At 49.0% G+C, this 57,671-nt stretch carries 45 protein-coding genes and 2 pseudogenes (1 of these 47 only partly in view); 40 read left to right on the forward strand and 7 right to left on the reverse strand.

Annotation, left to right across the window (positions count from 1 at the left end):
- Positions 1-202: 202 nt before the first annotated feature.
- Positions 203-655, forward strand: coding sequence for an IDEAL domain-containing protein (locus tag P40081_RS07745; protein WP_042134526.1), 453 nt, complete (start codon positions 203-205; stop codon positions 653-655).
- Positions 656-1,304: 649 nt separating this feature from the next.
- On the opposite strand, the gene hemH is transcribed toward P40081_RS07745, so the two are convergent.
- Complete coding sequence (gene hemH / locus P40081_RS07750) at positions 1,305-2,366, reverse strand: ferrochelatase (RefSeq protein WP_042134527.1); 1,062 nt, start codon at positions 2,364-2,366, stop codon at positions 1,305-1,307.
- A 487-nt stretch (positions 2,367-2,853) separates the two neighbouring features.
- Here hemH and P40081_RS07755 point away from each other — a divergent pair, with 487 nt between their 5' ends.
- Entirely contained in the window at positions 2,854-5,127 is a 2,274-nt protein-coding gene (locus P40081_RS07755) for an FMN-binding protein (RefSeq protein ID WP_042134528.1), read from the forward strand.
- A gap of 205 nt (positions 5,128-5,332) precedes the next feature.
- A complete protein-coding gene (locus P40081_RS07760) occupies positions 5,333-6,289 on the forward strand; it encodes a 3'-5' exoribonuclease YhaM family protein (RefSeq protein ID WP_042134529.1) in 957 nt (318 codons plus the stop codon).
- 92 nt (positions 6,290-6,381) lie between these two features.
- On the opposite strand, the gene P40081_RS37325 is transcribed toward P40081_RS07760, so the two are convergent.
- On the reverse strand, positions 6,382-7,779 hold the full coding sequence (locus P40081_RS37325; RefSeq protein WP_081969868.1) for a TerD family protein: 1,398 nt from the start codon (positions 7,777-7,779) through the stop codon (positions 6,382-6,384).
- Between the two features lie 151 nt (positions 7,780-7,930).
- On the opposite strand from P40081_RS37325, the gene P40081_RS39905 reads away from it, so the two are divergent.
- On the forward strand, positions 7,931-9,328 hold the full coding sequence (locus P40081_RS39905) for a VWA domain-containing protein (protein ID WP_442950222.1): 1,398 nt from the start codon (positions 7,931-7,933) through the stop codon (positions 9,326-9,328).
- 649 nt (positions 9,329-9,977) lie between these two features.
- On the opposite strand, the gene P40081_RS07775 is transcribed toward P40081_RS39905, so the two are convergent.
- Positions 9,978-10,331 carry a pentapeptide repeat-containing protein gene (locus P40081_RS07775; protein ID WP_052421714.1) on the reverse strand — a complete coding sequence of 118 codons (354 nt, stop codon included), beginning with the start codon at positions 10,329-10,331 and terminating at the stop codon, positions 9,978-9,980.
- 198 nt (positions 10,332-10,529) lie between these two features.
- A complete protein-coding gene (locus P40081_RS07780; RefSeq protein ID WP_042134530.1) occupies positions 10,530-11,090 on the reverse strand; it encodes a GNAT family N-acetyltransferase in 561 nt (186 codons plus the stop codon).
- 280 nt (positions 11,091-11,370) lie between these two features.
- On the opposite strand from P40081_RS07780, the gene P40081_RS07785 reads away from it, so the two are divergent.
- The 12 genes from P40081_RS07785 to P40081_RS07840 all read left to right on the forward strand — a co-directional run bounded on the left by P40081_RS07785 (position 11,371) and on the right by P40081_RS07840 (position 22,561).
- The gene (locus tag P40081_RS07785; protein WP_042134531.1) at positions 11,371-12,267 is read left to right on the forward strand and encodes a LysR family transcriptional regulator; all 897 of its coding nucleotides are present in this window, start codon (positions 11,371-11,373) and stop codon (positions 12,265-12,267) included.
- A 111-nt stretch (positions 12,268-12,378) separates the two neighbouring features.
- Positions 12,379-12,903, forward strand: coding sequence for a GNAT family N-acetyltransferase (locus tag P40081_RS07790; protein ID WP_042134532.1), 525 nt, complete (start codon positions 12,379-12,381; stop codon positions 12,901-12,903).
- Positions 12,900-13,781: a transporter substrate-binding domain-containing protein gene (locus P40081_RS07795; protein ID WP_042134533.1), complete on the forward strand. Its 882-nt coding sequence runs from the start codon at positions 12,900-12,902 to the stop codon at positions 13,779-13,781. The genes P40081_RS07790 and P40081_RS07795 overlap by 4 nt, the downstream gene beginning before the upstream one ends.
- A gap of 35 nt (positions 13,782-13,816) precedes the next feature.
- Positions 13,817-14,599, forward strand: a complete 783-nt coding sequence (locus P40081_RS07800) for an amino acid ABC transporter permease (protein ID WP_039301115.1) — start codon at positions 13,817-13,819, stop codon at positions 14,597-14,599.
- Positions 14,599-15,309, forward strand: a complete 711-nt coding sequence (locus P40081_RS07805) for an amino acid ABC transporter permease (protein ID WP_042134535.1) — start codon at positions 14,599-14,601, stop codon at positions 15,307-15,309. The genes P40081_RS07800 and P40081_RS07805 overlap by 1 nt, the downstream gene beginning before the upstream one ends.
- On the forward strand, positions 15,306-16,058 hold the full coding sequence (locus P40081_RS07810; RefSeq protein ID WP_039301123.1) for an amino acid ABC transporter ATP-binding protein: 753 nt from the start codon (positions 15,306-15,308) through the stop codon (positions 16,056-16,058). Before P40081_RS07805 ends, P40081_RS07810 begins: the two co-directional genes overlap by 4 nt.
- 11 nt (positions 16,059-16,069) lie before the next feature.
- On the forward strand, positions 16,070-17,092 hold the full coding sequence (locus P40081_RS07815) for an LLM class flavin-dependent oxidoreductase (RefSeq protein WP_042134536.1): 1,023 nt from the start codon (positions 16,070-16,072) through the stop codon (positions 17,090-17,092).
- Positions 17,089-18,288, forward strand: a complete 1,200-nt coding sequence (locus tag P40081_RS07820) for an amidohydrolase (RefSeq protein WP_042134538.1) — start codon at positions 17,089-17,091, stop codon at positions 18,286-18,288. The genes P40081_RS07815 and P40081_RS07820 overlap by 4 nt, the downstream gene beginning before the upstream one ends.
- On the forward strand, positions 18,281-19,462 hold the full coding sequence (gene solA, locus P40081_RS07825; protein ID WP_081970430.1) for an N-methyl-L-tryptophan oxidase: 1,182 nt from the start codon (positions 18,281-18,283) through the stop codon (positions 19,460-19,462). The genes P40081_RS07820 and solA overlap by 8 nt, the downstream gene beginning before the upstream one ends.
- Positions 19,459-19,950 (forward strand): DinB family protein, encoded by a 492-nt coding sequence (locus P40081_RS07830; protein ID WP_039301132.1) that lies wholly within the window; start codon positions 19,459-19,461, stop codon positions 19,948-19,950. The genes solA and P40081_RS07830 overlap by 4 nt, the downstream gene beginning before the upstream one ends.
- A 29-nt stretch (positions 19,951-19,979) precedes the next feature.
- The gene (locus tag P40081_RS07835) at positions 19,980-21,317 is read left to right on the forward strand and encodes an LLM class flavin-dependent oxidoreductase (protein WP_042134539.1); all 1,338 of its coding nucleotides are present in this window, start codon (positions 19,980-19,982) and stop codon (positions 21,315-21,317) included.
- 5 nt (positions 21,318-21,322) lie between these two features.
- On the forward strand, positions 21,323-22,561 hold the full coding sequence (locus tag P40081_RS07840; protein WP_081969870.1) for a M20 metallopeptidase family protein: 1,239 nt from the start codon (positions 21,323-21,325) through the stop codon (positions 22,559-22,561).
- 96 nt (positions 22,562-22,657) lie between these two features.
- On the opposite strand, the gene P40081_RS07845 is transcribed toward P40081_RS07840, so the two are convergent.
- The gene (locus P40081_RS07845; protein WP_042134541.1) at positions 22,658-23,662 is read right to left on the reverse strand and encodes a LacI family DNA-binding transcriptional regulator; all 1,005 of its coding nucleotides are present in this window, start codon (positions 23,660-23,662) and stop codon (positions 22,658-22,660) included.
- A 380-nt stretch (positions 23,663-24,042) separates the two neighbouring features.
- On the opposite strand from P40081_RS07845, the gene P40081_RS07850 reads away from it, so the two are divergent.
- The 7 genes from P40081_RS07850 (at position 24,043) to P40081_RS07880 (ending at position 34,378) form a co-directional block, all read left to right on the forward strand.
- A complete protein-coding gene (locus P40081_RS07850; protein ID WP_042134543.1) occupies positions 24,043-25,794 on the forward strand; it encodes a cache domain-containing sensor histidine kinase in 1,752 nt (583 codons plus the stop codon).
- A gap of 3 nt (positions 25,795-25,797) precedes the next feature.
- On the forward strand, positions 25,798-27,426 hold the full coding sequence (locus P40081_RS07855; RefSeq protein WP_042134545.1) for a response regulator: 1,629 nt from the start codon (positions 25,798-25,800) through the stop codon (positions 27,424-27,426).
- 75 nt (positions 27,427-27,501) lie between these two features.
- Positions 27,502-28,431, forward strand: coding sequence for an ABC transporter permease (locus P40081_RS07860; protein WP_042134547.1), 930 nt, complete (start codon positions 27,502-27,504; stop codon positions 28,429-28,431).
- A gap of 12 nt (positions 28,432-28,443) precedes the next feature.
- Positions 28,444-29,322: a carbohydrate ABC transporter permease gene (locus P40081_RS07865; protein ID WP_042134548.1), complete on the forward strand. Its 879-nt coding sequence runs from the start codon at positions 28,444-28,446 to the stop codon at positions 29,320-29,322.
- Between the two features lie 83 nt (positions 29,323-29,405).
- Positions 29,406-30,980, forward strand: a complete 1,575-nt coding sequence (locus P40081_RS07870; protein WP_042134550.1) for an ABC transporter substrate-binding protein — start codon at positions 29,406-29,408, stop codon at positions 30,978-30,980.
- Between the two features lie 42 nt (positions 30,981-31,022).
- Positions 31,023-32,744, forward strand: coding sequence for a glycoside hydrolase family 66 protein (locus P40081_RS07875; RefSeq protein ID WP_052421715.1), 1,722 nt, complete (start codon positions 31,023-31,025; stop codon positions 32,742-32,744).
- 5 nt (positions 32,745-32,749) lie between these two features.
- The gene (locus P40081_RS07880; protein WP_042134551.1) at positions 32,750-34,378 is read left to right on the forward strand and encodes a glycoside hydrolase family 13 protein; all 1,629 of its coding nucleotides are present in this window, start codon (positions 32,750-32,752) and stop codon (positions 34,376-34,378) included.
- Between the two features lie 80 nt (positions 34,379-34,458).
- Here P40081_RS07880 and P40081_RS07885 read toward each other — a convergent pair whose 3' ends face one another.
- Positions 34,459-35,133 (reverse strand): PspA/IM30 family protein, encoded by a 675-nt coding sequence (locus P40081_RS07885; protein WP_042134553.1) that lies wholly within the window; start codon positions 35,131-35,133, stop codon positions 34,459-34,461.
- A 48-nt stretch (positions 35,134-35,181) separates the two neighbouring features.
- Positions 35,182-35,400 (reverse strand): PspC domain-containing protein, encoded by a 219-nt coding sequence (locus P40081_RS07890; RefSeq protein ID WP_042134555.1) that lies wholly within the window; start codon positions 35,398-35,400, stop codon positions 35,182-35,184.
- Positions 35,401-35,703: 303 nt separating this feature from the next.
- Between P40081_RS07890 and P40081_RS07895 the strand changes: the two genes are divergently transcribed.
- The 17 genes and pseudogenes from P40081_RS07895 to P40081_RS07970 form a co-directional block, all read left to right on the forward strand.
- Entirely contained in the window at positions 35,704-36,333 is a 630-nt protein-coding gene (locus P40081_RS07895) for a YfbR-like 5'-deoxynucleotidase (protein WP_039301156.1), read from the forward strand.
- Positions 36,334-36,482: 149 nt separating this feature from the next.
- Complete coding sequence (gene flgB / locus P40081_RS07900) at positions 36,483-36,893, forward strand: flagellar basal body rod protein FlgB (protein ID WP_042134558.1); 411 nt, start codon at positions 36,483-36,485, stop codon at positions 36,891-36,893.
- Positions 36,894-37,088: 195 nt separating this feature from the next.
- Positions 37,089-37,865 (forward strand): hypothetical protein, encoded by a 777-nt coding sequence (locus P40081_RS07905; protein WP_156118558.1) that lies wholly within the window; start codon positions 37,089-37,091, stop codon positions 37,863-37,865.
- 244 nt (positions 37,866-38,109) lie between these two features.
- A complete protein-coding gene (gene uvrA / locus P40081_RS07910) occupies positions 38,110-40,977 on the forward strand; it encodes an excinuclease ABC subunit UvrA (RefSeq protein WP_042134562.1) in 2,868 nt (955 codons plus the stop codon).
- Positions 40,974-41,309, forward strand: coding sequence for a hypothetical protein (locus tag P40081_RS07915; protein ID WP_042134564.1), 336 nt, complete (start codon positions 40,974-40,976; stop codon positions 41,307-41,309). Before uvrA ends, P40081_RS07915 begins: the two co-directional genes overlap by 4 nt.
- Positions 41,310-41,422: 113 nt before the next feature.
- Positions 41,423-42,028, forward strand: coding sequence for a pentapeptide repeat-containing protein (locus P40081_RS07920; protein ID WP_042134565.1), 606 nt, complete (start codon positions 41,423-41,425; stop codon positions 42,026-42,028).
- 128 nt (positions 42,029-42,156) lie between these two features.
- Entirely contained in the window at positions 42,157-43,437 is a 1,281-nt protein-coding gene (locus P40081_RS07925; RefSeq protein WP_042134567.1) for a glycoside hydrolase family 27 protein, read from the forward strand.
- Positions 43,438-43,574: 137 nt separating this feature from the next.
- A complete protein-coding gene (locus tag P40081_RS07930) occupies positions 43,575-44,384 on the forward strand; it encodes a PP2C family serine/threonine-protein phosphatase (RefSeq protein ID WP_081969872.1) in 810 nt (269 codons plus the stop codon).
- A 44-nt stretch (positions 44,385-44,428) separates the two neighbouring features.
- Entirely contained in the window at positions 44,429-47,674 is a 3,246-nt protein-coding gene (locus tag P40081_RS07935) for a DEAD/DEAH box helicase (protein WP_042134569.1), read from the forward strand.
- A 130-nt stretch (positions 47,675-47,804) separates the two neighbouring features.
- Positions 47,805-48,506, forward strand: coding sequence for an RNA polymerase sporulation sigma factor SigK (gene sigK, locus P40081_RS07940; RefSeq protein WP_038587424.1), 702 nt, complete (start codon positions 47,805-47,807; stop codon positions 48,504-48,506).
- Positions 48,507-48,938: 432 nt separating this feature from the next.
- Positions 48,939-49,067, forward strand: coding sequence for a hypothetical protein (locus tag P40081_RS39735; RefSeq protein ID WP_269323243.1), 129 nt, complete (start codon positions 48,939-48,941; stop codon positions 49,065-49,067).
- A 251-nt stretch (positions 49,068-49,318) separates the two neighbouring features.
- Positions 49,319-49,656: pseudogene (locus P40081_RS37335) on the forward strand (sigma factor-like helix-turn-helix DNA-binding protein); the annotation flags it as partial.
- Between the two features lie 914 nt (positions 49,657-50,570).
- Positions 50,571-50,825, forward strand: a complete 255-nt coding sequence (locus tag P40081_RS40010; RefSeq protein ID WP_042134571.1) for a restriction endonuclease-related protein — start codon at positions 50,571-50,573, stop codon at positions 50,823-50,825.
- Between the two features lie 217 nt (positions 50,826-51,042).
- Positions 51,043-52,188 carry a YaaC family protein gene (locus P40081_RS07950; RefSeq protein ID WP_052421716.1) on the forward strand — a complete coding sequence of 382 codons (1,146 nt, stop codon included), beginning with the start codon at positions 51,043-51,045 and terminating at the stop codon, positions 52,186-52,188.
- Between the two features lie 202 nt (positions 52,189-52,390).
- Positions 52,391-52,634 (forward strand): annotated as a pseudogene (locus P40081_RS39255) (sigma factor-like helix-turn-helix DNA-binding protein); the annotation flags it as partial.
- A gap of 485 nt (positions 52,635-53,119) precedes the next feature.
- The gene (locus P40081_RS07965; RefSeq protein WP_231575401.1) at positions 53,120-56,305 is read left to right on the forward strand and encodes a serine/threonine-protein kinase; all 3,186 of its coding nucleotides are present in this window, start codon (positions 53,120-53,122) and stop codon (positions 56,303-56,305) included.
- Positions 56,295-57,671: the 5' portion of a hypothetical protein gene (locus P40081_RS07970; RefSeq protein WP_042134576.1), read on the forward strand. 393 nt of this gene lie beyond the right edge of the window; 1,377 of the gene's 1,770 nt are visible here — the first part of the coding sequence; it begins with the start codon at positions 56,295-56,297; its stop codon lies off the right edge, out of view. Before P40081_RS07965 ends, P40081_RS07970 begins: the two co-directional genes overlap by 11 nt.

Genomic DNA, 57,671 nt, shown 5'->3' on the forward strand with positions numbered 1-57,671 from the left:
ATAATGACATTAATCCGGTGCGGGGCATATAATTAACCATTTCATCACAATTAGAAACATATTTTTTTAAAATTTTAATGAAAAACATTAACAAATTGTGAGAAATAGTCGATAATACTTTTAAATTAGTTAAAATTATTGTCGAATCGTGTATTTGCGGAAAAATACTGAAAGTCCAAATATAAGGAACGGGGTGTATGAGATGATGAGATTAGAAACACAGGACATCGTGAATATCACCAAGAAGCAAATTACCGGTATTTTTAAAATGGAGCCGGTGGAACTGAGATTTGTCAACGACTTTCAGGGTGAGCAGTATCTCTTGACCAATGATAAGCTGCATCTCAGCAACCAGCATTATTGGGCCAAAGTAATGGATTGTGTCTTCGACAGTCATGTCAGACCTGTATTGATGTGCGAGGTGCTCTACTTCCTGCGGAATGAGTTTCTGGAGAGTGATATCAAGCTGAAGTTTTCATATGACTTTGCGGATGGGGCAGATGGGTCAGCGGTTGCTACTGCTGAAATCAGCTTCAATGATTCGCCGGAGCTGCAGCCGGGAGAGATTGCCGAATTGATTGATTTTGCGTTGACATTGCAGGATAAACAGTGGTTCGAGGAACTGACTGCCAAATATAAACAGCTGACCGCTTAAATTTATGCGGAAGGATAAGCTGACTGAATACAATTCATAAGATAAAGCCGTCCGGGCCGCAGGGAAAGTTAGCCTGCGGACCAGGCGGCTTTTCTGTTGTATAGGAAATGATGATATTCGTCTGTTGGGGGGACTTAAAGGGATAAATCCCTCTGATTCCGCCGAAAGTGGGCGGTTGGGTGAAATTAAAGGGATAAATCCCTCTGATTCCGCCGAAAGTGGGCGGTAGGGTGAAATTAAAGGGATAAATCCCTCTAATTCCACTGTATGCTGCCCAAAGGAAGAAATGAGGGGCATTAGTGCTCTTGATTTCACCGGATGCTGCCCAAAGGAGGAAATGAGGAGCAAAAGTGCCCCTGACTCCGCCGGATGCTGCCCAAAGGAGGAAATGAGGAGCAATAGTGCCCCTGACTCCGCCGGATGCTGCCCAAGAGGTAGTCTGAATGGAGCAATGCGAAGCGGCTTTTAATCTGTATAAGCTGCTCAGGCAGTATAAACTTGCACAGGCCGCATAAGCTCCGGCTTGATTCACCCGTTAGGGTGGTTTTTTCTTTAAATATAGAAGGAAGTATGTTTACGCCATACTTTATCCTTATATTTCCCGCTGGAACGGAAGCCTTCCCTCAAAGGACGGCATAGCCGCTTCCTCTTAGGTAATGAACGTCTCCGGAGTGGATGATTCCGCAGCTTCTGCAGCTGGGAACCAGCCTAACGCTGTGCGGTTCACCATCCGGGCGAGGAAGTCTATCCATTCCGGGTGGTCATTCAAGCAGGGGGCGACAGTTAAATTCTCAGCTGTTCCACCGCCTGAAGCGAAGAGTTCCCGGCCTTCTACAGCCAGCTCATGCAGCGTTTCCAGGCAGTCGGTTACAAGCCCCGGGGAGAAAATCATAGGCCTCCGGATTCCGCGTCCGCTGAGCTCTTTGAGCGTATCAGCAGTAGAAGGGCCGACCCATTTCTCGGGTCCGAAGCGGGATTGGAAGGAAATCTGCCAGCGTTCCGGTGCCCAATTCATAGCCTCTGCAAGCAGGCGGCCGGTCTCATGGCATTGCTGCGGATACGGATCCCCAGTCTCGGCATAACGGCGGGGAATTCCATGGAAGGACAGAATATAGTAATCCGGTTCTTCGTCCAGCTCGCCAAGCTTCCGGAGCAGCAGCGACTTCATCGCCGAGATATAGTCCGGCGCATCATGATAGGCTTCTATGAAGCGCAGAGCCGGCACGAAACGTTTGGAGACCTGCCCTGAGCGGCTATGCCGCCCCAGTGCGGCATAGCTTGCAGCTTCATAGACCGACGCAGTTGTGGTCGAGGAATACTGCGGGAACAGCGGCAGTACAATGATCCGTGTAATACCTGCAGCCTCCAGCTTGCGGAAGGCTTGCTGCATGCTTGGCTCACTATAGGCAAGACCTAATTCCACTTGGTAGCGGCTGCCAAGCAGTGACTGCAGCGCAGTCTGCTGAGCCCTGGAGTGGACGAGCAGCGGGGAACCTTCCTTCATCCAGATCTCCTGATACAGCTTCGCAGACCGGCGCGGCCGGGTGCGAAGGATGATGCCGCGCAGCAGAGGCTGCCAGAGCAGCGGATGATAATCAATGATTCTGCGGTCAGACAAAAAGCGCTTAAGATATGGACGAACCGCCTTGGCGCTTGGCGCGTCAGGTGTTCCGATCTGAGCAAGAATAACTCCTACGGGAGGCTGATTCATGAGCAGCAGCGGCTCCTTTCCATGAACATGACATCGTTTAAAAATATCACATATAGAGGCAGAGTTACTATGTGTTGTATCACATTATTATCATATGACGGTGTAAATGGGAGAATTTGAGAGTTAGAAGAATTGTAGTTTTGAAGTTAATTGCGAAATAGTGATGTTTCTTATAGGGTGTGTGATTTTATATACAGAGAAAAGTGTTTCAATTTTGATACCATCAAGCCAGAAATTACCGATAGCAGCCTGAAATCATCTTATGTGAATTTATTCACCTTTTTATGTGAATTGTTTCACCTTTTAAAAGATTGTATAAATGGATGCATCTTTTTTGCACACGGGATGGGTCGCGCAGGAACGGGAAAGGGGGGATGACCTCTTATGAAGAGTCAGGGTACTCTTTGTAAGAAGGAATGGAATGAACGGGAGAAACGGTTTACAAGAGCTACATACTACTGGGGATATAATAAAGGAGAATACGCATTTGAAAAAACTAATTGCTTTGACTGTAAGCGCAGCCTTGCTGCTCGCGCCAATCGCCTACACGATTAACGCACCGGCCTTGAACCTGAAGGTGGATGCGGTTTCAGCAGCTTCGGAAGAAGCTCCGGCAGCTACTGCTAAACCAGCTCCTAAACCGACTGCCAAACCAGCTCCTAAACCGACTGCAAAGCCTGCAGCAACACCTAAAGCTACTGCTAAACCGGCAGCAACACCTAAAGCAACCGCAAAGCCTGCAGCAACACCTAAAGCAACTGCTAAACCGGCAGCAACCGCTGCACCTGCAGCATCCGCCAAAGCATCTGCTAAACCAGCAGCAACAGTTAAGCCAGCTGCTACAGCTAAGCCTGTTGAAACAGCAGCACCGGTTACTGTTAAAGAAGCCGTGTATCAAGACGGAGTCTATGTAGCCTATGGCGATGCTTACTCCAAAGGTACTGAAGGCGCTAAAGTTACAATCAAAGACGGCAAAATTGCCGACATCGAGCTGCTGAGAACCAGCCCAAAAATTATCGACCGTAACGCCCGTGATAATTACAGCGGCGTATGGGTGGCATACGGTCTGATGAAAGACAGACTGATCGGCAAAACAAGAGACGGCGCAGCAGCTGTTGATGCTGTATCCGGAGCAACCCGCTCCAGCAACGGCTGGAAATTGTCGGTTGACAGAGCGTTCGAAAGATCGCTGCAGGATAAACCGGCTGATGCTACTTATTTCGCCGGCGACCACATGGGTGTAGACCCTGAAGCCAAATACGCTGTATTCGCAAGCTATGATGCGAACAAGCTGACTGCAGTTAAGCTGTATCCGCTGACTGCAACTGGAGATTTCGCAGATGAGAAGACTTATACTGCTGAACAAACTGCAGCGATTGCAGCAATTACACCAGTGCTGTTGGCCAATGGTTCTGCGGCTAAGCCTGTAGCCGGCTTCGAAGCTGAATCCAAAGCTGCCATCAACGCATTCTGGGATGCTGAACAAAATGCCAGCATCAACAACACTTCCGCTTATGTGGACGGATTCTACTCTTCCTACGGTACAGCAAGAAGCGTAGGCGTTGAGAGAGCTGATGTTGTAATCCGTAACGGCAAGCTGGTTGATGTGAAATTGTTCAGACTTGGCACTAACCTGATTGACAGAGGCGCAACTGCTTATGCTGAAGTAGTGAAAGCTAATGCTCCTATGACTGCTAAATTGCTTGCTAACGGTTCTTATATCGCTAATTATGATGAGAAGGTAGACGGAATTTCCGGCGCTACTGAGAGCAGCCACGGCTGGAACCAGGCAGTAGAAAGAGCTTTCGAGAAGGCTCTGAAGGTTTCGCCAGAAGGTAAATACTTCGACGGAAAATTTGCCGGAGTGGATAACCAGTCTAAAGCTCTTCTGCTGGTAGATGTTGCTGACGATCAAGTAACAGCTATCAAACTGAGCATGTTCGGTACAGACGGCAAGATTATTGCTGACGATAAGCGTACGGATGCACAGAAATCCCTTGTGGATCAACTGACAGCCGGATTGCTTGCAAACGGCGTGGACACTGCTGATATCGCTGGCCAGGAAGCTGTATCTGCTGCAGCAAAGGCAGCCCTGACTGATGCCCTGACCAATGCTTCCAAAGTACAAGGCACTTATAAAGACGGCACGTTCACCGCTTACGGTGACGCTTATGACAAGGGTACAAACAAAGCTGACGTTACCCTGCGTAACGGCAAGATCGTAAATGTTGCTCTTTCCCGTGTAGGAATGAACATGGTAGACCTGGGTAAAGCCGCTTACGCTGAAGTTCAAAAAGCAATTCCGGTGCTGACAGCTAACTTCCTGGCTGCAGGCACAAGAGAAGGTGTAGCACAAGTAGATGCTGTATCCGGCGCTACCAGCAGCAGCAATGCACTTAAAGCTGCCGTTGACAGAGCTTACGGTAAAGCTGAAGTTGTTGAAACCGAAAAGGCCGCATATTTCGACGGGATCTTCATCGGTGCCAGTGCTGACAAATCCGTAAATGTAATGGTTACTACTAAGTTCAATGTTCCAGTAACTATGGTTGTTTACTACCTTGATGATAAAGGTAAAGTAAGATACAACCTGACGGAAGACGAATTGCTCGTGAAATACGAAATCGAGAATACTTCTAACGGCAAAGGACTGCACAAGTACGGATACCGTGCTGCAGCATTCGGAACGAATGATGCTCAGAAAGCAATCTCTGCCAAAGCTATTGAAGCTATCAAAGCAGCACTTGAAGCAGCTGGCAAATAATTGAATCTAACCACAAAGGGGCGTCCTCGACCATGCAAATGGTTGGGGGCATCCCTTTTTTATTTTTGCACGAACGGGCTGCAAGGGGGGATGGACATAATTAAGAATGGATATCGTATAGTAATTTAAAGGGATTTCGGATGTGAATGTCTAAACTTTAATATACACCGCAGGTTCAAAGCCTGTAAGTAATAGGAGGCTCTTCATGACATTAATTAAACAGCTATCCCCACAGGATGAATTCACCGGCTTCTATCTGCTTAGGGAACTGGTGCTCAAACAGACAAACGGTACTCCTCCAAAGGATTATTTTGATATTGTACTTGGTGATTCCAGCGGCCAGCTGTCGGCTAAATATTGGGATGTAAGTGTAACGGATAAAGAAACTTTTTTCCCGATGGCCCTGGTGAAGGTCCGCGGGATTGCCCATACTTACCGGGAGAAGCTGCAGGTCAAAATAACCAAAATCAGACTGGCGGATGAGTCCGATGGCGTGTCGCTTACCGAGTTCATCCGTTCAGCCCCTGTGCGTCCTGTGGATCTGATCCACGCGATTAAGAATGCAATGGCCAGTATAACCGACCAGGAGGTCGCATCGATCGTATCCTTCTGTGTAGGCAAGGTTGAAGAGAAGCTGATGCACTATCCTGCGGCCAAAACGCATCATCATGCTTATTTCGCCGGACTGGCTTATCATATGGTGCGGATGCTGGAGATCGGGGATTTCCTGTGCAAGCAGCGCCCGTTCCTGAATCCTGATCTTATGAGAGCGGGAATTATCCTCCACGATATTGCCAAACCGGAGGAAATGATCTCACAATTCGGCATAGTGTCGGATTATAGTGTGCAGGGCAAGCTGATCGGGCATATATCGATGGCGTCAAGCTGGATTACAGAGGCAGCAATCCGCACCGGCATTGATCTGGAGTCGGAGAAGGTATTGGCCCTGCAGCATCTGGTCCTATCACATCATAATCTGGGTGAATGGGGAAGTCCGGTGCAGCCGCAGACCGCAGAAGCAGTCGCTTTGCATCATATAGATGCCATGGACGCCAAGCTACAGATGGTGGAGGATGCTCTTGATACCACTCCGGAAACTGAGGAATGGACACCGTTCATCCGCGGGCTGGAGAATAAGGCAGTATACCGGATGAAAATTTGAGGCTGTGCTGTAACGCATAAGAGAATAACAAACACCCCCAAGCCACCATTGCGGCTTGGGGGTGTTTGTTCATGCCATAAGGGGCATGAATTCTATGATTTGCGGGCAGACGGAGGAATGCTGCCGGCTGTTCGTACTATTTCTGCTGTTTCTATTGTTGCGGCTGATTCAGCAGCAGACTCAGCCGCAGCTTCAGGAGGTTCCACCTCAAGACCATAATGATTACACAGGGCACGGAGTCCGCCCGGGAATCCCTCTCCAATGGCAACAAATCTCCATTTGTCCTTGTGCCTGTAGAACTCGCCTATGACTACTGCCGTCTCAAGGTTTAAGCCCAGGCCAAAGGGAAAAGAGGCCAGCCTGGTTCCCGTCTGGGAATCAATTAGTGAAGCGGAGGCGTTATTGATCTGGCCCGGGTTCTGGCCGGAAGCCTCCCCATAGAGTGTGAAGGTCAAAGCGATCCGCGTAATGGACGCAGGCAGCTTCGCCAGTTGAAGATGCAGATGTCCCGCGTTTGGAGCAGGCTTCGAGTAGAATACAGAACCGCTGGGGTCTTCCATGTTTCCATAGAAGACAAAATCCTGATCCTGTCCGCAGCGTCCTGTCTCTCGAAGCAGGAAAGCAGAGGTGTCCGGCTCCATGGCGGAAAGCGTTGAATCCCACTCCACAGACATGAGAATTCTCGAAGCACTGAGCTTACCGCCGATATCCACCCGCTGGCCTCTCACCAGCACGGGTACAGCTTGAACTTCAGGGGCAGACGGTGTTGCAGCCGGGAGACTTGCAGAAGAAGTCAGACGCTGAGTGGGTACGAGGGGAGCTCCGCGATCCGGTACAGCCGCGCTTACGGGAATTTCCGTCTTTGCTGCAGCAGTCTTCGGGGCCGCCGGTTTCTTGGCGGCTTTCTTGGGGGATGCCTTGAAGGCAGTATAACCGCCCGCATACATCGTGCCTGCCTGGTAGCCCTGGCTGCCGGCTAAGAGGAGGGGATCGAACTGCTGCCATTGCTCCATCAATTTCAATAGAATGAGTGCCGAAGCTCTGGCATCATCCAGCGCATCATGGTGCTTCAGCCTAATGCCGAAATGCTCGGAGACTACATTCAGTTTATGGGAGGGCAGCTCCTGAAGCATTTTTTTGCCCAGCAGGTAGGTACACATATATTTGAAATCCGGATAGCTGAATAACGAATCATCCAGGCAATAACGCAGAACACTCATATCGAAGGAAGCATTATGCGCAATCACAATCTCGCCTTGCAGCAGCGGTTCAATCGTGGGCCACAGCTCTGCGAAGGTAGGTTTGCCTTTAACCATTGAGGGCGTAATTCCGTGTATCGCGATATTCATTCCGTCGAACCTCTGCCGCGGGTCAATCAACCAGTCATATTCTGCGGTGACCACACCATTTCTAACCTGAACAAGCCCCAATGCGCAAGCGCTGGAGCGGCTGGAATTGGCTGTTTCAAAGTCTATTGCTGTAAAATCCATAGGTAAAGCCCCTTATCTATCATGTATAAGGTTCATATTAAAGGAGCGCAGAGAGAATTACAATCCAGCAGAATGTACAAAACGCAGCGGATATGGTATGCCTTATCTATGAACTGCTGGAATATGCTGCTATAACGGGGAGATGAGAGACTTGCAGCTGTTAAAAGGCCAAAAAGTAGATATCACCAAGGGAAAGGGCGTCCGTGATCTAACTATCCGGTTGCGCTGGAATACGGAGCATGCCGGAATCAGTGTGGATGCAGCAGCCTTTTTGTTGTCGGGGCAGAACCGGTGTGAACGGGACGAGGATTTTATATTTTACGGTAATCCGGTATCAAGGGATGGAACGGTAAGTCATACGGCAGAGGGGGAGAACGAGGAGAGCCTCTTGATTTCATTATCCGGAATTCCGGAGCAATATGCCCGGATTGCGGTGACGTTGACGATCTACGAGGGGGAGCAGCAGAATCTGCGGATGAAGGAGCTGTCCGGACTGCAGCTGTCACTGATGGACCACAAGAACGGTGAGGAATTATACCGGTTCGATTATGGAACGGATCTGTCCGACGAGACAGCAGTGGTGGCCGGGGAGCTGTACCGTCATCAGGGAGAGTGGAAATTCAGCGCGGTCGGCAGCGGTTTTAACGGAGGATTAGCTGCGCTCTGCAAGAGCTATGGGCTTGAGGTTGAACCGGAGGCAGGCAACGAAGCAGCAGCTACAGCCGAACTGGTGGAGAAGACGGAGACGATCGAGAAGGTATTGGAGAAGGCGGAGGGGGAGGTAGATGAAGTAGAGAAGGCGGAGAAAGTAGAGAAAGTAGAGAATGTAGAAAAGTCGGAGACCATCCTTCCGCAGACTGCACCGGCCGCCGATGTCAACGTCCTGTCATCCATAGATTTGCGCAAGAAAATTGTCGGGTTCACCCTGGTCAAAAAACAGCTGACCGATGTAAAAGCCAGAGTGGGAATTGTGCTGGACATCACCGGCTCCATGAGAAACCTCTATTCCAGCGGTATCGTGCAGGAAGTAGTGGAACGTATTCTGGCCGTAGCCTGTCAATTGGATGACAACGGTTCGCTGGATGTGTGGGTGTATGATACGGAATTCAGCAGGCTGCCGCCGGTAACGGAACGGGATCTCGGGAGCTATGTCTTCACTCATATTATGAACAACGATTCAATCCATAAGTTCGGACGCAACAATGAGCCGCCGGTGATGGAGGATGTGATTCGGAAATACACCCGCGAGGAGAAGGATACAACCCCGGTTTTCATTATCTTTATTAATGACGGGGGCGTAGTGAAGCCAACCAAAAAAGTAATTATGGCGTCTTCCTCGCTGCCGATCTTCTGGCAGTTTGTGGGGATCGGTGATTCTGATTTCGAGGTACTGAAGCAGCTCGACACGATGGGCGGAAGGCTGGTGGATAACGCAAACTTCATCCATCTGGACCGCATAGAAGAAGTGAACGACGAGCAGCTCTATGATCAGCTGTTGAATGAATTCCCGCAGTGGCTGAAGGCGGCGAAGGCGAAGCGGATTCTCTAGCAGCGAACACCAGTATGGCGTACGCCTGTATGGTGTTTACGCAGTATAGTGTTTATCTATAGCCGTCCTCACCTGTATGGAGCTCACACTGGATAGCGTTTATTCATAGCTATTTACCCGTATGGCGCTCACGCTGGATAGCGTTCATTCATAGCTATTCACCCGTATGGCGCTTACGCTGGATAGCGTTTATTTTAGCCGTATATACCACTTAGCGCTCACCAATATTACCTTCACACTGTATAGGCATTATTGTTGTACTTTTTACAACTTTATCTCGCAGATAGGTGGGCGTTCGGGAAGATTGTTGTATGAAATACAACAATCTTTCCCGCTAAGCGGCTTAGAGGAGGAGGAATGCTGTATTTTATACAACAATTTTGGATTAGGGCCGAGATTATGAGGAAAATGTTGTATTTTGTGCAGGATTTTTTAAATATCCCGGATTTCCATCATAATTAGCGGACTTGCATCATAATTTGATCCCCACCATAATCACTGGACTCCACTACTATCAGCGATTACATATCTGCGGCTAAAATAAACTAAACCTCCCCGCCTGGGCGGAGCTATAGGCTCTTGCTCAAATTAAAAGTCTGCCTGTCAGCGCCGCGCCTATCAGCCCCGCCGCCTATCAGCCCGCCGCCTATCAGCTAGGCCGCCCATCAGCGCTGCGGCCTATCAGCGCCGCGCCTATCAGCGCCGCGCCTATCAGCGCCGCGCCTATCAGCGCCGCGCCTATCAGCGCCGCGCCTGTCAGCGCCGCGCCTGTCAGCGCCGCGCCTGTCAGCGCCGCGCCTGTCAGCGCCGCGCCTGTCAGCGCCGCGCCTGTCAGCGCCGCGCCTGTCAGCGCCGCGCCTGTCAGCGCCGCGCCTGTCAGCGCCGCGCCTGTCAGCGCCCGCCCGCGCCTGTCAGCGCCGCGCCTGTCAGCGCCGCGCCTGTCAGCGCCGCGCCTGTCAGCGCCGCGCCTGTCAGCCCCGCCGCTTATCAGCCCCGCCGCCAATCAGCGCCGCTGTCTATCAGCCCCGCCGCCTATCAGCCCCGCCGCCAATCAGCCTCGCCGCCAATCAGCGCAGCTAAGTACTCCTGCTCGGGTTTTATCTTGCAGGCGGGTTTCTTTCAGCACAATCCCCGCATACTTTATCCTTATATTCCCGCTGGAACGGTTACCGTCCCCTAAAGGACGGCGGGACGTTTCCGCTCAGGCTGTGGAGGTGGAGGTTTGTTGCGTCTGCAGGCCGGCGGAGACGGGAAGCTCCAGGCGGTATCCTTTGACCAGCGTGTCCCCGTTCTTAATATCCGTTTCATAGGCCCGCCGGAAGCCGAGCTTCTCGTACAGCCTGATTGCGGATGCCATCATGTCCGAAGTGTGGAGATTCAGGCTGGCTGCTCCAAGCAGCACCGATTGTCTGGCGGCCTCGCTGATCAGCAGCCTGGCAACCCCGCGTCCACGGACAGCCGGAGAAACAGCGAGCAGACGGATGATCGGCGTATGGATACCCAGCTCCGGTCTGCCGTAAGCGGCCTCTGAAGAGGTGAACAGCAGCACACTGCCTATGATCTGCCCATCCAGCTCCGCTACAATCCGCGAGACCGGAGCCTTGCCATGGACGGAATCAAGAATGGAGTCGCGGTACTCCACCCAAAAAGGTTCGGGCAGCACGGCTGAATATTCGCTGTAAGCCTCAAGCAGAACTCCTGCGATAGCCTCGCGGTCAGCCTCTGCGGCTTCACGGATTACAATTTGTGCTGAATGATTCATCGGGTACCTCCTGTTCAGAAATGGGATGTGACGCTTATTATAATCCATAATTCCGATGAATATAAGAGGAATTTAACAAAACCGATTAACAGATAGAAAAGTTCTATCTGTTTTTGTGATCTATGTAATGGTTTTTGCTGTATATTACACGATAAGTCAGTTGACAAAAAAAGGGCCGGTGACTAAGATATAAACAAAATCTATACACCCGTACGGCATTAATTCCTTGTTAATCAATTGGAATAGTTAATTTAAATAGAGTTGTGGAGGAGGACTACGCTTGAACATCGAGAATATTGAAGCCTTTGTCTACATCAACCACTACGGAAGCTTCAACAAAGCGGCAGATGTACTCTACATCTCCCAGCCGACCGTGACGGCCCGCATCCAGTCGCTTGAACGGGAGCTGGACTGCAGAGTGTTCGACCGGCTGGGCAAGCAGATTAACCTTACGGATAAAGGCCGCCAGTTCCTTCCTTACGCGCAGCAGATTCTGCAGGTCTACCAGAACGGCAAACATCAGATCCAGTCGAAGGGCCAGATCCCGGATGAATTAAGAATCGGCAGTACGGTATCGGTCTCTAATTATCTGATGCCGCAGCTCCTGCAGCACCTGAAGCGGAAATATCCGCATATCCGCTTTAAACTGACGACCTCATCCACCGATTCATTAATTGAGAAGCTGAAGGCGAAGGAGATTGATCTCGCTTTTATCCGCAAAGTGGTCAATCCGGCCATTCAGTCGTTCCCCTTCTGTGAGGATCCAATCTCGCTGTATGTATATGCCGGTCATCCGCTGGCCCGCCAGGGCCGTGCCTCTATCCAGGAGATCCGGGAGGAGACTCTTGTATTCTTCGAGTGCGGCTCGCTGGACTGGATGCGCCTGCACCGGGTATTCGAGAGCATGGAGCAGCCGCCGGACATTGTGTATCAGGTGGATAATCTGGAGACAGCCAAGAAGCTCGTGCTGAGGCAAGCGGGGATTTGCTTCCTTCCGGCCCTCAGTGTACAGGAGGAAGTGGAGGCGGGAACGCTGATCAGGGTGGATATCGCTGAGACGGAAGGGATTTCCCTGCGGACCAGCCTGATCTCGCTGAACGGGGAGAATGCGGAATTCATTGAGTCGCTGCTGGAACTGGCGGTGGGCCGCAGTAAGCCGGATCGACTTCTTGTATAACAGTATTAAAAAACTCTATTAGCGCATAGCTACATGCAGTGATAAAGTTAATTGCATATAATCACCACTAAACAGATAGGGATTATCTAAATTGAGAAACGGGGGCATGAAATGAGCGAGGTATACCGGCAGGCCGTAGAGAAGGACGCCCAACAGCTGCTGGATGTGACCTATCGTGCCTATCAGCTGATCCGCGAGCTTGGACTGCACTGGCCGGCGGCAAACGCCGATTTGGCTCTAATTCAGGATAACATCGCCACCAATGAGTGTTATGTGCTGGAGATCGACGGCAACGTGGAGGCGACGATCACCCTCTCGAAGAGCGGAGAGGTCAAGGCGGTAACTGATCTGCCTTTTGTGAAATGGTTCGCAGTGAATCCCGAGCGCAGCGGCAAAGGTTACGGCGGCAAGCTGCTCGACTGGGTGGAGGAGCATATTATTCACGGCAAGCTGGGTGCTCCCGCTGTAACCCTGGCTACGGCACAGAAGCATCCCTGGCTGGTTCCCATGTATGAACGCCGGGGGTATGAACGGATTCTGGAGCTGGATGCGCAGAATGGCGACGGCATTATGTATTTGATGAGAAAGACACTTACCGCTCAACCATACTACAACCTAAAGGGGATAGAGAGATGAAGAAGACCATTTCGCTCACAACTGCATTGGCATTGACGCTGGTGATCGCCGGCTGCGGCAACAATAACGCTGCAAACAGCAGTAGCAGCGGGAATGTGGCGGAAGCAGCACCGCAGACCAGTGCGGAGGCAACGACTGCAGCCGCAGAACCGGCAGAGGTGACCAAGATCGTGGTGGGCACAGGCACCGCTTTTCCGAATGTCTGCTTCATTGACGAGAACGGCAAACTGACCGGGTTTGATGTAGAGCTATTGAAGGAAATTGACAGCCGTCTGCCGGAGTATGAGTTCGAATTCCAGACGATGGACTTCAGCAATCTGCTGCTGAGCCTGGAGACCAAGAAGATTGATCTGGTAGCCCATGTTATGGAGAAGAACCCGGAGCGGGAGCAGAAGTATTCTTTTAACAAAGAAGCTTATGCCCACTGGAGAAACCGCATTATTGTAGCCAAAGGCAATGATTCGATCCAGACGCTGGACGATCTGCAAGGTAAAAAGGTGCTGACAGGCGCAACCAGCGCACAAGCGCAAATTCTCGAGAATTACAACAAGGAGCACGGCGCGGATTCGATCAAAATTGTCTATCAGAACGGTGCAGCCAACGATACGGTGAGCCAGATTGACTCGGGCCGTGTGGATGCCACGCTCGCTGCGGATTTCGTACTGCCGATTATTGATCCGCAGAGCATGCTGCAGGCAGTAGGTGCTGAGCTGTCCTCCGCTGACATTCTGTATGTGTTCCGCAAGGATGATGCCCCGTCGCAGAAGCTGTCGGATGCCATCGACGGAGTGGTCGCAGAGCTGAAGACAGACGGCACGCTGGGCAAAATAAGTACACAGTGGCTGGGGGCTGACGTCACCACATCCGCGGTTCAATGATGAGGCTGCCGTTATAGCGGAGAAGGAGGGGCAGGATGGGTGCACCGTTTGATCTTAGTTTTGTATTCTCTTTTCTGCCTAAGCTGCTGACTACGCTGAGCACAACACTGCTGATCGTAGCCTGTTCGCTGCTGGCAGGTGTGATTGTCGGATTTATCATTGCCCTTCCCCGCCTGTACAAGGTGCCGGTCCTGAAGACCTTAGCCGAGGTGTACATCTCATTCTTCCGGGGAACGCCGATTCTGATCCAATTGTTCCTGTTCTATTACGGTCTGCCCGAGGTGCTGAAGCTGGTCAATCTCGATATGACGCGGACGCCGGTGCTGGTATTCGTAATTCTGACCTACGGGCTGCATACGGGGGCTTTCATGTCGGAGATGATCCGCGCCTCGGTAACGGCTGTCGATAAAGGCCAGGTGGAAGCGGCTTATGCTACGGGGATGACCTCTTATCAGGCTTTTACCCGGATCGTATTACCCCAGGCGCTGGGGATTGCCATTCCGGTGTTCTCGAACCTGGTCATTGCGCTGCTGAAGGATACTTCGCTTGCGTTCACGCTGGGCGTGATGGAGATGACGGGTAAGGCGCAGACTTTGGGCAGCGTGACCCAGCATTTTATTGAAACTTATATTGCACTTGCACTCATCTATCTCGTGATCAGCTTTACGATCGAGAAGCTGCTGCTGGTGGCGGAACGCCGGTTACTCCGGCATGAAGACCAGGGCAGTCCGGTGAAGCGGAAATTCAGCCTGCAGAAAAAAGCGTCCTACCGCCATATCATTGCGGACATGGGACCGGGTAAAGGAGGCGGCGCGTAATGAAGCTGGACCCATCGTTTATCTGGACGGCGTTCCTGCAGATTCTGGGAGCCATTCCTACAACGCTGTATATCACGGTGGTCTCGGTACTGGCCGGTTTCGCGATCGGAATTGTGGTGGCACTGGTCCGGATTTATAAAGTACCTGTCCTGTATCCGCTGGCGGTGGGGTATGTCACCTTCATCCGCGGTACCCCGATGCTGACGCATCTGCTGCTGATCTATTTCGGGCTGCCGATGATTATCGACGGGCTTGGCGCATATTTCGGCTGGAGCTTCCGCTCGGTGTCGATTCCGATGATCGGCTTCGCCTACATTTCTTTCTCCATTACAGCAGGAGCCTATATGTCCGAGGTCGTCCGTTCCGGCCTGCTGGCGGTGGACCGCGGTCAGATCGAAGCCGCCCATTCCATAGGGATGAGCACTCCCCAGGCGCTCCGGCGGATCGTATTACCCCAGGCGCTGGCGGCGAGCCTGCCCAATCTGTCGAATTCCGTGATCGGAATGCTGCACGGGTCTACGCTTGCTTTTACCGTATCGGTCGTGGATATCAATGCCCAGGCGCAAATCGTAGCTTCGACAAACTGGAAATTCTTCGAGGCGTATCTGGCGGCGGCGCTGATCTTCTGGGGGCTGACCTTCCTCATTGAGCGGGCCACCGCCTTGATCGAAAAACGGATAAATCTGTATAACCGGGGTGGAGTCGCATGATTAAGCTGGAACGTATATCGAAGTCTTTCGGGCGCCATCAGGTGCTGAACAATATTGATCTGAAGGTGTCCAAAGGGGAAGTTGTCGTCATTCTCGGCCCCAGCGGCTCCGGCAAAACAACCCTGCTGCGCTGTGTGAATTATCTGGAGAAGCCAAGCGGCGGCGAAATCTCGATCGGTGAGTTCAAGCTGGACTGCCGGCATGCCCGCAAAAAGGATATTCACCAGCTGCGGCAAAAAACGGCCATGGTCTTCCAGCAGTACAATCTGTTCCGCCACAAAACGGCGCTGGAGAATGTGATGGAAGGGCTGCTGATCGTCAAGAAGCTTCCGAAGGAGGAAGCACGGAAGAGAAGCATCGCACTGCTGGAAAAGGTCGGCTTAGGAAGCAAGCTGGATGCCTATCCAAGCCAGCTGTCCGGCGGGCAGCAGCAGCGGGTCGGCATAGCCCGGGCACTGGCGCTGGAGCCGGAAGTGATTCTGTTCGACGAGCCGACCTCTGCACTCGACCCGGAGCTGGTAGGCGAAGTGCTTGCGGTGATCCGCAAGATTGCCAAGGAAGGGATAACGATGATTGTGGTGACGCATGAGATGGGTTTTGCCCGCGATGTGGCGAACCATGTGGTGTTCATGGACGGCGGCGTGATTGTCGAAGAAGGCACACCCACCGAGGTGTTCAACCATCCGCGTGAAGAAAGAACCAAGCAGTTCCTGAAGCGGATTACGCCGGAGCTGAACTATTCCATCTAGGAGGCATAACTATGGCGATTACAATCAGCGTTTTGGATCAAAGCCCGATTTATCCGGGAGAGACGCCGGAGGAGGCCTTCCAGCATACAGTCCAGCTGGCGCAGCTGTCGGAGCGTCTCGGCTTCCGCCGGTTCTGGGTATCCGAGCATCATGATTCCGAGCAGGTGGCCGGATCTTCACCGGAGGTGCTGATCTCGCATCTGCTGGCCAAGACGGAGAGCATCCGCATAGGCTCCGGAGGGATTATGTTGCAGCATTATAGCCCGTACAAGGTGGCGGAGAACTTCAACGTGCTGGCTGCGCTGGCCCCGGGCCGTGTAGACCTGGGCGTCGGGCGCGCTCCCGGCGGGCTGCCGCGCAGTACGCAGGCGCTGCAGCAGGGGGGCGGTGAGACCCCTTCATTGACCGATAAAATCATAGAGCTGGAGAAATATGTACATAACCGGCTGGAGGAGGATCATCCGCTCACCGGGCTGAAGGCTGGCCCGCTGCCGGGAACTCCGCCGCTGCTGTATGTACTGGGTGCAAGTGTCGCCAGCGCCGAAATCGCTGCGGAATTGGGGCTGCCGTATGTATTCTCTTTGTTCATCGGCGGCGATCAGGCCGTTGCCCTGGAAGCGGTGCGTGCTTACCGCAGCGGCTTCAATATCAGCAGCGGGAAGGAGCCGCAAGTGATCATCGCGCTGGCTGTAATCGTGGCCGATACGGAAGAGGAGGCCAAAGAGCTGGGCGGAGCGCATAAGCTGATCCGCATTCACCTCGCCAGCGGGAAGAAGCTGACGGTGGCTACCCGCGAGCAGGCGGAGGAGTTCACCCGCCAGAGCACGGAGCCTTACACCCTGGAAGAACGGGAGCCGGAGGTTACGAAAGGAACGAAGGAATCGGTCCGCGGACAGCTGCAGGCGTTGGCTGAGGCGTCCGGGGTAGAGGAGTTCATTGTAACGACCAACGTGCAGCCCTTCGATAAGCGGCTGCGTTCCTTCGAGCTGCTGGCTGAAGCGCTCGCCGGGGTTCCGGCGGAGGCCTCATCATGACAAGCACAGCTGCAGAGTCCGCTGCACAGGCAGTACATGAACTAGCATGGAATGATAGATTGGCCCAGATCCGCCGTCATCTGCACCGGCATCCTGAACTCTCCAATGAAGAATATGAAACTACGAAATATATTACCTCCCTGCTCAAGCAGGCAGGCGTGAAGGTAGTGGATTACGGGCTGAAGACCGGAGTGATTGCCGAGATCGGCGGCTTGCAGGGCGGTCCGGTGATTGCCCTCCGGGCCGACATTGATGCATTGCCGATTCAGGAAGAAACCGGCCTGCCGTATGCCTCGCTGGTTCCGGGCAAAATGCATGCCTGCGGGCATGACTTTCATACGGCTGCGCTGCTGGGGGCGGTATATCAGTTGAAGGCGCAGGAAGACAGCCTCAAGGGAACGGTCCGCTTCTTGTTCCAGCCTGCCGAGGAGAAAGCGAAAGGCGCGCAGCAGATTATCGCTGCCGGAGGGCTGGAGAATGTCCGCGCAGTGATCGGCATGCACAATAAGCCGGATCTGCCGGTAGGAACCTTCGGCATTAAGGAAGGTCCGCTGATGGCAGCTGCTGACGGCTTCATAGCGGAGGTCCGCGGGTTCGGAACCCATGCGGCAGTGCCTGAAGCCGGTATAGACCCCATCGTAGCAGCTTCCCATATCGTTACGGCGCTGCAGTCTATCGTCAGCCGGAATGTGAGCAGCCTGAACAGTGCTGTCATCAGCGTTACGCAGATTCACAGCGGGAACTCGTGGAATATCATCCCGGAGATGGCGGTGCTGGAAGGGACGATCCGTTCTTTCGATGAAGCGGTGCGCGGCAGAGTGCTGAAACGGTTCGAAGAGGTGGTGGCAGGTGTTGCGGCCGCACTGGGGGCGGAAGCCAGCGTGCGCTGGATCGGCGGGCCGCCGCCGGTTATCAATGATGTGCTGCTGGCCCGGCTGGGAGAAGAAACGGCTGCGAACCTGGGCTACACCTCCGTGAAGCCGGTGCCCTCACCGGCCGGGGAGGATTTCGCCTTCTACCAGCAGGCGGTTCCCGGTTTATTTGTCTTCACCGGCACGGCCGGAAGCCGGGAATGGCATCACCCGGCGTTCGATCTGGACGAAGCGGCTCTGCCTGTAGGTGCCGGATTCTTCAGCAGCCTGGCGGTACGGGTGCTGGAGCATTTCGCGGCTGAAGGGGGTGCGGATCATAGCTGACCATCCCGTATATGATGTGATTATTGTCGGTGCAGGCTCGATGGGCATGAGCGCGGGTTATCATCTGGCCCGGCGCGGCGTGAGGACGCTGCTGATCGATGCTTTTGATCCGCCGCATACCGAAGGCAGCCATCACGGGGAGACCCGGCTGATCCGGCATGCCTATAGCGGAGATCCGGCCTATATTGACCTGGCACTCCGTGCCCAGGTGCTATGGGAAGAAGCCGAAGCGGAGAGCGGGACGGAGCTGCTTGTCCCTTCGGGCGTGCTCAATCTGGCAGACAGCGGCGTCTATTCCTTCGCCGGCCGCCTGGTGGAAGCCCGGAAGCGGAAGGTCCGGGCCGAGCAGCTGGATGCGGACGAAATCCGCCGCCGCTGGCCGGTGCTGAACGTTCCAGAATCCTTCGAGGCGATGTATGAGCCGGATGCGGGTTACCTCTATAGCGAGCGGTGCATAACAGCTTACCGGCAGCTGGCGCTGGCTCACGGTGCGGAGCTGCTGACGAATACAAACGTGCTGAATGTGACCGCCCGCGAAGGGAGTGTCACGGTTCATACGAAGAACGGTGATTACCATGGAGCGGCTGCTGTTCTCAGCGCCGGTGCCTGGTTTAAGTCATTATCACCCTTTGTCAGCCTGCCGATTAAAGCCATCCGCAAGGTAGTGGGCTGGTTTGGGAGTACGCCGGACTTCGAGGCCGGGAGGTTCCCCGGCTTCACGCTGGGTGCTGAGGAAGGCGGGTTCTACGGCTTCCCCGGCATCGGCGGGGCGGGACTGAAGATCGGCCGCCATGATACAGGCGAGGAATGGAGGCCTGGCGAACCGCTGGCACCGTTCGGCAGTCTGGAGAGCGATGAAGGCGACCTTCGCCGTGTGCTGGAGGCTTACATGCCCGGCGCAGCAGGGAAGCTCCTTAGAGGGTCCGTCTGTAAATATGAGCATACACCGGATGAGGATTTCATTATTGACCGCCACCCGGCCTACAGCAATGTGCTGCTGGCCGGAGGCTTCTCGGGACATGGCTTCAAATTCTCCAGCGTGGTCGGGGAGATCCTCGCGGATTTGGCCGTGCAAGGACATACGAAGCTGAATATTGCGCCATTTGCGCTGTCACGCTTCCCTGCCGGGCCTGACCAGCCGCAACCGAAACTTATATTGGAGGAGATCGAATGAGCAGTGTGGAGCTAACAGAGTACTTGAATACGCACGGGCAATTGGTGCAGGCACTGGAAGGCTTATCAGATGAGCAGCTGAAGTGGAAGGCGGAGCCGGCCAGCTGGAGCGTAACCGAGGTGCTGTCACATCTGGCTGATCACAGCATCGTGGTCTCCTTCCGTATCCGTGATATTCTGGCGGATACGAAGGTGCAGCTTCCGGCATTCAATCAGGATGCCTGGGTCAGCGGGCAGCACAGCAATCAGGGTAAGGCGACAGACAGCCTGGAGCTGTTCCGCAGCCTGCTGCATTACAATAGTCTCCTGCTCGGAAGACTGAGTGCCGCAGAATGGGAGAAAAGCGGGATTAATGTCAAGGGAGACACCATCCGGATTGCTGATATTGTCCGCAGCTTCACCGCCCATGTGCAGACCCATCTGGCCCAGATCCAACGGATCAGGCAGGGAGCGGAAGCCGGTCTCTCTGCACAGCAAGCCACTTTGTAATGAATACACAACCTTGAGGAGGAATGAACATGACTAAACCGAGACAATTGAAGCTGGGGGCACTGCTGCACGGGGTTGGAGGAAGCACCTCCATGTGGCGTCATCCCGATGCGAAGCCTGATGCCAGTGTGAACTTTGAGTTATACAAGGAATGGGTGCGCAAAGCAGAGGAAGGCAAGCTGGATCTGATCTTCATTGCAGATGGTCTGTTCATCAATGAGAAGTCGATCCCTCATTTCCTCAACCGCTTCGAGCCGCTAACGATTCTTAGTGCACTGGCGGCGGTCAGCAGCCGCATTGGTCTGGTAGGTACCTTGTCTACCTCCTACAGCGAACCGTTTACTGTGGCCCGGCAATTTGGCTCGCTGGATGTCATCAGCGGCGGACGGGCCGGCTGGAATGTGGTGACCTCACCGCTTGAAGGCTCAGCTCTTAACTACAGCAAGAAGGAGCATCCCGATCATGGCAAGCGGTACCGCATTGCCGCCGAATATCTGGAGGTAGCGCGCGGGCTGTGGGATTCCTGGGAGGATGATGCGTTTGTCCGCAATAAGGAGACGGGCGTCTTCTTCGATCCGGAGAAAGTGCATACGCTGGATCACCAGGGTGAATTCTTCTCAGTGAAGGGGCCACTGAATATCGCCCGCTCGAAGCAGGGGCAGCCGGTTATTTTCCAGGCAGGGTCCTCAGAGGTCGGCAAAGATTATGCCTCGAGCGTAGCGGATGCCGTCTTCACGGGTCATGACACGCTGGAGTCTGCCCAGGAATTCTATAAGGATGTGAAAACCCGCGTAGCTTCGTTTGGGCGCAATCCCGAAGAAGTGCTGATCTTCCCTGGAATAGCACCGATTCTGGGAGCTACCCCTGAGGAAGCGGAACGCAAATACCAGGAGGTTGCCGGTCTGGTGACGATCGAGAATGCGCTGAACTATCTGGGCAGATTCTTCGAGCATCATGATTTCTCGCAGTATCCGCTGGATGAGCCCTTCCCGGATGTCGGTGATCTGGGCCGGAACAGCTTCCAGAGCGGTACGGACAAAATCAAAAAGGATGCCAAAGAACAGGGCTTAACTCTGCGGCAGGTAGCCTTGCAGTCTGCTACGCCTCGCAGCAGCTTCATCGGCACGCCGGAGCAGGTGGCTGATCAGATTCAGACCTGGTTCGAGGCCGGAGCAGCCGACGGCTTCATGCTGGCAGCCGCCGTGCCGAACGGACTGGAGGAATTTGTGGATCAGGTCGTTCCGATTCTGCAGGAACGCGGACTGTTCCGCACCGAATACGAAAGCGATACGCTGCGGGGTAATCTCGGACTGCCAGTTCCGGCGAACCGTTATTCTAAGGCTTCTGAACCGGCAGGGCAGGTGTGACGCAAATGCAGTCCGGTGCAGACCGTCTGAAACCGGATCTTGAAGCCATGATGAAGTATGCCGGCGGGCTGGAGGCGGAGCTGATCGCGATCCGCCGTGATCTGCACAGCCATCCGGAGCTGCTCTACGATGTGGCCCGCACTTCCGGCAAGGTTGCCGAACTCCTCGAATCATGGGGCATTGAGGTGCGGCGGAATGTGGGCCGGCATTTCGGGATGGGAGTCACCGGGACGCTGCGGGGAACGGCAGGGAGTGGGCCGGTGATTCTGCTGCGGGCGGATATGGACGCGCTGCCGATTAGTGAGCTGAATGAGCTGGACTATAAGTCCAGGAATCCCGGTGTAATGCATGCCTGCGGGCATGATACCCATACGGCGATGCTGCTCGGGGCCGCGCAGACCCTGGCGGCATTCCGCCATCAGCTGAGCGGCACGGTGATCTTTGTCTTTCAGCCGGCGGAAGAAGGAGCAAGCCGCAGTCCGCTGGACGGGCGCCTGCTCTCCGGCGGCAGGGATATGATCGAAGACGGCATTCTGGAAGGTGTGGACCAGTGTTATGCGCTGCATGTGATGCCGGAGCTTGCCGTTGGTACGCTGGGCATTCATCCCCGGTATGCCATGGCGGCTTCCAGCCATTTCACCGTGAAATTCCGGGGCACCGCCGGACATCACAGTGCGCCGCATGAAGCGGTAGATGCTATACAGATGGCGGCACGGTTTGTTACCGAGGTGAACGGGCTGATGGCGAGTGGGATCAATCCGTCGGAAGCGGCGGTGCTGGCCTTCGGCACACTGCGTGCTGGAACAGCAATCAATGTCATTGCTGAGCACAGTGAGCTGACCGGCACCTTCAGAGCCTTCACGAAATCAACCGTCAGCCGGATTACGGAAGGACTGAAGCGCCACGCTGCAGCGATAGCCTCGGCTTATGGCGGCAGCAGCAGCCTGGAGCTGCGCGAAGGCATTGCCGTGGTGAACGACGGCTTGGCCGTTCAGCAGATGCTCGGCGCAGCGCGCAAGGTGCTGGGAGATGAGCAGGCGTATCTGCTGGAGCAGCCGAGCCTGGCCGGGGAAGATTTCGGCTGGTATCTCGATCAGGTGCCCGGGGCGTTTGCCTTTATCGGCTGCGGCAATGCGGAACGGGGGATAACCCATGCGCTACACCAGCCCCGGTTCAACATTGATGAGGCTGTGCTGGTACAGGGCGCCAGAGTATTGGTGAGGCTTGCTGTCGAGAGAGATTAAATCAGGTATATACAGGAAAAAGGCTGCTCCTTTCGCCAATACGGCGTTAGGGGCAGCCTTTTTATTTTTCCGAAAGAACGGGTTACATGTCCTTGGTCAGGTAATTGCCCGAACGGATTGCCTTTCCACAATGGAGTGGGTACAGATTTGACTCTTCGCAGGCTCCCCTGTTTCAATCATGCCGATCAGCTTCTCGGAAGCGATCATTCCAATGTCATATAGCGGCTGGCGCACGGTAGTCAATGGCGGATTGACCATCCGGGCTAACCGGAGATCGTCGTATCCCATGATGGAGATATCTTCAGGCACATTCATTCCATGCTTCGTAACGGTGGAAAGGGCACCAATCGCCATTTCGTCACTGGCCGCGAAGACAGCAGTAACCTCCGGTGTTCTCCGTAATATGGCTTCCATGGCTCTACAGCCGCTTTCGTATGAAAAGTCTCCATATACGAGGTAACGGCTATCAAAGGCGATACCTTGTGCTTCCAGCGCTTTGCGGTATCCTTCGATCCGTGGAGTTCCGGCGATGGGATCGCCCTTGGTTCCGCTGATCATGCCGATTCTGCGGTGGCCTTTGGTGATCAGATAATGGACAGCGTCATAGGCCGCCTGATAATCATCGACCTTCACATAAGGTACGTTGGCAAAATCCGTTTGGGAAGAGACCAGCACCACTGGAACTTTCATGCTCTCCAGCATGTCATAATATTCTTTCTTGAGCACTTCACTGGAAAAAATAATCCCGTCAACCTGCTTCTCGCGCAGCAGCTGCAAATACTTCAGCGTACGTTTGCCGTCCTGATCGGTGTTACAGACCATCACACTGTAATTGCGGTCATGGACGAATTCGTCGATTCCGTGGAGCAGATCGGAGGAGAAGGTGCTCGACACATCAGGAAATAACACGCCGATGGTTTGGGTACGCTTGTTAATCAGTCCGCGGGCGATAGCGTTTGGCTGATATTTAAGCTCTTTGATGGTCTGATCTACCTTTTGCTTCGTTTTATCTGAATATCCGCCTAAGTTATGCAGAACCCTTGAGACGGTGGCAATGGATACGTTCGCCTTTTGGGCAACATCTTTAATTGTGGGATTCATAGACTCTCCTACCTGTCGTTTAGCAGTAAACGCTTACTGAAAATATAAGTTCTTGCTTTTTCTTTGTCAACCGGAATTAAACATTATGTAAAATAAGCATTGACAAGGAAAAATAAACGAGATAACTTTTATAGTAAGCGTTTACGTAATGGGGATTTAGGATTGTAGGTACAAAAATACATAACTTACATTCAAGTGAACGTATAAATTCACACCATAGATTTTTTTGGAGGAGGTGGGGAAGATCTTATAAAGGTATGTTTTTTGCATATTTGAGTAAACGTTTACGTTAAAAGAAAAACAATTCTTGTGAAAAAAATTCATAGGATAAGGGTCACTGAGGTGACTCTTTCTTATGTTAAGTTATAGAAAGGAGCATTATGAAAAACAGGAAAAACTCACTGGGTGTAAAACTGATTCAGCTGTCTGCTGCAATAACGATTCCGCTCCTCGCCGTTCTTTTTGCCGGGGGATATTATGCCAAGGGAATTGTGCTCGACCAGGTATCCAGATCATATCAGAATCTGGTCAACTCCAATCTTGAGATGATGGAGAGCAGTCTGGAGGACATAACAATTAATCTGGTCGATATTGTTGATCATGATGTGAATTTTCTTCAATTGAACCAGCCGGGGCTGACAGAATCCGAATATTATTTTGCCCGTATGGGGATTATGCAGAGAAATCAGGCCTACCAGGCCTATTACCATAGTGTGGACATGTTTTATCTGTACTCCGGCGTTAATGATACCTTGACACTATCCAATGTATTAGGAACGACAGAGGATGATATGGACCGGATAAGAGATTGGATTACGAGAAACGTTCAAAATGAAGATCATCTGGAGCCGCTTCAGTACAAATGGACGATCGTTAAAATTGCCGGAGATTACTATTTAAACCGGACCGTCAGCAATAATCTGGGCAATACCGCCTGCATTGGCGCTCTGATCCGAATCGACTCTATGCGTTCACCGCTGGGCAATCTGAACCTGCAATCGGGCGGTGATGTGCTTATTGTGGATAATGCAGGGAATATCTTAACCCGTCCTTCGGCATCCATGGGCTACGACTTCAAGCTGCCGGGTGAGAAGATGAATCTGAATTCTTCCTTTTCTTTTACACATGATGGCCTGAAGTGGTTTGTGGTGTCCAGCCAGTCATCCGCCCTGGGAATCAATCTGTCTGTGGTCATCCCCGCTTCCGAGCTGCTCCAGGGACTCAATACCTTCCAGACGATTATTAATGTACTGCCCTTTATTATTTTGCTCATTTTACTGGTTTACTTATATTATTTCCGCCGTATGGTCATCCGCCCGATTCTGGATCTGCTGAGCGGCATTCACCGGATTCGCAACGGCGCCATGGAAACCAAGCTTCCCGATTCTAACCTGGTGGAGTTCCAGGCGCTGAATCAGGCCTTTAATAATATGGTTGTAGAAATTCAAGATCTGAGAATTGATATCTATGAGGAACGGATCAATGCGCAAAAAGCTGAAATGAAGCATTTGCAAATGCAAATTAATCCGCACTTCTTCTTGAACACGCTCAATATTATTTTTCAGCTTGCCGATCTGAAACGTTTCGAATTGGTCAAAAAGACAGTACGGCATCTGGTGCAGTATTTCCGCTTTATGCTTCAGGTCAAGGATAACCGCATTACTTTGGGTCAAGAGCTTGAACATCTCCGCAATTACCTGGAAATTCAAAAGTTGCGCTACCAGCAGTCGTTTGAGTTTCAGATCACCATAGCCGAAGAGCTTAGCCGTGCCTCCATACCCTCCTTGATGGTACAGCCCTTTGTAGAAAATGCCATGCTTCACGGCATAAGTCTGAAAGCCGGGATCTTTCATCTGGAGATTTCGGCTGGTCTCTCAGCAGAAGCAGCCGGTACCATGATCATTGAAATCGCGGATAACGGAAAAGGCAGCAGTGCAGAGAAGCTGCGGGTGCTGAATTCGCCGGATTACAACCCGGCCACAGATGAAGGGCATATCGGGATCTGGAATGTGAAACAAAGGCTGGCGATGATCTATCAGGGGAGAGCCGAAATTCACTTCAGCAACAATCAGCCGGCCGGATTCCGTGTGCGGCTTAGCCTGCCTATTGAATATACAGAAGGAGAACATTGAGAGATGCGATTATTGATTGTAGATGATGAACAATTCGCTGTGGAGGGGCTGCTCTACTGCTGCGACTGGAAGGCGTATGGGATTGAAGAGGTCTTGACGGCGAACAGGGCCGACAAGGCAAGGGAGCTGCTGAATAATCACAGAATAGAATTGCTGGTTTGCGATATTGAAATGCCGGATGAAGACGGACTTTCCCTGGTTGGCTGGGTGAGGGAGCACTCTCCCTGGACGGAATCGATTTTTCTGACCTGCCATTCCGAATTCTCCTATGCCAAGAAAGCTGTTAACCTCGGGAGCTTTGATTACTTGCTGAAGCCTGTTGACACGGATGAGCTGTTGTCTGCCGTATCGGGAATGATGGCTGCTATCCGCGAGAAGGAAGAGTATGAGTCCTATAACCAAATGTATCATAAGTATCTGAATCTGTGGCAACAAGAAAAGCCGAAGCGTGTGGAACGTTTCTGGCAGGATTTGTTGTCCCGCAGCATCCTGTCGTTCGGGGATTTCTTTGATAGGGAGCTGGCGGGTGCGGGGATAGGGTTGAATCCTGAGGATCAGGTACTTCCGATTCTGATCAGCATTGAGGAGTGGTCCAAACCGCTCAGCCCGCGTGATCAGGAAATCATGGAATATGCGGTGAAGAAAGCAGCGGAGGAATGTTTCACAGAAGAGCATCCGGGGGAGGCCGTCACCGATAAAAGCGGAGTTTTGTTCATTCTGCTGTATGCCGGAGGTGTGGAGGGAGAGCATGCAGCTAAGAAGGTTAGCATTCAGCAGCTCACGGCCATAGGTAAACGTTTTATCAAAGCTTGCCAGGAGTTGTTCTACAGCATCGTAACCTGCTATGTCGGCTCGTTCAAACCCCTGCAGGAGCTGCCGGGAATGTGCGAAAGTCTAAAGATCATGGAGCGTGACAATATCTCCCGGACCCAATCCGTACTCTTATACTTACCGCAGGACCAGATATTATTATCACCTGATTCTAATTCGGAGGATATCCTGCTGGATGATCTGATCTCTTATATGCTGAACGGCAAACGTGAGTCCGCTGTGCAGTTCATTCATAATCTGGCAGAGAAGCTGGAAGCCAATCCTTGCTTTCAGGGAAGACATCTGGACGCCCTGCATCAGGATACCCTGCAGATTATCTACCACTTCCTGCAGGTAAGAGGAATCAATGCGGGAAGCATAGTCCTGTTTACAGACTGGACAACCGCTAGGATACGGGGACTGCTTCAATACAGGCATTGGGCGGAAGGGATCGTATCGGCGGTCATGGAGGCGGAATTCGAGCGGCAGGAGAAGGGCGGTGTGATTGAGCGGTCCATCCGCTACATTCAGCAGCATGTGGAGGAAGAGATCTCCAGGGCCAGTGTCGCTGATTATGTGGGCTTGAACCCGGCTTACCTCTCCAGGCTGTTCAAGAAAGAGACCGGCCAGATCCTTATCGATTTCCTGATTTCAGTGAAGCTGGACCGCACCCGCGAGCTTCTGGACACCACGGATATGCCGGTCAGCGCAATCGCGCAGCAGGTAGGCTACAGCAATTTCTCTCATTTTACCAAAATGTTCCGCAAGCAGTTCAACGTCAATCCACAGGAATACCGCAAGGTCACAAAACGAATAGACTAAGGTTATAAAAACGGCAGAGCAGCTGCAGGCAACTCCTTATAATGAAGCCATAACCCAATAAGAAGGTGTGGAACTATGGCTTCGGAAAGCAACTCAAAATGGAAAAGCATATGGAAGTACAGGGCCTTGGTCGTGCTGGCTCTGCCTGGTGTGCTGCTGATGCTGATCAATAACTACCTGCCCATGTTCGGTATTTTCCTGGCCTTCAAGGACCTGAATTATACGGCAGGAATATGGGGCAGCAAATGGATCGGACTGGACAACTTTAAGTTTCTGTTTGCTTCGAACGACGCTTGGCTGATCATCAGGAATACCTTGCTGTACAACCTTAGCTTCCTGATCATCAATACGATACTCGCTGTGATGCTGGCACTTCTCCTTAACGAGGTCAAAAATAAGTTCGCCTCCAAGTTCTTTCAGAGCACAGTAATCCTGCCCAATTTCATTTCCATGGTCATTGTCGGCTATATCGTCTATGGATTTCTGAATCCGGAGCTGGGATTCATCAACAGATTCATTCTGGAGCCCTTCGGGATAGATCCTAGAAACTGGTATGCGGAAGCAGAGCATTGGCCTTATATCCTGACCCTTGTTAACACCTGGAAGGGTGTGGGTTACTCGGCCGTCGTCTATCTGGCAGCCATTGTCGGAATAGATTCTGAATATTATGAAGCAGCCGTCATTGACGGGGCCACACGCTTGAAGCAAATGACGAAAATTACAATTCCGCTGATTGCACCGATCATTATCATCATGACACTGCTGGCGATCGGCCGGATATTTAACGCTGACTTCGGTCTGTTCTATCAGGCAACCATGGCCTCCGGCATGATCAAAGAGACAACGGATGTTATCGATACCTATGTATACAGGGCGTTAATGGTTACCGGTGATACGGGACTCGCCTCCTCGGCAGGGCTGCTGCAATCGGTGGTTGGCTTTACACTTGTCATTACTGTCAACCTGGCCGTCCGTAAATTCAGCAAAGAAAATGCTTTGTTCTAAAAGGAGAACACCATGGAGAAAAAACGAACCAATCCCTTTATCCTTATCGTCCTGTCATTGTTCAGTCTTGCCTGCCTGATCCCGTTCTGGCTTGTATTTATGATCTCGGTTGCTGATGAAGACTGGGTGACTGCGAATGGATACAGCTTCTGGCCCGGCAAATTCAGTCTTGTCGCATATCAGTATCTGTTTGAAGATGCCGGGAAAATATTGCGGGCTTACGGTGTGTCTGCCTCGGTAACGCTCATTGGAGTTGTCATCAGTCTGTTTGTGACTTCGGCCATGGCTTATGCATTGTCACGGAAAGAGTTTCCGCTTAGAGGTGCCCTGAGCTTCTACATCCTGATCACGATGCTGTTCTCGGGCGGCTTGCTGCCCTGGTATCTTGTCTACACCCGGTTCCTGCATATTCAGGATACGCTGATGGCGCTTATCATTCCGGGTCTGATCGGCGGCTTCAACGTTATCATCATGCGGACCTTCTTCACGAACAGCATACCGCCTTCCCTGATTGATTCCTCTCAGATCGACGGGGCAGGTGAATTCCGGACATACTTTAGCATTATTCTGCCGCTGTCCTTGCCTGTAATGGCCACAATCGGGTTATTCACCACCGTATCCTACTGGAACGACTGGTTTACAAGCCTGGTCTTCATCCAGAATGAGAAGCTGTTCTCGCTGCAATATCTTTTGACCAAAACCTTAATGAACGCTTCGTTCCTGCAGACGATTGCCAATAAGGCTTACAGCTCAACCGCACAGGTCACAACGCCGCTTGAATCCATCCGGATGGCGATGGCGATGATTGCAATCGGACCGCTGGTGCTGGTATTCCCTTTTCTGCAGAAGTATTTCGTCAAAGGACTTACCGTAGGCGCTGTGAAAGGCTGATCCCGGTATATGACCGGATTAGTATAAGCAAGTTCAGAATGATGAGGAAGAATACAGAAGGATTCCAGGGAGGTCTACTATTTATGAAGTGGTTGAAAAAGAGTTCTGTTGTATTGACATCGCTTGTGCTGACTTCAGTTGTAGTAACCGGCTGCGGCGGGAATAATGGTGCGAATTCACCGGCGGGCACAGTCCAGCCGGGAAGCGAGGCCAGCTCCGGATTGAAGCCTTACGAAGTTGTAATGGTATTCCCCGATGCGCCGCAAAATGATAATCAGCGGGTACAGGATGCGATGAATGATTATCTGAAGAAGACTTATCCGGAAATGAACATGAAGGTCAAGCTGAATCCTATCGACTGGGGTGCCTGGAGTGATAAAACGAACCTGATGATGGCCTCCGGCGACAAAATGGACCTGCTGTTTACGGCGGATTGGCTCGGGTTCCAGCAACAGGTGACCAAGGGAGGCTTGCTGCCGCTGGATGAGCTGCTCGCTAAATACGGCCCGGACATCGAAGCTGTAGAGAAGGACTATCACGGGCCGGCTAAACGCGGCGGCAAGCTATACGGTATTCATACCCACCAGGAGCTGGGCGGTGCACAAGGGGTCTACTTGAACAAAGAGCTTGTGGACAAATATAACTTTGATCTGACTGCACTGAAGTCTGGTAAAGTTGAGGATCTGGAGCCTATGCTTCAAACCATCAAGGAGAACGAACCGGGGATTACGCCTTTAGTGGCACCGAGCTTTCCTCTCGAAGCTTACTATTCATCCACGAATTTGGATTCTATAGTGAGTATTGCAGCGATTAACACCGTGGGAACAGCGGCAGATGATTATACAGTCATCAACTCCTACACGACTCCGCGGTATCTGGAGCTTGCCAAGCTTACCAACAAATGGTACAAGGCAGGATACATTAACAAGGATGCACTGACACCTGGTCTGGACGCCTGGAAGAAGATTCAAGCGGGGAAAGGCTTCGCCTTTGTCTCTGATATGGATATTATCGCGGATATGGAGATCGGCAAAGCAGCCGTATCACCGAATGGTTCGATTAAAGCGGGCCGTGAGATGCTGCAAATTCCGCTCAATATTGACCGTTTGCAGACAGGCAAGATGACAGCAACCATGTATTCGATTGCAAAAAGCTCTGAAGATCCGGAACGTGCCATGATGCTGCTTAACCTTTTCTATAAGGACAAGGAATTGCTGACTCTCTTCAACTTCGGGATTGAGGGAACCCATTATGTGCTCAAAGACGGACAAATTGCGCTGCCGGAAGGCAAAACTACAGATAATGTCGGCTACTATCACGATATTATGTGGCAGCTCGGCAATCAAATGCTCAACTATACCCGTGTAGGCGAGGATCCGGATAAATACCAGAACTACGAGAAGTTCAACGAACAGGTTTCTTCTAATCCTTCGCGGATTTTTGGATTTGTCTTCGATCCGGAGCCGGTAAAAAATGAATTGATCTCGATCGACAACGCCAACAAAACCTTTGTTGACGGTCTGAAATCCGGTCAGCTCGATCCGGAAGAGTCTCTTCCTAAAATGCTGGAAAAACAAAAAGCGGCTGGAGCAGACAAAGTACTCGCGGAAGTGCAAAAGCAGCTGGATGCCTGGCTGGCTGAAAACGGCAAGAAATAAGCGGAATGGCTAAGCTCAATCTACATGGAATGGAGTATTCATATGGACAATGGCGTATTGACGCATATAGATATATATCCCGATCAGGCCCAGTACAAAACCGGTCAATCCGGCAGCATTATCATTGAAGTGGAGACCCGGGAGAAAGCGGCCCTGCAGCTGGTTGTCGGCTTCTACAAGCTGGAGCAGCAGGTTGCTGAAGAAAGACTTAGCATCCTTACGGAACCAGGCTTGAGACAAAAAGTGTCCGTTCCCTTGTTCACTGAAGCTACAGAGTGGGCGGGTTATGGGGTCAAGGCTGCAGTTCTCTGCAATGAAGCTGTAGTCTCAACCGCATATACCTCATACGATATTGCCGATCATTGGGGCCGGGCGCCGCGGTATGGATTTCTAAGCGATTTCCGGAGTGAAGAATCCGGAAACACCCGTGACGTCGACAGCATGAACAAATTCCACTTGAATGTCATACAGTTCTATGACTGGATGTACCGGCATGATGATCTGGTTCCAAAAGAGGATGAATTTATTGATCCGATGGGCCGGACGATGTCCTATAAGGTGGTCCGTGAAAAGGTCACAGCCGTACACGATAAAGGGATGGCGGCCCTGGCCTATGGAGCGGTATATGCAAGTCTTAAGGACTTCTTGCAGGCGCGTCCGGAATGGGGACTGTATAACCGCCAGGGAGAACCGTTTCAATTAATAGATCTGTTCTATATTATGGATATTACACCGGATTCGCCTTGGACCGATCATATTGTTGAACAGTTCCGTCAGGCCGTACAGGCTGGATTCGACGGAATTCATATGGATCAATATGGTTTTCCGAAGAAAGCTGTGCGCCGGATCGGGGGGAAAGAAGAACAGGTCGATTTGGCGGAATGTTATCCGGCATTGATCAACCGGACCCATGCGGCCGTAAAGGAAATCAAGGCAGAGGCCGGGGTTATTTTCAATAATGTGGGCAATTACCCTATCAACAAGACGGCTTCGGCGGATCAGGAGGCGCTTTATATTGAAGTATGGCCGCCTGTAGTCCGGTTGCGTGAGCTCAAAGGACTGATAGATAATGCGCGCTCACTGGACCCGCACAAGCCGGTGATCCTCTCCGCCTATCTGCCCTCCTTCTACCCGGAAGCCGGACATGACAAGGAATGGGCTGAGAACGGAGCGCTGCTGACGATGGCCTCCATATTCGCCAGCGGGGGATATCACCTCTTGCTGGGTGAGGATCATGGAATGCTGACCATGCCCTACTATCCCGATTATGCAGTGATGCGGCCTGAATTTGCCATTGAGGTCAGACGTTACTATGATTTCATCGTGCGTTTTGGAGTGCTGATACATGATGCGCAATTGGAAGATGTGTCTTATACCTATACCGCCGGGGTTAACACCGAGATTACCTTCGAAGGCAATGTGCCTTTTGCACCGAACGGAGATATTGATTCTGTCTGGACGATCATTAAGCGCAAGCCGGGTTATCAGATCCTGCAGCTGATTAATCTTGCCGGGCTTGAAGATGATTATTGGGAGCATGGCAAGAAACAGCGGCCTGAAGCTCAAAATGGTGTAGTGTGCACACTATTAATCGAACAGCCGATTGAATGCATTTACACGGCCAGCCCGGATGATCAGGCCCAGGAAGTGATTGTCCTGGATTACGAGGTGGTTCCGCACGGGCAAGGACTTGCGGCCAGATTCACTTTGCCGTCCCTGCGCATCTGGTCCATGGTTGTAGTTAAATTTAGCATACAGGAGTGAATGGGTTGAACAATACGAAATGGTGGCAGACCGCTGTAATTTATCAGATATATCCCCGAAGCTTTCAAGACAGCGACGGGGATGGAATCGGCGATCTCCGGGGGATTATTAGCAGGCTGGACTATCTGGAGCAGCTTGGCATTACCGCAATCTGGCTTAGTCCCGTATACAAATCACCCAATGACGATAACGGCTATGATATCAGCGATTACCAGAATATTATGACCGAATTCGGAACCATGGATGACATGGATGAATTAATCGAGAAGGCCAGGCAGCGCAATATCCGGATTATTATGGATCTGGTCGTCAACCATACCTCGGATGAGCACCCATGGTTCATTGAGGCCCGTAAAGGAAGGGATAACCCGTACCGTGACTATTATATCTGGCGTGACCCGGTCAACGGCGGCGTTCCCAACGCCCTGCGTTCAACCTTCAGCGGATCGGCTTGGGAGCTCGACGAAGTCAGCGGCCAGTACTTTCTGCACTTATTCAGCCGCAGGCAGCCGGATCTGAACTGGGAGAACAGCAAGGTCCGTCAAGAGGTATGGGACATGATGAATTTCTGGCTGGATAGGGGCGTCGGCGGATTCCGCATGGACGTGATTGATCTGGTCGGCAAAATTCCCGATCAGGAGATCACAGGAAATGGTCCTAAGCTTCATGAATATCTGCAGGCGATGAACCGGGAGACCTTCGGAGCGCATGATGTTCTGACGGTGGGAGAGACCTGGGGGGCGACTCCGGAAGTAGCCAAGCTCTATTCCAATCCGGACCGCAAGGAGCTGTCGATGGTGTTCCAGTTCGAGCACATCGGTCTGGATCAGCAGGACGGGGGAGAGAAGTGGGATCTGAAGCCCCTGGATGTAAGCGAATTGAAGCAGGTGCTGGCGAAATGGCAGACCGAGCTGGGGAACGAGGGCTGGAACAGTCTATTCTGGAACAATCATGATTTGCCGAGAATTGTATCGCGCTGGGGCAATGATAAACAGTACCGTGTGCAGAGCGCCAAAATGTTCGCCATTCTTCTGCATTTGATGAAGGGCACGCCTTACATTTATCAGGGCGAGGAGCTCGGAATGACTAATTATCCGATTCAGGATATCAGCGAAGCGCAGGATATTGAGGCTATCAATATGTATCATGAACGGATCGGTCAAGGCTATGCCAAGGAAGCTATCATTCATTCCATTAATGCGAAGGGAAGAGATAATGCCCGGACCCCGATGCAATGGGATGTTACCCGTAATGCAGGATTTACAGCCGGAGAGCCATGGCTGCCTGTACATCCGAATTATAAGGAAATTAATATGGAGGCAAATCTGAAGGACCCGGATTCTGTGTTCCATTGCTACCGTAAGCTGATTGAACTGCGGAAGAACAACCCGATTGTGGTATGGGGTGATTTCGAACTGGTGACCGGCGTGCCGGATCAAGTGTTCATGTACTTCCGCCGCTATGAAGGACAGACCTGGCTGGTGACGGCCAACTTCAGCGGGGAGCCAATCACGCTGGAATTGCAGGAGCTGGGTCAGGCCGGGTTCATCATCGGCAACTATCCCAGAGATGATGTGGACTTTAAACAATTGCAATTACAGCCTTACGAAGCTTTTGCTGTCATACTCGCATAGACACCAAACAAGGATGCGCCCTTATGAAAAGGGAGGCATCCTTGTTGTCTTTGTTGTCTTGCTGACCTCACACCGTCAGCTTATTTGTGGTTACGCAGGCGCTCAAGCTCAGCCTCAACCGCGCTATTCAGCGGAGATTCAGGAGCGGCAGCAGCAGCTGCTGCCAGTCCGGATTGCTCAGCAAGGGCTTCCTGCATAGCAATCTTGTCCTCCATCCGTTCGAAGCCGCGGGATGCGCTGCCGGCGTTCAAGACCTGGCCGCGGCATCCGGCCGGGGAACCAGAGGCGCTTGCTTGAGCCGCCTGCTTAATCTCTGCCGCTTTGCGGGCACGTTCCGCCAGCTCTGCTCTTTTGGCCTTGAGGCGTTTATGTTCTTCCTTCACATTCGCCAGTTGAACCTCAAGCGAGGCGAGTGTGGCCTGAGTCTCCTGCAGTCCGGCTGTGCATTCCTGTCCGCTCTCCGTATAGCGCAGTTTAGCCATTACTGCAGCGCGGGCTGCCGGCTCATTGCCTTCGCTCATGGCTTGAACGGCTTCCGCTTCGCTGCGCTCCGCAAGCACCTGATATTCATAGATGCGGCGCTCCAGCACACTGGCAGCGGCTTTGAATTCACGCTGTTTGCTCTCGGCATCGGTGATTTTATCCTCCAGATCCCGCAGATATTGTCCGGTAAGCAGCATCGGATCTTCCAGTTTGTTCAGTCCCTCGTGGATAGCTGCTTTGGTTAACGTTGTGATTCTTTGGAATATACTCATGGTTATAATCTCCTTTTTAGTTAGGGTTGGGTATTCTGGAACGAGTGATTAGTAGTCGAAACCGTCAGTGAAGCCGCCGTAGGATTCCTGAGGGATAATGAGACTGCCGATGATATAGAGAAAAATAACAGTACCGAAGCTGAAAAACGTAGCGGCAACAACAAGCAATCTTACAAGGGTCGTATCAACGTTGAAATAGCGTGCCAGTCCTCCGCATAAACCTGTGAGCTTCTTGTCTGTTACGGAGCGGGTTAATTTTTTTGTCATAGTGATATCTTCCTCTCTTCTATGGTGAGCGCCGGTTCGCGGCGTGTTCACTGCGTTGTCTATGTATGTATTGTACGAATTTATCCTGCGCAGCAAAACAGCCTGCAGACTGTTCTTTGTTCCCGACCTTAGTCGGGGATGCTGACCGCAATAGGACGGGGAGGGACCGGGAAATCACGGATGAATCGTGGAATACACGGACTTTTTACACAAAGAGGTCTTGTTGTTCATTCGGGGTTAATACTAGAGGATTAAACTGTACTCTAGCGGAGCCTATCATAAACATACGGGAGGACTGGCCTCATGGGAATTCACAAGTATTTTCGCTCACTGAATGAACTGGAACGCATTATCCGCTGTCCGGGCAAATTCAAATTCGAGGAGCACAGCGTAGCGGCCCATTCCTGGAAGGTCGTACAATACGCCAAAACACTGGCAGATATTGAAGAGAAACACGGTGCGGTGATCGACTGGAAGAAGCTGTACGAGATTACGAGCAGCCATGATTACGGAGAGATTTTTATCGGGGACATCAAAACGCCGGTGAAGCACTCCTCACTCCAGCTAAGGTCGCTGATTCAGCAGGTCGAGGAGGGCATGATCGACAACTTCATCAAGGAGCATATCCCGGATGAGTTCAAAAGCATCTTCTACCATCAGCTGCGCGAGGGCAAGGACGAGTCGATTGAAGGCTTGATTCTGGAGGTTGCCGACAAGATGGATCAGGTATATGAAGCTTTTGCCGAGCTGCAAAGAGGGAACACGGAGAAGGAATTTGTGGTGATGTACCGTAATGCCCTGATCAAGATCAAGAACATTGAGCTGAGATGTGTGGATTACTTCCTGGCAGAAATCCTGCCGGATATGGTGAATGAAGAAACATTGTCATCCATTGATATTAAAAGAATTACGGAAGAGGCGCTGGCTCTGTAGATGAGCTGTGGCTCTTTTTTTCTTATACATAAATGAATATGTGCCAGGCTGGATGCTGCTTTATATTTGGGTCATGGTATTGTAAGATAAAAGGGTATTATTTAAAATTTAAACTATACAGCTTGATGGACGGAGAAGGAGGTTCAACTTTGATTCAGAGCAGCTCTTCAAAAATTAACGAATCCCTATTAAATGTACTCAATGTAAGGCACAGAGCGATAGCCGAGAATATAGCCAATGCAGACACCCCCAACTACAAGAAGAAAACCGTTGAGTTCCAGGAGGAACTCAGACGCGCTATCCAGAATGACACTCAGGAGGACCTGGAAATAAAGCAGACCCATCACAAACATCTGCAGATCAAGGATGCGGATGCCCCCTTAATCCCTTACCGCATGATTACGAACAACCATACGGCGATGAATAATAACGGCAATAATGTGGACATGGATATGGAGATGGCGAATCTTGCGGAAAATCAGCTAATGTACAATTACCTGGCCGATCGGGTAAGCGGTCATTATTCCAAGATAAGAACGCTCATGCAGGATCTTAAATAATTGTTACTTCAAAAAAGAGTCAGCTGCGCGAGATGCGGTTGTACTCTTTTTTTGCATTTTATATGAAAAAGACAGCAATAACGCAATAACGCATGATTCCAGCAACAGCATAAGTGGTTACCCTCCGGTAGTAGTGAAAGTGTGTTCAGAACAATAATGAAGGAGACGAATGTTACGGCAGGGAGAACGGCCGGAATGCTATGGTTAAGGAAAAATAAGGATGGTGTTTCGTTCTTGCAGTATTTCAATCTGATACCATTTTCAATTACACTAACCTGGTTTAGCTTGCTGCTCCTGATCGTGTGGACGGTAGACTTCCTGCAGGGCGGCTCCCCGGTTCAGCTTCCGGCGGGCAGCCTCAGAGAGCGTACCAAATCCATACTGGCGGATATTCTTATCTTTGCCGGAATTAACGGCTTGCTTCTGTACGTTCTTCATCCGCTGAGGAATCCCCTGCTTATTTCGCTGGCTGCCGCAGGACTGCTCGTTACGTATTGTCTGACATCCGGTATGCGCAAGCAGAGTTCGCCTTACCGGCCTTGGATTCTGCTGATACATGTGCTGCTTGGCATAGGCTTCTATCTGCTGTTCGGCATGCTGCTGATGGGTAAGCTCATTGTTACCTATAACCTGAATATGACGGATCAGTTCGATATCCTCTATTTCGTCTACGGGCAGGACCGGGCAGTAGTGTATGCCCTGCTGCTGGTCATGGTTACACTCTATTTCATAATCGGCAAACTGCTGATGCGGCCGCTGTACAGCTGGTATGCCGCGAATTATTACCAGGCCTCCAGAATGAACATTAAGCTGACCGGGGGAGAGGTTCTAACCGGAGTGTATATGCTGCGGGATACGGATAGAAGGTTCGTGGCAGCGAGTGACAGCCTCAATCCGGGCCCGGACGATAAGCTCTACAGAATCAGCCGGGAGAAAATAGAGTACATGGAGAGAGACGGCAGTGAACGTTGACTCAATCTACTAACATAAAGTGGCCCCTGGACCGTAATGACGGCCGGGGGCCGCTTTGCTGTGGTCATATCTGTTTATAAGCGAGTGCTGGATTACAATGGAATTACAGAGCATGGAGAAAAAAAGGGAGAAAATAATTATTGATTTTATAACATTATATGGTAAAAAGACTTGACAGGCATATGCTACAATTTATTTATAGGTGATTATTATCAAATGGCCTGGGAGCCGCAGATGAACTGAAATGGCCGGGTTTCCGGTCAATACTGGAGGACTACTATTGCATCAATATATAACGATAAGCGGAGCAAGAGAAAATAACCTGAAGAATATCAGCCTTAACATTCCGCGTAATCAGTTAGTAGTGTTCACCGGAGTGAGCGGCTCGGGTAAATCAAGCCTGGCTTTTGATACGCTCTACGCCGAAGGACAGATGCGTTATGTGGAATCTTTATCATCCTACGCCCGGCAATTCCTGGGACTGATGGGCAAGCCGGATGTGGATGCCATTGACGGGCTGTCACCTGCCATCGCCATTGAACAGAAAACTACCTCGAGCAATCCGCGTTCCACCGTAGGAACGGTAACTGAGATTTATGACTATTTGCGGTTGTTATGGTCTAAGATCGGAACCCCGCATTGTCCGTCCTGCGGGCGGATCATACAGCGGCAATCCGTGGACCAGATTGTAGAACAGATTGCGGGGCTGCCGGAAGGAACCAAATATGAGGTGCTGGCGCCCATGGTCCGGAACAAAAAAGGTGCGCATCAGCATATATTCGAGCAGGCTAAGCTGGGCGGATATGTCCGTGTCCGGGTGAACGGCGTGGTCCATCATGTAACAGACCCCATTTCCCTGGACAAGAATAAAAAGCACTCCATCGAAATTGTTATCGACCGGCTGATCGTGAAAGACATGGATGTTCAGCGGCTGGCCGATTCTCTGGAGCATGCGTTTGCCCTGTCCGGGGATTTGGTGATCATTCACCAGAGTGCCAGCGGTGAAGAGGTAACGTATTCGCAGAGCTACGCCTGCCCGCATTGTGAAGTGTCTTTGCCGGAGCTATCCCCCCGCATGTTCTCTTTCAATAACCATGAAGGGGCTTGCCCGGCCTGTACAGGTCTGGGTTCACATCTGAAGGTTGATCCGGATAAAATCATGCCGGACACCAGCCGCTCCATCCAATCCGGCGGGATTATCGCGAACGGCTGGAGTAATGTGAAGACCAACTCTTTTTGCAAAATGTACTATGAGGCCTTGGGTGAAAAGTACGGCTTCGACTTCAGCACACCACTGCAGGAGCTATCATCAGAGGCCATGAACGTGCTGCTGTACGGGACTAACGGCGAGAAGCTTGAAGTGCACCATCCCGGTGATGCGCTCCGGAAATATGTCAAAGAAGCCTTCGAAGGAATCGTCAATAATCTGGAGCGGCGTTACCGGGAAACTCCATCCGAAGCGATGAAGAAGGAACTGGAGGAATACATGTCCGTTCTGCCTTGCCCCCATTGTCACGGTGACCGTCTGTCGCCTGTTGTGCTTGGTGTGAAGGTCGGCGGTAAAAGCATTGCAGAGTTCTGCCATTTACCGGTGGAGGCTGCAGCAGACTTTATTGCCGGGCTTAGCCTGACTGCGGCGAATGCGGAGATTGCCGGTACCATCCTGCAGGAGATTGATGCCCGGTTCCGGTTCCTGAATAATGTCGGACTAAATTATCTGACGCTCTCGAGAGCTGCCGGAACGTTATCAGGCGGTGAAAGCCAGCGCATTCGTCTGGCCACACAGCTGGGTTCCGGTCTTATGGGCGTCCTCTATATTCTTGACGAGCCGTCGATCGGCCTGCATCAACGGGATAATGACCGACTGCTGCTGGCTCTGAAGAAGATGCGCGACCTCGGCAATACGTTAATTGTAGTGGAGCATGATGAAGATACGATCCGCCAGGCGGACTGGATTGTCGATATAGGTCCAAATGCCGGAATACACGGCGGAGAGGTTGTGGCGCAGGGTACCCTTGAAGATATACTGGCCGAATCCCGCTCGATCACCGGCCAGTACCTGTCCCGGAGCAGACAAATATCCGTCCCGGAAGAGCGGCGGAGCGGGAACGGCAAACAGCTGACCATTACCGGAGCTGCCGCCAACAATCTGAAGGGGATTACGGTATCTATTCCGTTAGGCACGTTAACCTGTGTGACCGGGGTTTCCGGCTCAGGCAAATCCAGTCTGGTCAACGAAATCCTGTACAAGAAGCTGGCTTCTACACTTAATCGGGCTCATACGATTCCCGGGGAACATCAGAGCATCGACGGGATAGAGCATCTCGACAAAGTTATTAATATCGATCAGAAGCCGATCGGGCGTACTCCGCGTTCTAATCCTGCCACCTATACCGGGGTATTCGATAATATCCGCACCTTGTTCTCGCTGACGAATGAGGCCAAGGTTCGTGCCTACGGCCCGGGGCGGTTCTCCTTCAATATCAAGGGCGGCCGGTGTGAAGCCTGTGCGGGAGACGGACTGATCAAGGTGGAGATGCATTTTCTGCCGGACGTGTATGTGCAGTGCAGCATTTGCAAAGGACGGAGATACAGCCGGGAGACGCTTGAGGTGCATTATAAAGGTAAAAGCATCGCGGATGTGCTGGACTTGACCGCTCAGGAAGCCGTCCAATTCTTTGGCAATATTCCGGAAATCCGTAAAAAGCTTGAGGCTCTTTGCATCGTTGGCCTCGGTTATATCAAGCTGGGCCAATCCTCCACGACCTTGTCAGGCGGCGAGGCGCAGAGGGTGAAGCTGGCGGCAGAGCTGCTTAAGCCCGCTACCGGTTCCACGCTATATGTGATGGATGAGCCAACGACCGGACTGCATTTTGCCGATGTGCACCAGTTAATTGATGTCCTGCACTCCCTGACCGATGCCGGCAACACCGTAGTGGTCATTGAACATAATCTGGAGCTGATCAAGAATGCTGATTACATTATTGATCTCGGCCCGGAGGGCGGCGCGGACGGGGGAGAGATCGTCTGTACAGGAACTCCTGAAGAGGTTGCGGTGCATGAGACGAGCTATACGGGCAAATATCTGAACCAAGAGATGGGGAGAAGATGAACTTAATCCAGATGCAGGTTGAGCATAGCAAATATGGAGCGGGAACTGTCGTAGGTCAAGTGGAAGAGCGGATTATCATTGATTTCTCCGGAGATACGGGCGAGAAAAGCTTCTTGTACCCGGAGGCTTTTGAGCAGCATCTGCGCCTTCTTGATCCGGTGCTGCAGGCTCAGATCGGCAAGGAAGTGCAGCTAAAAGCTGCGCAGCGGGCAGCAGATCAGCTCGTGAGGGAACAGCAGCGGGAGGCAGAGCATGCAAGACTTGCTGAAGAGAAGCTCCGAATAAAGAATGATAAGAGCAAATCGCGGCGGAAGGCTAAAAGCGTTCTATAATAGAGACGGAACATAATTTTAATAAGTGTCGGCGGTCTTTTCCGGGGAGTTCTCTGGTGAGGGCCGCCAAGTTTTTTGTACACAATAAATACTATATACCGGAGGGTTAACCCATGTATCAATATAAAGACCGCGAATTTACCCGTGTCCATTTTGACGGGCAGGATTTGCGTTATGGTGAACTGATCAGCTGCACTTTTGAGAAATGCACGTTTATGAACACTTCTATGGAGGAGATTGATACCAGCTACTGCCGGTTCATTGAATGCGACTTCAAGGGTGTCAGCCTGAACTCTTCGATTCATAACGAGTCCGCGTTTGAGAATTGCAAGTTTAACGGCGCGAATCTCTTCGTCTCCAAATTTATCGCCTGCAAAATGACCGGCTCGGACTTCTCCGGCGCCCAGGTGGACGGCATTACCATTGACGGTGGAGACTGGTCGTACACGAATCTGCGGCATGCCAATCTGAGCAAGCAGGACCTGCGCGGAGTGCGCTTCTTCGAGGCTGACTTTACCGATACCGATCTGACGAAGGCGGATCTAAGGGACTGCAATCTGGAGCGGGTATCACTGAGCCGGGCCAAGCTTGCAGGGGCCGACCTGCGGGGAGCGAATCTACAGGGTGTTGACCTGAAGGCACTGGATGTGAAAGGCGCGCGGATGGATCTGGAGCAGGCTGCTCTGTTTATGCGTTCCTACGGGGCGAAGGTGGATTGAACCTCGAACAGCAATTTTGTGCTATTTGTGAATCAATTTTACGGTGGAAACAGACAGGAATAGCCGATACAATGATTCTGTATCCACAATAAAATACAATTCATTCACAAATGGAGGTCACATAACTTATGAATCATTGGGAATTTGCCCCTACACCGCCAATGGGCTGGAACAGCTGGGATTGCTATGGTGCTTCGGTGACGGAGGCAGAGGTACGGGGGAATGCTGAATACATGGCCCGCAACCTGAAGGAGCATGGCTGGGAATATATAGTGGTTGATATTCAGTGGTATGAGCCCGGGGCCGTGTCGGACCAGTATCGTCCTTTTGTCCGGCTGGAGACAGACGCATATTCCCGGCTGATTCCTGCGGTGAACCGTTTCCCCTCGGCAGAAGGCGGTCTTGGGTTTAAACCGCTTGCTGATTATGTACATAGTCTTGGCCTGAAGTTCGGAATTCATATTATGCGCGGTATTCCCCGTCAGGCGGTTCACGACAATACACCCATCAAGGGAACGGCGGTGACTGCACGCGATATCGCACATACCTGTTCCTTCTGCGGCTGGAATACGGATATGTATGGTGTAGATGCTTCCAAGGAAGGTGCCCAGGAATATTACAATTCTTTGTTCGAGCTGTACGCGTCATGGGATGTCGATTACATCAAGGTGGATGATATCGCAGATTCCTGGTTGCATGGCGGCCCCCATCTGGCCGAGATCGAGCTGATCCGCAAAGCCATTGACCATACCGGCCGCAGCATTGTGCTGAGCCTGTCGCCGGGACCTGCACCTGTGAAGCATGCTGACTTCTTGGAGAACCATGCGAATGTATGGAGAATGACGGATGATTTCTGGGACCGCTGGCCGCTCCTCCTGGATATGTTCGACCGCTGTTCCACTTGGGAAGGCCGGCCTAAACCCGGCTGCTGGCCGGATTGCGATATGCTGCCGCTTGGGCGTATCGGAATACGCGGTGTGCAGCATGACCGCTGGACGAACTTTACGAAGGACGAGCAAGTAACGATGATGACCTTATGGACCCTCTTCCGTTCCCCGCTCATGTTCGGCGGTGAGATGCGCGATAACGATGAATGGACGCTGTCTCTTCTGACGAACCAGGATGTGCTGAACATGCACCGTCACAGTTATGGCGCCCGGCAGATCAGCCGTCGCGGGGATCAGGTTGTGTGGCTAGCCGAAGGTCCTGAAGGCGAGCGGTTTGTAGCTTTGTTCAACACAGGCGAGCTACTGGCGGAAGTGTCTGTAGCTATTGCCGATCTGGGAGTGGGCAGCGGGGTTAAGGCCAAGGAGCTGTGGACCGGGAAGCAAACCGGCCTGCTTGCAGATACACTGAGTGCAGCCATTCCGCCCCATGGAGCAGCTTTGTTCCGTGTTGCCGCAGAGTAAGCGTATATAGCAAAAGGTTTCACATTACGAAGAGACGCAGCAGGATGCTGGTCTCTTTTTTTGCGTGACCGGGTTAGATAGAGAAAGTGTATAATCATATAAACATAGAATCTGCTAGGAAGGGCGGGAAGGTCACGATGGAACAAGAGATATTTAATTTCAGCTGGGTCGGCAGTAATGAGATGCATCTTGATAATCCGGTAACAGTTACATATAAGAGTACGGTGATCGGCCGTTACGGCGGGAACACGGCAGCAGGCGCTGATAAGAATGAGGATGGTGCTTACGTATTAAATGAACCAGGCGGCGGCTGGGAATTTGTCATGCTCCTGGATGCCCATAACACTGCAGAAAGCGCGGAACTACTGATCCGCACAATCGACAGTGGAGCTGGTGAAATCATAAGGCTGCTCTCGCTGCCGGTTCATCAGGCGTTTCATGCGCTGGAGGAATTTCTATTGTCTATTTTTAAGTCGGAGGATTTCATAAGGAAGTGCAGGCAGGTTACAGGGGAGACCGCGTGTCTGATTAGCGTGCGTATGGAGAATTACATCTGGTGGTTCTCTGTAGGAGATAATTCGCTATTCCTGCTTCATCCGGATCTGGCCGACCGCGGGCAATATGCTTTGAACCAGCGCAATTACTATGAATGGATCGGATTCGTGAACACCTTCGACCAGCCGGTTGCCTGCTACTCTTCAGGAATCCGTGAGCTGCGGCAGGGCCACAACGTAATCGTGATGACTACGGACGGTCTGTTGGAGGTGGGAGCAAGAGTACTTGAGGACCCGCGCAGGCTTTATGTTGCTTTTGCAGGGGAAGAGGAGCTGGAGAAGTGTGTACAAGATGTATTGGCAGATGTGCATCAGCAGTTAGGCCGGGACAGCGCCACAGTTGTTGCCTGGAGTTATGATAATGGCAGGAAGGGTGCGATGCCTAGTGATTAGCTATAAATGATGAAGGTGAATTTTATACTGAGAAGGTGATTATTATGAAGATTACTATGAGAGCAATTAGAGACTTCTGCGGGACTGACTTTTATAACCGGGGGAAGTCTTATTATGAACAGGGGTGTGTCCGCAGCCTTACCTTTTACCCGGACGATAGCAGCTATGAAGCACAGGTGAAGGGAAGGAAAGTATACGAGGTGAATATTGATATTCATGATCGTACCGACACCTTCAAAGCAGACTGTTCTTGTCCTGCCTATGAGAACTATAGCTGCTGTAAACATGTGGCGGCAACACTTATTGCTATACACATGCAGCAGATTAAGGAGCCTGCCGATACACAAGCTGCTGCTTCCAGACGAGTAAACAAGTCCAAATACAACCAGACGGAGCAGCTTATTTCTTCTTTTCAGAAATCGGTTCTTAACCGTGAGAGTGAGCCTGTGCTATTCGGTCTTGCAGAGGCGCTGCAGTTTGAGTTCACGCTTAACGTTAATGGTTACAGCAGCAGTCCGCGATTCTCCGTTGAAATGCGTGTGGGAATCAAACGCCTGTATGTAGTGTCCAAAATAAACGAGTTTCTAGAGCATCTCGAGCAGCGTAAGCCGTTATACTTCAAGAGTATATTTACCTTTGATGCTGAAAACCAGCACATTAATCCTGCGGATATGAAATTCCTTGAACTGCTGATTCTAATGAAAAACACTGAGAAAATTTATAGAAATGATCTCCCCAGCTATTATAATAACTCCTTAAAGGACGGGAAAACAATTGTCGTTACCCCGCTGGCCTGGGACAAGCTTAAACTGCTTTTTCCGGAGGTGAATGTCATTATGGGGGGACCGGGGAACCCGGGAATTCGGGCTGAGCTTGCAGAAGAGGCGCCTCCGCTTGAATTTACGATTGGACCAGGGAAGAGACAGGACTATGTTCTGTCAGCTTCAGCACTGGATCATCTGATGCTGTTTCCGGACTACTCCACTGTGATCATTAACGGGAAGATATATTCAATGCACAGTGATGTTATAAGCATGCTTTCACTATTAAAACAGCAGTTTTCGGCATCGCAGAATATTGAGATCGCTCCCGGACAAATCGAATCGGTCGTTCAGCAGGTACTGCCAGCCTTAAGAAAGCTAGGGAAAGTAAGGGTGGAGCAGGCAGTAAGCGAGCGGATTGTGGAACCGGACATGCAGGCAAAGCTGTATCTGGATTATGCGGATGGCATATTGACGTTTCGGCTGGAATTCCATTATGAGGAGATTATTATCAACCCGCTGGAAGAGAAACCTGATGACGCAGTCCGCGAGCAGAAGATCCTGATCAGGAATGTTCAGCAGGAAAATAAGATCATTGCGGTTCTGGATAATTCTCCACTCAGGCGGGAGCGGCAGCACTGGGCTTCAATAAGTGAACCGGTTCTTTATGAGGCGCTATATGAGGTTATTCCAGTGCTGGAAGACTATGCAGAACTATTGGTTACCCCGGCTGTTCAGGGACTTGTGCTGGCGCGTAAATCTTATCCCAAAGTCAAAGCGAATTTAAATGAGGGCCTGGACTGGCTGGATATCTCGTTTGAGCTGGAGGGATTGGATGAACAGGAGACGGTTCGCGTCATGCAGGCTATTGTGGAGAAAAAGAAATATGTCCGGCTTAGCAGCGGGGCCTTTCTGTCCCTTGCAGATGAAAGCTTCAGCGAATTCGGTAATGTGGCCGAGCGGCTGAATCTAAAGCGGAAAGAGCTGAAGCAATCCGTGATACGCTTGCCTTCCGTTCAGGCGCTGCAGCTTCCGGAGCGGGGGCAGGGGTTCAAGCATACGAAGTGGGGCAAGTCTCTCCGGGTATTCCTGGAGCAGCTGCGGGAACCGGACAGTATGGAGTTCGAGCTGCCGGCAGCGCTTAAGCCTGTGCTCCGTGACTATCAGGCCAGAGGCTTCCAGTGGATGAAGACGTTGTCGAAGTTCAGATTCGGCGGAATTCTGGCGGATGATATGGGACTGGGTAAAACCATTCAGAGTATCGCTTATATCTGCTCCGAACTGGCTGAGCCGGAGACTGAGGTGCAGGTGAAAGCTCCGGTGCTGATTCTCTGTCCGGCATCCTTGACCTATAACTGGGGGAATGAATTTGCCAAGTTTGCTCCAGAGGTTAAAGTGCTGGTAGCGGCAGGGCAGAAGGAGGAACGCAGCGGACTGCTGGAGAGTAAAGCCATGGAGGAAGCGGATGTAATTATTACTTCGTACCCGCTGCTCCGGAGAGATATTGACCTGTATTCCGGCACCAACTTTCATGCGCTAATCCTGGATGAAGCCCAGGCGATCAAGAATTCAGCTTCCCTAACAGCCCAGGCCGTTAAATCTATTATGGCTGGCCGGAAATTCGCCCTGACTGGAACACCGATTGAGAATTCGGTGGATGAGCTGGAAGCTATCTTCAGTACAGTATTCCCGTCGCTGTTTGCCGGACGCTCGACCTTTAAGGAGCTGCCTGCCGGACGCATCGCCAGTATCGTATCTCCCTTTATTTTGCGGCGGCTCAAAAAAGATGTGCTGGAGGAGCTGCCGGACCGCATCGATACCGTGCAGCGCACAGAACTGCTGGATGAGCAGAAGCAAGTGTATCTCGCATACTTATCCAGGCTCCGTGACGATACCGAACAGGATTTGCTAACTGAAGGCTACCAAAAGAGCCGGATGAAGATTCTGGCGGGAATCACCCGTCTGCGGCAGATCTGCTGCCACCCGTCATTGTTCATTGAAAATTATACGGGCGGCTCAGGCAAGCTTGCGCAATTGCTGGAAACCGTGCAGGAATGCCGCGATTCGGGCAAAAGAATGCTGGTGTTCTCGCAGTTCTCCAGCATGCTGGAGCTGATCCGGCAGAGCCTGGTGGATGCGGGTGTGGAGCCCTTTTATCTCGACGGCTCCACTCCGGCCAGGGAACGGGTAGAGCTGTGCAGGCGTTTCAATGAAGGCGAAGGCGAAGTATTCCTAATCTCGCTCAAAGCTGGCGGAACGGGCCTTAATTTGACCGGCGCGGACACCGTTATTTTATATGACCTGTGGTGGAATCCGGCAGTAGAAGAGCAGGCCATCGGAAGAGCGCACCGGATGGGGCAACGGAATGTGGTGCAGGTGATCAGGCTTATCACAGAAGGCTCCATCGAGGAGAAGATTCTAGAGCTGCAGCAGCGCAAAAAGGATCTCATCGAAGAAGTCATCGAAGCTGGAGAGAACAAGACCACCCGGCTGTCGGAAGAGGATATCCGTGAGCTGCTCAGAATGTAAGGGAGCCCGTACCTATTTTACCCGTACATGCACTTCTAGGCATCTACCCACATACAATAAAAGGACCATGAACCCGTAGTTCTCGCTTGCAGATCGGTTTCATTGTACATGTGCGGGAGGTGTCGCCAAGTTGCCTGGAATCATAAGCACGATTGCGCTGCTGATCAAAGAACTGACGCTGCTGGTATCTTACGTAAGGAACAATGCTTTTCCCCAGCCTCTATCGGAGCAGGATGAGAGCAAATACTTAGGGATGATGGCCGAGGGGGACGCCAAAGCACGAAATTTGCTAATTGAGCATAATCTGCGGCTCGTTGCCCATATAGTAAAAAAATTCGACAACACAGGCGAAGACATGGAGGATCTGATCTCCATCGGTACGATTGGATTGATTAAAGCAATTGAAAGCTACCGTCCGAACAAAGGCACGAAGCTGGCTACTTTTGCTGCCCGCTGTATTGAAAACGAAATCCTGATGCATCTTCGCTCGCTGAAAAAAACCCGCAAAGACGTGTCCCTGCACGATCCGATTGGGACAGACAAGGAAGGGAACGAGATTACGCTGATCGACATCCTTGGCTCAGAGGCAGATGATGTCATTAAAGAGGTGGATCTTAAGATCGAGAAGAGCAAGATATATCGGAACCTGGATATATTGGATGAACGGGAGAAGGAAGTCGTGGTGGGGCGGTTTGGGCTAGACACCGGCGGAGAAGAGCGGACGCAGCGGGAGATTGCGAAGGATCTGGGGATCTCGCGGAGTTATGTGTCGCGGATTGAGAAGAGGGCGCTGATGAAGCTGTATCATGAGTTTTATAAGGCGAAGCGGTAAGCGCAATGGGATAACTATAGGAATACTTCATAAAATTAAACGTATAGATAGCGACTTGTCTGCGGATGAGTTGCTTTTTTGTCTTTTTAAATTTGCTTTTTGAGAAAAGAAATATACTAGAGGAGCAATATAATGACATACAAAGATGTATATGATCTCCATGTTAAATTGCTGCATACATATGAAAAATACGAGAATCATCAAGGCCAATATCAGAGAGAGATCAATTATTTTTAAAGACAATTTTTCTTGACGGAAGATGTAGTGCAGCGGATTGTGTTAAATCAACTTATAAAAATACATGGAAAGAGTAGAGAACAGGTAATAAAATATTGCTCAGATAAATATTTTAACTGATGCCTAGTTTTCATTGCATTGATTATGTAGGATGCGGTAAGGATTAACTAATTTAGATATGTGGAGGATGGAAACGTGGAGATCTATGGGGAAGGTATGAGAAAAGAATTGTCGAGGATTATTGCCAAGGATTTAATCCCCAAAGAAGACTTCTCAGGAAAAAAGGAAAGTTTTCAAGAATGTCTAAAACAAGTGAACAAATAAAGTTTAATAGCAAGAAAGAATGAAGTGGAATTCTTAATTGAGATGTATGGATTAACTATATACTGGTTTTTTAGATTACGGGAGTCCGATGGGCCCCCTTTGTTACAATGTTAGTTCTCGCCATGTTGGGAAAGAGAGGACTCAGGGAGCCTAGAGAGGATGCTTATGGTTTTACCTCCTTATTTAATGGAAAAGTATGGATTTTAGTATCATAATAGAAAAACCATATTTGTCCCAAGTGACTTGGTGGCAAGCCTCTTAAAGAATGTATCCTTGCAGATCCTATAGGAATTGATAAGGAAGGCAATGAGATCACGCTGATCGATATCCTCGTTTCTGAAGCCGACGATGTGATCAAGGAAGTCGATCTAAAGATCAAAGAAGAGCAATGTTTTTTTGAAACTTCGACATTCTAGATGAGGGAGAAAAGGAAGTCGTTGTAGGACGATTTGGGTTTGATACAGGTGGTGAGAAGCGGACGCAGCGGGAGATTGCCAAGGAGTTGGGCATCAGCCGCAGTTATGTATCAAGAATTGAGAAGCGAGCGCTAATGAAGCTGTATCATGAGTTTTATAAGGCGAAGCGTTGAGACTATAAGCTGCAAGGTAGTAATAATAACAAAGAGTGCATTATAAGCGACTTATCTTCGGATAAGTTGCTTTTTTCAGGTTTAGGTGTTCATAACCATCCTATTAAGAAAATTCTATTCTAATTATTGATAAAAATATATCTGAAATTTATGCATTATTTATGCGCGTTTTCACCATATATCCATTAAAATGATAATAAATGTTATCTTTTGGAAGGGGGCATGAATTTCAGATGTGGGGAAATTCTTTACTACTTAATAGAGGGCTTGGAAAAATGGGAATTGTCAAAGGATAAGATTCCGGAATCCCTTCAAAAAGGTCATCGGTTGTTCTCAAAGGCCCTCATGGAAGAGGGGGGAATCCTCCTCCAGCTGAAATTGTAACGCTGCTTAAAATATTGCAAAAGCCTCCAAGAGAATGGGGGTTACCTGATGCAGCAAACCTTTTAGGTGATTAGCCTCTTGTCATACCCTATGTAGGACTTTCTGCATCTGCTAGAGAATTTAAACTAATTTATGAGTCTCCAGAAGAAGCACACGTTAAGGAAGTTTTGGCTATTCTTCAATATTGCCGTAATAACGCTCCTCAGTTGGACGAACAGTATCGAAAGATACGTATGTTTCTTATAAAACACTCTGTTGTAACACTCAGTGAATTTCTCTCTTTTAGCCTCACGTTGGGAGATGGTGCACTACTTAAGTCCGTTCGAAATTGTTACCAAGATTTCACCCAAGAGGCGTCACGTTATCGCAAATGTCCAAGATGTGGTTAGACACTGGAACATCGAAACCATCCATGGCGTTGTGGGATTGAAGATATTTGCGGTCAGATTGAAAGCCGTGAACAGCATCTGCAGGGTTGGAACTCTAAGGAACCTTTGTTTCGCTTACGTTTTGGGATTTACCGGTATACAATGCTTCCCAGGCTAGCCGAAGTTAGAGCTCATGATAATTTATTGCAACACGGATATAAAGTTGTGATGTTTCTTGATGTTGATCGGTTTGATTTAGAGGTTAAAATGAGTCGTTGTTCAATTTATTTAGACATGAAAGATTTTAGCAATCTTTTTTCTTTGGCTAAATTCTTTAATGAACAGATAGTTTATCAGCTCCAAAAATATAGCCAAGATGAGGTTTATGGAGAGCCGATGAGATTGCAAAAAAACTAGGAATAATAGTAAGCTTAATGCATTGAGTCAATCAAATTTAGAGTTGTTTTATAAAAAGAGAAGTACGCATGAAATGCCAGTATATATAGATTCATAGTTCGTATATGTAGTTATTTTGCTTCAATCGTTTGAGTTTTTTTAGTTCGAATTCAGTAACCTTGGTGATATTTTTATGCTTTATGCATACTTACGATTACATTTGGATGGAGGAAAAATAATGGAAAGAATGTCGGAAAGATTATTAGCTGAAAATCCTCGGGAAATGATAAGACTGAGATTAAATAGATTGCGGAGTGTAAAACTTAACGAAGCCATTTTAAAAGAGAAAAACGATAAGCTTGATATACCACTGGATGATTCAATTATCAATAAAAAGGCAATCGGATTATCTTCCGCCATCGACTCAGGGCTCGGGTTTTGGAATAACGAATCTGATAGTTTGAATGCTAGAATACTTTCTCGTTATTATGCTTTGCTTCAAATGACTATTGCGGAACAAGTTAGCTCCGTAAAAAACAAAGACGGTCTTGCTGAAGTGCAAAGGCACACGGAATACGGACATGGACTCGGGAATATTCGTGATCAATCTAGCAACAATTATCTATTTGATCACTATGTATATATTTTACGTTCAGGTCATTTTTATTCTTATGTTAAACATTTGGGTTATGACTCAAAAATATTCGATTTTGAGAAAAGACCTAAAAATATCGACAGTTTGCCGGATGAGAAAAAGGCGCACTTGGTTTCCATTGTTGATTTATTTAGAAGAGTCCCTGAACTCCAGCCAGTCATTCGAGAATATACGGGATTAGAACCTTTGTCATTTCAAGTAACACTAGCCACTTTCAATTATTCACAAGAACTTCGCCAAAGAAGCCCTATTGAAGAAGCTGTGAAGACCTCGTTTTTATCAATAATTCCTGAGTCAGATGAAGTGACACTTGACTATATGCGCTCTCTCAATTTGCAGGTAGAAAACTTAACGGAAGAGAAAGACAACTTCACTAAACAGAAGTTATTTGTAGGTGAGTATAAACACCCTTCTGAAAATTATTGGTGGTATTACATGGATACGCACAAATCATCTCATTCCGGCACCTCTGTTGTTCATCCTATTTTTGGTGAATGTCGTGATCAAATCGTTATTCATTTTATGTTACTTTATTCATTAAGTATCTTGGTTCGTTATTTACCGGATTTATGGCACGAGATTATAAATGGTGAACTGGATAATATAGGTTCTTTAATTGAGTACTATTTGGCTATGTTCGACAATGTTGTACCACTAATGATGTTAGGACGAATAACTGAAAGAAAAATATATATTGATATACCAGGTGGATTTAATGGAAGAGTGTAATTGATAAAAGGTGACGAATATGATCGGGCGGAGAGCGTGATTGCGAAACGGATGTTATTACTACCCAGATCTGATACGACAGAGAATCACCAACGCATAAAGCGAAGTGGGAAGAAGACTGGATATGAGAGTTGATTTCTTAGAAGTGGCTAAACTTCTGAATGAATAAAGAGAATTAATCATCTTGTTAAGTAACAGGCACACTGACAACTCAGAAAATGACATAATGTCGTGTCTACAACCTCACCTCGGTTCGGAAACCGACGCTGTCATCAAGGAAGTAGATCTGAAGGTTGAGAAGAGAAAGATTTATTGTAAGCTCAACATTCTCGATGAACGCGAGAAGGAAGTCGTTTTTGGCCGCTTCGGCCTGAACTTAGGGGAAGCGGACACAGCGGGAGATTGCGAAAAATCTGGGGATCTCGCGGAGTTATGTTCATGAATAGAGAAAAGGGCCAGATGATATGAGTTTTATAAGCAAAGCATTAAGTTTAAAGATCACAATGCGTTATTTATTAACAATCTAGTGTAAAGGAAGCGACTTGTCTGCGGACGAGTTGCTTTTATCTTTTTTTTTTAAAATTTCTGAGAAACGGGATTCTTTAAAATAAAGATAACTCTACTACAGGAGCAATATGATGACATACAAAGGTGTATATGATCTTCATGTTCAGCTGCTGCATACATATATAAAATGTGAGAAGTATAGAGTTCATTCAGAGAGACTTTTGATTGAATTTGTGGAAGATGTAGTACAACGAATATTTGTTTTAGTTCTAGATGAAGTTCATTTCGAGTGTGCGATGAAAATTTATATCAATTTTCAATAGGACCTTCTTTGAATTTATTGTTGTTCAAAGAAGGAATATATTGGTTTTTTGTCGAAAAGATACATAACTACAACAATCTAGGTGGAGGGAATTACGTGAATATGCGTATTATTGGAAATAAATTCATAGCATTGTCTCAGTTGGGTGAAAACAGGTCATCGTTCAGTAAAGTGTATCTTGCAAAGAACATTAAGAATGATCAAGCTGTTGCTCTGAAAATCTTAACGTTTTCAAACGATGATGTGAAGCTTAATGATGTTAGTGAATTATACAAACGCGAGTCTGGAGCTTTATCGGTTATTGATCACCCCAATATAATAAAATTTGTTGATTCTGGTGTTGAAAATAATACGTTTTATATTGCAACTGAGTATTTTTCAGAATTTACACTGTCTGATTACATTTTGAGAAGCAACCCTGATTTGGGGGACGTTCTAAAAATTATTATTCAAATTGCTGAGGGCATATCTGAAGCTCATACTAAGAAGATAATTCATAGAGACCTAAAGCCTTCAAATATATTGGTTTCTCATGATGGTATCGTAAAAATAATAGATTTCGGAATTAGTAAGGTTTTGGGTATAACCTATAATCAAAAAGATACTTTAAAAGATTACATGACTGCTTCATATACTTCGCCTGAACAGTTACTTAGAAATAGTGTAGGAAATGAAAGTGATATTTTTTCATTGGGTTGCGTAATGTATTTCTGTCTATCAAGAACTGACCCATCAGAAAATAAAAGCGAATTAGGAAATGATATTCACGCACTAGACTTTTCTGAGGAAATAAAAGCTGCTTTGAAGAAAATGACAGCATATGATCCTAAAGAAAGATACCAATCTATTTATCAGGTGATTAGGGATTTAAAAAAGATCTATTTATCTGGATTTTCAATCAGCAAGAAATACCATATTAAATTATTGAGTAGTTCAATTAAGTATTTATACGAAATTGGAAATATCCCGTATCAAGGTATGGAGCATGCCCTTGCATTTTTAGAAAAAGACTTGCAAAGGAGCAGTGTATATAAGCAACATAATAACTTTATCGTCGTTGGAACAAATAATAAATATACATGTCAATTGTCTTACGATGAAACTCACTTATGCATAACAAAAATACACCATTTGGAAGATTATATTGATAGAGAAGCTGAATATAATAAGGGAATTCCATGTGAATTTAAATGGATAGTGGTTTCTGAAACTCAGTATTTTGAAAAAAGAGATGATATTAAAGAATTTTTGGATGAAGTAAATGAGGTGAAGCTTCGTAACCAAGCAAGACAGGCAATGGAAATGAAAGGTACGAAGTTAATTGAAAAGTGGGAACAATTTTTGGATGATGAGTTAAAGATGAATTTATCCAAACGTTATATAAGTTCCTACAGCGATTTTGATTACGAGGTTTCTCAGAATAAACTCATAGTTACAGTAGAAGACTTTGAACACGAAATCCAACAAGGTGATATTATCCAGCTGACAAGCAGAAAAGATAAACAAATTTCTATCGGAACATTTGAAGAATATGAAAATGATAAATTGACCATAGATTTGAATAATGATGTTAACATAGATGAGATATCGAAGGTAGGCAGACTTGGAATTGATATCGTACAGTCAGAAAGTAATTCAAAGCGACTTAGAAGAGCAATTAGGACTTTAAAGATGGGCAAATCTATAAACAAGAACTTGCTTGATATATTAAGTAATCCAGATGTTGTTGAAATGAACAGTGCAAAGTTTATTGATGCCTACACTCAGACAGGTTTAGATTCTTCTAATCAAGAGGCAGTTAAAAAGGCATTATCAACAAAAGATATTTTCTTGATACAAGGACCTCCGGGCACAGGGAAGACAACAGTTATTACTGAGATAGTATGTCAAATTCTCAAGGATGACCCAGCATCAAAAATATTACTGGCATCTCAATCCCATGTCGCTGTAGACCATGCAGTAAAAAATATTGATTATCAATTAAAGAATGACAACTCTGACAAGGTAATCATTAGAGTGGGAAGAAGTGAACGGATCTCGGAAGACTCTAAGTTGCTTTTACTGAATAATCAAATGCCTAAATGGATTGAAGCAGTGAGAGGAAGATCCACTAATTCATTAATCTCATTACTAAAATTAAAATATGAAATTACTTCATCAGAAGAGGAGCAAATAACTCAATTTATAGCTGGTAAGGCTAAAAATAACGATGTAATAAAAACAAATATACTCGATATAGGAGATCCAAGAAATAGTGCAATTAGAAAGATTTCTTCAATTGTCTTTCAGTGGCAAAAACGGCTAAAAGCCTTAGACGAATTTGATGAAATTTTCGCACAAAAAGCGTCGGTGGTTGCTTCTACCTGTGCGGGCATAGCTTCAAGGCATGTTTTAAACGAAACATGGTTTGACTGGGTAATAGTTGACGAGGCTGCGCGTGCAACTGCTCCAGAATTACTTGTACCAATAGTTAGAGGGAAAAAGATTATCTTGGTTGGAGACCATAAACAACTCCCACCAGTAGTAAATAGAAATGAGGATAGAAAAAAGCTGATTGAGGAACGGATTAGTCAAAGTGATCTTTCAAAGAGTTTATTTGAAGAACTTTTCGAAAAAATGCCTAATAATTCAAAAATAATACTTACCGCACAATTTCGAATGCATCCATCTATTGCTGAGTTGATTAATGAGTTGTTTTATCCATCTACAAAGATAATAAGTAAAAAGTCTGCTAATGAACGTAAGCATGCTTTACCATATTGGCCTAAAGCTATAGTGTGGTTAAATACTGAAAATTTAGTAAATAACAATGAACAAAGACATTTTTCTTCTAAAAGGAATGAAGTTGAAGCGAAAATTATATTACAACAGCTCGAATTGATAGAAGATGCGTATAGTAAAAAAGGTACAATTGTAAGTGTTGGTGTGATATCAGGATATGATGCACAAAAAAAATTATTGAGCAATTATATTAACCCAAGTAATACGAGGAAATGGAAATCCACGAAGATATCGATTGATAACGTAGATGCGTTTCAAGGGTCAGAGACTGATATTTCCATATATAGTCTTGTGAGATGTAATCCTGAATATAAATTGGGTTTTCTAAAGGATGCACGAAGGCTAAATGTTGCATTATCAAGGGGAAAGACATTGCTCATTATAGTTGGAAATGCAGAATTTGCAAAGAAGGCAGCTGTATTTTCGGAAAACCCTTTTGCTAATATATTAACTTATATAGCTAAAAATAAAAATGCGTGCTTGTTGGAGGATGCTAATGGCTATTGAGGATTTACTGTTAAAATCAAGTGATCTACCTGATCACAAATTAGTTGGGTATGTTGAAATAGGTGTTCCAATTTTCAAGCGAAATTTGCACTGCCTTTTGTTACAAGAAAAGAACCTACATGTAGTCGAAGAGTTTGTTTTAAGATTATCGGAACACAATCTGTCACTAAATGAAATAACGAATCTTTTAGGTTTAGATCCACAACTCGTAGAAGCTTCTTGGTATAATCTTATATCAATGGGTTTTATTGAACCGCTTGAAAAGTCAATAACAGAACAAGGCATAATTTACATACAGGATAACAAAATCGATAGTTATGACAAAACTGATATCCCAGTTGTTATTGATGGTTTAACTGGTGAGATAAAAGCTGATCGTAATTGGATATCCGCGCAAAACATACGTGAGTTAGGAATCCAAGTTGTAGATCCTTTTATTGAAACGCCTGATAAAGAAGATTTAATTAACTTTAGTGAAGTAAACAATGTTCTACATGCAATAAATAAAAATGATGATGACGACGAAAGCTCAGCTGGTAAACTCCTAGAAATACTAAAGATAAGACCAAAGAAAACTCAATATAAAAGGATATGTATTCTTCTTTATTCAGACACTAATAATAACGTAAGGATAATGGCGTATGATGGAAATGAGCATAAACAAAAATATGAGGCTTCACTTATAGGGCTTGATGAACGTGGTTTTTCTATATATAAAATAAACGAGGAGTTATATTTTAAACAATATTCTAATATTAAATATGAATCATTACTAAAAAGTGATAATGAGATAGTTGGTCCAGGGAAATTGTATTCGTATATGTATGATTTGATGGATGAAGCAAAAACCATTTTAGACATAAGTATTCCTCTTGTTGAATTGCATATCCCAACAGATAAAATGATTTCAAAGATAGTTGAATTATTAAAGAAAAAAGTAAAGATAAACTATATTGTTTCTGGAAGGCAGTTCGCAAGCGAACTGCAAAAGAAGCAGTACGAGAAACTTTTAGAGCTTAGAAATAAGTACGAGGGTTTATTTAAAATTCAAAATATCGCGGAATATACCAATAAGTGTATCCTCATAGATACAAAAAAAGGGCTTGTTTCAAAGCTAGTACAACATAGTGTAGGTTTAGCTAAAAGTAACCTTACTATGACTGAAGAAGGTTTTTTAATAGAGCAGCATTCAGAATTGCAAACTTTAAAAAACTTTTATTTTGAGGAGACAAAAGAGAACATAATTATAGAGTTGATGGATAAGAAGGAAATTGAAACTAAATTAAAGGGCATCGCAGAAATGGTTGTTAATGTTGATGATCACCTATTATCCGTTAATGGAAAGGGCTGGATTGGTGGTGGAGCA

This window comes from Paenibacillus sp. FSL P4-0081, from assembly GCF_000758565.1.
Classification (GTDB): domain Bacteria; phylum Bacillota; class Bacilli; order Paenibacillales; family Paenibacillaceae; genus Paenibacillus_AQ; species Paenibacillus_AQ phytohabitans.

Coding starts and splice junctions, on each gene's coding strand:
- P40081_RS07845 (WP_042134541.1), bottom strand. CDS start 23,662: ATGAATCCCACAATTAAAGATGTTGCCCAAAAGGCGAACGTATCCATT.
- P40081_RS07860 (WP_042134547.1), top strand. CDS start 27,502: ATGGCTTCGGAAAGCAACTCAAAATGGAAAAGCATATGGAAGTACAGG.
- P40081_RS07895 (WP_039301156.1), top strand. CDS start 35,704: ATGGGAATTCACAAGTATTTTCGCTCACTGAATGAACTGGAACGCATT.
- P40081_RS37325 (WP_081969868.1), bottom strand. CDS start 7,779: ATGGATTTTACAGCAATAGACTTTGAAACAGCCAATTCCAGCCGCTCC.
- P40081_RS07760 (WP_042134529.1), top strand. CDS start 5,333: ATGACATTAATTAAACAGCTATCCCCACAGGATGAATTCACCGGCTTC.
- P40081_RS07905 (WP_156118558.1), top strand. CDS start 37,089: ATGCTATGGTTAAGGAAAAATAAGGATGGTGTTTCGTTCTTGCAGTAT.
- P40081_RS40010 (WP_042134571.1), top strand. CDS start 50,571: ATGCTTCCCAGGCTAGCCGAAGTTAGAGCTCATGATAATTTATTGCAA.
- P40081_RS07790 (WP_042134532.1), top strand. CDS start 12,379: ATGAGCGAGGTATACCGGCAGGCCGTAGAGAAGGACGCCCAACAGCTG.
- P40081_RS07890 (WP_042134555.1), bottom strand. CDS start 35,400: ATGACAAAAAAATTAACCCGCTCCGTAACAGACAAGAAGCTCACAGGT.
- P40081_RS07965 (WP_231575401.1), top strand. CDS start 53,120: ATGCGTATTATTGGAAATAAATTCATAGCATTGTCTCAGTTGGGTGAA.
- P40081_RS07875 (WP_052421715.1), top strand. CDS start 31,023: ATGGACAATGGCGTATTGACGCATATAGATATATATCCCGATCAGGCC.
- P40081_RS07795 (WP_042134533.1), top strand. CDS start 12,900: ATGAAGAAGACCATTTCGCTCACAACTGCATTGGCATTGACGCTGGTG.
- uvrA (WP_042134562.1), top strand. CDS start 38,110: ATGGCCGGGTTTCCGGTCAATACTGGAGGACTACTATTGCATCAATAT.
- P40081_RS07865 (WP_042134548.1), top strand. CDS start 28,444: ATGGAGAAAAAACGAACCAATCCCTTTATCCTTATCGTCCTGTCATTG.
- P40081_RS07820 (WP_042134538.1), top strand. CDS start 17,089: ATGACAAGCACAGCTGCAGAGTCCGCTGCACAGGCAGTACATGAACTA.
- P40081_RS07935 (WP_042134569.1), top strand. CDS start 44,429: ATGAAGATTACTATGAGAGCAATTAGAGACTTCTGCGGGACTGACTTT.
- P40081_RS07915 (WP_042134564.1), top strand. CDS start 40,974: ATGAACTTAATCCAGATGCAGGTTGAGCATAGCAAATATGGAGCGGGA.
- P40081_RS07885 (WP_042134553.1), bottom strand. CDS start 35,133: ATGAGTATATTCCAAAGAATCACAACGTTAACCAAAGCAGCTATCCAC.
- P40081_RS07810 (WP_039301123.1), top strand. CDS start 15,306: ATGATTAAGCTGGAACGTATATCGAAGTCTTTCGGGCGCCATCAGGTG.
- P40081_RS07830 (WP_039301132.1), top strand. CDS start 19,459: ATGAGCAGTGTGGAGCTAACAGAGTACTTGAATACGCACGGGCAATTG.
- P40081_RS07925 (WP_042134567.1), top strand. CDS start 42,157: ATGAATCATTGGGAATTTGCCCCTACACCGCCAATGGGCTGGAACAGC.
- P40081_RS07870 (WP_042134550.1), top strand. CDS start 29,406: ATGAAGTGGTTGAAAAAGAGTTCTGTTGTATTGACATCGCTTGTGCTG.
- P40081_RS07950 (WP_052421716.1), top strand. CDS start 51,043: ATGGAAAGAATGTCGGAAAGATTATTAGCTGAAAATCCTCGGGAAATG.
- P40081_RS07800 (WP_039301115.1), top strand. CDS start 13,817: ATGGGTGCACCGTTTGATCTTAGTTTTGTATTCTCTTTTCTGCCTAAG.
- P40081_RS07930 (WP_081969872.1), top strand. CDS start 43,575: ATGGAACAAGAGATATTTAATTTCAGCTGGGTCGGCAGTAATGAGATG.
- hemH (WP_042134527.1), bottom strand. CDS start 2,366: ATGAATCAGCCTCCCGTAGGAGTTATTCTTGCTCAGATCGGAACACCT.
- P40081_RS07745 (WP_042134526.1), top strand. CDS start 203: ATGATGAGATTAGAAACACAGGACATCGTGAATATCACCAAGAAGCAA.
- P40081_RS07920 (WP_042134565.1), top strand. CDS start 41,423: ATGTATCAATATAAAGACCGCGAATTTACCCGTGTCCATTTTGACGGG.
- P40081_RS07780 (WP_042134530.1), bottom strand. CDS start 11,090: ATGAATCATTCAGCACAAATTGTAATCCGTGAAGCCGCAGAGGCTGAC.
- P40081_RS07850 (WP_042134543.1), top strand. CDS start 24,043: ATGAAAAACAGGAAAAACTCACTGGGTGTAAAACTGATTCAGCTGTCT.
- P40081_RS07855 (WP_042134545.1), top strand. CDS start 25,798: ATGCGATTATTGATTGTAGATGATGAACAATTCGCTGTGGAGGGGCTG.
- P40081_RS07840 (WP_081969870.1), top strand. CDS start 21,323: ATGCAGTCCGGTGCAGACCGTCTGAAACCGGATCTTGAAGCCATGATG.
- P40081_RS07805 (WP_042134535.1), top strand. CDS start 14,599: ATGAAGCTGGACCCATCGTTTATCTGGACGGCGTTCCTGCAGATTCTG.
- P40081_RS07815 (WP_042134536.1), top strand. CDS start 16,070: ATGGCGATTACAATCAGCGTTTTGGATCAAAGCCCGATTTATCCGGGA.
- P40081_RS07835 (WP_042134539.1), top strand. CDS start 19,980: ATGACTAAACCGAGACAATTGAAGCTGGGGGCACTGCTGCACGGGGTT.